Below are 57,671 nucleotides of genomic sequence, written 5' to 3' on the forward strand. Positions count from 1 at the left end.
TTGTCCGGACGGGCCCCGCTCGGCAGTCGATCGCGCGCGGTCATCGCGCAGGCGATGAGGCGCCGCGCTCCGGACTCACTTGCCCTGGTTGGCGACGGCGGCGATTTTCGCCTCGGCCTCGGGATCGAGGTAGGTGCCGCCCTTCTTCACGGGCTTGAGGGTCTCCTCATCGAGCTCGTAGACGAGCGGGATGCCGGTCGGGATGTTGACGCCGGCGATCTCGTCATCGGAGATCTCGTCGAGGTGCTTGACGATGGCGCGCAGGGAGTTGCCGTGCGCGGCGATCATCACGGTCTTACCCGTCTTGATCGTGGGGACGATGGTGCCCTCCCAGTAGGGCAGGAGGCGCTCGAGGACGTCCTTGAGGCACTCGGTCATCGGGATCGGCTCACCGGCGTAGCGCGGATCGGCGTCCTGGGAGTACTCCGAGCCGGCCTCGATGGCGGGCGGCGGAACGTCGTAGGAGCGACGCCACTGCATGAACTGATCCTCGCCGTACTCGTCGCGGATCTCCTTCTTGTTCTTCCCCTGGAGGGCGCCGTAGTGGCGCTCGTTGAGGCGCCAGTTGCGCTCGACGGGGATCCAGTGGCGATCGGCCGCGTCGAGGGCGAGGTTCGCCGTCATGATCGCGCGGCGCAGCATCGAGGTGAAGAGGACGTCCGGAAGGACTCCGGACTCCTTGAGGAGCTCACCGCCGTGGGCGGCTTCCGCACGGCCCTTCTCGGAGAGGGGGACGTCCACCCAACCGGTGAAGAGGTTCTTCGCATTCCATTCGCTCTCGCCGTGGCGGAGCAGCACCAATGTGTAGGTCATGCCGTTATTCTTCCATTCTCTTCAGAGCGTGTCACTCGGCGAGCGAGCGCTTTTCAGGCCTTCGCGGCCTCATAGGCGGCCACGACATCGGCGGAGATGCGACCGCGCTCGTTGACGGCCACCCCTTCGGCCTTGGCCCATTCGCGAATGAGGGCGGCGCGTGAATCCGCCTTGGGCTTCGCGGAGCGGGAGCGGGTCTGACGGCCGCCCACGCGCCGCGCCTTCTGCGTCCACTTCGCGAAATCAGCGGTCATTTCTTCGATGTGCGCTTCAGAAAGATCGATTTCGTAGGAGACGCCCTTGAAAGCGAAAACGATGGTGTCGTCGGCGGCACCGCCATCGATGTCATCAACGAGGACGACCTGGGTCTTCTTCATTCGAGATTCTCTTTCATTTCGGACGGGCCGACGTTCGGCTCGTTATTCCACAAGAAGAATAGCAAGAGGAATGCCTCCGAAGAAGGTGATAATTCTTATGAAGCGAATAGGCGAATTCCCTCGCCCGCGATCAGGTTCACCCCCCCGACGCTTCTTGCGTGCGTGAACAGGATCACCCCGCCCCTCCCCCAGTTAGTTGAAACTTGTACTATTCTGGTGTCAACGCCGACGAAGGAGCCCCTATGCAGTTCGGAATCATGAGCGTCTCCGACCTCACCACCGACCCGACGACCGGACGCACCCCCACCGAATCCGAGCGCATCGCCGACATCCTCATCATGGCGAAGCACGCCGAAGAGGCCGGCCTCGACGTCTTCGCCCTCGGAGAGCACCACAACCCGCCCTTCTTCTCCTCCTCGCCCACGACGACCCTCGCCCGCATCGCCGGCGCGACAGAATCCCTCATCCTGTCGACTTCGACGACGCTCATCACGACGAACGACCCGGTGAAGATCGCCGAGGACTACGCCATGCTCCAATACATGGCGGACGGTCGCATCGACCTCATGATGGGACGCGGGAACACCGGCCCCGTCTACCCCTGGTTCGGTCAGGACATCCGCCAGGGCATCCCGCTCGCGATCGAGAACTACGCCCTGCTGCGCAGGCTCTGGTCGGAGGAGGACATCGACTGGTCCGGCAGATTCCGCACGCCTTTGCGCGGATTCACCTCGACGCCCCGCCCCCTCGACGGAATCCCCCCATTCGTATGGCACGGTTCAATCCGCTCCCCCGAAATCGCGGAGCAAGCCGCCTACTACGGCGACGGATTCTTCCACAACAACATCTTCTGGCCGCCCTCGCACACCGCCCGAATGGTCGCGCTTTATCGCGAACGTTTCGAGCATTACGGGCACGGCGTCCAGAAGAAGGCGATCGTCGGCCTCGGCGGCCAGGTCTTCATGCGGAAGAACTCCCAGGACGCCATTGCCGAATTCCGCCCTTACTTCGACAACGCGCCCGTCTACGGAAACGGTCCCAGCCTCGAAGATTTCATGCGCCAGACCCCCCTCACCGTCGGCTCCCCGCAGGAGGTCATCGACCGCACCCTCGAATTCCGCGACGTCGTCGGCGACTACCAGCGCCAGCTCTTCCTCATCGACCACGCCGGCCTGCCCCTGCGCACCGTCCTCGAGCAGATCGACCACCTCGGCGAGATCGTCCCGATCCTGCGCCGCGAATTCGACGCCATGCGCGACCCGCAAGCCCCCGCGAACCCGCCGACTCACGCCTCCCTCCTCGCCGAACGCGACGGGGCGGACGCCGTCAACGAGATCCACCGAGAACTCGCCCGCGCCGAAGGAGTCGCCGAATCCGTCCGCCTGGGCGGGGCGGCCGCCCCCTCGGCGACCACCGCCCCCGCCCGCGTGAAAGCCGCGGCCGCAGAGGCCTTCGGCAACTCCGACGCCTTCGGAGTGCGCATCGCCTCCGAGGAGGACTCGGTGACCGGCGCCTCTTTCTACGAGCAGCGCGAATCCGAGGAAGCGGCCGTCTCGCACGCCGACGCCCTCCTGCGCGAGCTCGCCTGACGCCCCGCACCAGCGGCGCCACCGGAAAAGAATCGAGGAGCAGTGCCCACGATCGTCATCATCCACGCCGGGATGAGCGAGGAATCCTCGACCGCGAACCTCGCATCCCGCTTCCGTTCGGCCCTCGAGGACGCGAGTGCGGCCCCCGCCTCGCGGATCGAGGTCCGGACCATCGCGCTGCGGCCGCTCGCACATGCGATCACGGACCACGCCCTCACCGGATTCCCGAACGAGCGCCTCGCCGAGGCCCAGAAGACCGTCATGAGCGCCGACGGGATCGTCGCGCTCACCCCCACGTATCAGGCCTCCTACTCCGGACTGTTCAAGTCCTTCTTCGACGTGCTCGACCCGGACGCCCTCAGGGGGAAGCCGGTCGCCCTCGGCGCCACGGGAGGCACTCCCCGGCACAGCCTGGTCACGGAAGTCGCGATGCGCCCCCTGTTCACCTATCAGCACGCCGACCCCGTCCCGACCGCCGTCTACGCGGCGACCGAGGACTGGGGCGCGCACGCGCACGACTCGGATCCCAGCGGCGGCGACGGACTCTCCCGACGCATCCGCAGGGCGTCGCAAGAGCTCCTCTCACGGCTCCCCGGACACGGGTCGTCCCGCCCCGAGGGCGCGCAGACGATTCGAACAGCTACACTTGATGCTCACACGAAAGCGCCGACCGAAGCCGACACGTGGCCCGGATTCGTCGAATTTGAAGAGCTCATGGGAGGCATCGAATGACCCGACGCGACGCGCGTGGACGGGCGTGGGAGGCCTACTTCACGACCACGACACGCCTGACCAACCGGATCGAGACCGAGCTCAAGAGCAAGCGGAGGATCAGCCTCCCCGAATACAACGTCCTGCTCCAAGTCTCGCGGGCCGGGGACGAGGGCATCCGCCCCTCGCTTCTCGCCCACCAGGTTGTTTTCAGCCCCTCCCGTTTGACTCACACGGTGAACAGGCTCATCGCACGCGGGTTCCTCTCCCGTACGACCTGCGCCGAGGACGGTCGCGGCGGACTCATCCACCTCACCTCCGAAGGCGCGGACCACTTCCGCGAGACTGCGCTCGTTCACCGCGACATCATCCGCTCGCTCGCGCTCAACGACCTGTCCGATGAGGAGATCGAGGTCCTCGATCGGGTCTTCACCCGGATCGAGAGGCGCATCGACGACTCCTGCGGAACCGGGGCCGCGAAGCACCAGAAGGACTGATCGAGAGCGGCGCGCGGCGAGTGCGGGAATACTCTCGGCGCGGCAAAGTGATGCTTTCGGCGCGGCAAAGTGATGCTTTCGGCGCGACAAAGTGATGCTTTCGATGCAGCAACGTGATGCTTTCGGCGCGACAAAGTGATGCTTTCGGCGGAACAGGGGCGCACGACCTAAAGGGACGCGGAGAGCTCGGCGGTGCGCAGCGGATCGAGGACGCGCGAGAGGAAGCGCCGCGTGCGCTCGTTCTTCGGGCGCGAGAGGACCTCGCGCGCACTCCCCTCCTCGACGATCCTCCCGCCGTCGAGGAAGAGGACCCGGTCGGCGACGTCGCGGGCGAAGGCAATCTCGTGGGTGACGATCACCATCGTCCATCCCTGATCGGAAAGATCGCGGATCACTTCGAGGACGTCCCCCACGGTCTCCGGATCGAGGGCGGAGGTCGGCTCGTCGAAGAGGAGGAGCTCGGGCTCGAGGGCGAGGGCGCGGGCGATGCCGACGCGCTGGGCCTGACCGCCCGACAGGCTCGCAGGATAGGCGTCGAGCTTGTCCGCGAGCCCGACCCTGCCGAGCAGCTCGACGGCCTGCTCCTTCGCCTCGGCGAGCGGGCGCTTCTGGGCGTGGACCGGGCCCTCGATGACGTTCTCGAGGGCGGTGCGGTGCGGGAAGAGGTGGTGGGTCTGGAAGACCATTCCCGACTTCGCCCGCAGGGCCTGGAGCTCCCCCCTGCTGGGCTTCGCCGAGTAGTCGACTTCCGCGTCGCCGATGCGGACCCTCCCGACCTCGGGGATCTCGAGGGCGTCGAGGGAGCGCAGAAGGGTCGTCTTGCCCGATCCGGAGGGGCCGATGAGGGCGGTGACGGTGCCGGCCTCGGCATGAAGGTCGACGCCCCGCAGGACCTCGCGGTCCCCGTAGGACTTCCTCAGGCCGGACACGGCGAGGAGCGGTGCGGTCATGAGTGAGCCTCCAGCTTCTTCTCGATTCGGGACTGGGCGGTCGCCAGGACCGTGCAGATGAGCCAGTAGTACAGTGCGGCGAGCGAGTAGAGGAGGAGGAAGCGGTAGCTCGGCGCGGCGATGATCTGCGCCTCGCGCAGCAGCTCGCTCACCATGATCGAGGAGGCGAGCGAGGTGTCTTTGACGAGGCCGATGAAGGTGTTGAAGAGCGGCGGGACGGCGACGCGCAGGGCCTGCGGGGCGATGACCCGGCGCAGCGTCGTCGCACGGTCGAGGCCGATCGTCTCCGCCGCCTCCCACTGCCCCGTGGGGACGGAGAGGATCGCCGCTCGGATCGTCTCGGCCGTGTAGCCGCCGACATTGAGGGAGAAGGCGAGGATCGCCGAGGGGAAGGGGTCGATGACGACCCCGAGCTGCGGGAGCGCGTAGAAGATGACGAAGAGCTGGACGAGGAGCGGCGTCCCCCGGATGAGGGAGACGTAGACGCCCGCGAGTCCCCTGAGGATCCGCGACTCGCTGAGGCGGGCGAGGGCGATGAGGATCGCGATGACGAGCCCGATTGCGAAGGAGGCGAGGGTGAGGGGGATCGTCGCGGCGAGCGCGCCGCGGGCCAGCGGCCAGATCGACCGGCTGAGGAGATCGAGGGCGGTGGTGTCCACGCGGGGCCTTTCTCATGAGCGGCTCGCAGGCCGCGGCCCCGCCCTCGGCCGCCGTGAGGGGACGAGGGCGGGAGGGGGTTCACTTCGCGGATTGCGCGGAGTCGTCGAGCGGCGCGGAGACGTCCACGCCGAAGTACTTCTCGGAGATCGCCTGGAGCGTGCCCTCGGCCCTGAGCTCGTCGAGGGCCCCATTGATCGCGTCGAGGAGTCCGGAGTCCTTGCGCAGGGCGAAGGCCTGGGCGACAGCCCGATCCGGGAGCTCGAAGGCGATCTTCACGCCCGGGTCCCGCGTCGACTTCAGGTAGTCGAGGACGGCGAGGCCGTCGTTGATCGTGTAGTCGACGCGGCCGTCGCGGATCGCGGCGACCGCCTCGGTGAAGCCGTCGACGGGTTCGAGCCTCGCCCCCGCGTCCTTGGAGATCCGCGTCCAGTTCGAGGTCGCCGAGTGGGCGGCCCTGCGCCCTGCGACGTCCTCGATCGAGGTGATCGAGGTGTCGTCCTCGGCGACGAGGGCGACCGGGCTCGAGCTCGCGTAGGTGTTGGAGAGGTCGTAGCGGGCGAGGCGCTCGTCATTGACGCTCACCTGGTTCGCGATGAGGTCGTAGCGCCCCGCCTCGAGGCCGGCGAAGATCGCGTCCCACTTCACCTCGGCGAACTCCGGGGTGACGCCGAGCTTGTCGGCGAGCGCGCTGATGACCTCGACGTCGTAGCCGGTGAGCTCATTCGTCGCCGGATCGTGGTAGGTGAAGGGCGCGTAGGTGCCCTCCGTCCCGATCTTCAGCACGCCGGACTTCCGGAGTGCGGCGAGGGCGTCGTCCGCCGCGGCGCTCGACGCGGTGCCCGCGGACCCGGAGTCGGTCGTCGGCGCCGAGGAGCAGGCGCCGAGGGCGAGCACGGGGATGAGGGCGAGTGCCGAGGCCGAAAGCGCGCGGGCGAGGAGGGAAGAGGGCATGGTGGCTCCTGGGAGGCAGAGGAAAGGGACGCACGCCGGGCCAGGCCCGGATGCCGAAGGGGGACGAGGGGAAGGGGCTTGGGCCCCGAAGGGCGCGCCCTCAGGCGCGCAAGCCGTCGCAGGACGCTCCGGTCCGGCTGAATCGGCGGGTCAGCGACAACAGCTCCGACACGGGCAGTCGCGAAGAGCGCGCATCGGCACGCGCTCCACCGAGACGGCGGAGGAGGCGGAGGCGAAGATCGTGCGGCTCATGACCGATGAGCCTAGGACGCGGAAGCGCCCCTCGCATCGCGGGGTCCGCCACCCGGTCCTTCGTAACACGGGGTCGTTAAGCGAGCCCCTTGAATCCCGATCCTCCGGCATCCGGCAAGCGTCACGACCTCCGCTTCGCGGGGGCGATCCTCGCGACGGGGATCCTCGCCGGTCTCGTCGAGGCGATCGCGCGGAACCGCCATTCGGTCCCCCTCCTCGATGCCGTCATTCAGACCTCGCCCCTCGCCGAAAGCATCACCTTCAGCCGCCGAAAGCATCACCTTCGTCCGCCGAGAGCGACCGCGACACGGCGAGGAGAAGGGTCCTCCGACAGGGCCTTCGACGAGGGCGACGAGGGCGGGGCGCATTTCACAAAGGGCATTTTCAGCGGAGCTCTCCGCCGAGGAGGACGCGCCCCTCTTCGATGCGCGCCCCGCTCCTCAAGGGGACGGCCGCCCCTCGACGACCGGTTCTGCGCGGAAATCCGCCGGTCCGATGCGATGCGCCCTCCCGGCGGGGAGGGATGAACGCAGTCCGGAGCGGGGGCGGCTCGCCTTCGCGGGGGCGCTACGGGCAGGCGGGAGCGGAGTCGACGAAGTCGAGGAGAAGGACTATCTTTCTAATGATAGCCATTCCCATTACTTATAAAGGTCTTCATGCGTCTCCTCGACAGGCTTCCCGCGCGCCACCGCCTCCAGGCCGCGCTCCTCGTCCTCGCGCTCACCCTCCTTCTCACGGGCCTGCTCCCCCACAAGGCCATCGCCGCCGAGACGACGCCCCCGACCGCAGCAGGATCGACCGCGACGACGCTCCTCACACGCGGTCACACCGATGTCTTCGCCCTCGTGCCCAACGGCGATTCGATCTCCCTCGTCGCCAAGGAAGACCTCTCCACGCCCGGAACGCCGCACTTCCACAACCCGGCGACGATCATCTTCGGAGTCGGCGACGAGGCCAAGACCGACGCCACGGCCTCGATCGAAGGGATCGGCGCAGCCGGCTACGCCCTTCCACAGTCGGAGAACCCGTCCCTGCTCTGGCCCGGATGGGACTCCACGCGCATCGCCGGCCTCTCCCCCACTCAGATCCGCCTGGTCATCGACACCGTTGAAGGACCCGGCACGGTCTACCTGTGGCGCTCCGGGGCCTTCAACGCCGTGAACCCGGTGTTCGAACAGGGAGGGTACGATGCGGCGTCGGGCCGCTCGATCCTCCAGCACTCCCCGACCCACGAGCACGCGAATTGGCTCTTCAGCGCGCCGGGCGACTACACCCTCACCCTTCACGCCGAAGCGCAGACCCCGAAGGGACGGCTCGTGAGCGAAGCCGCGGTCTACACCTTCGCGGTGGGCGGCGAAGCCCTCGCCCGGGCGGAGGCCCGAGCCGCGACACTGCTCCCCTCCCGCGCAGCCGGCGAGAAGCAGAGCGCCTCAGAGCCCGCGAAGGACGCCCCCGCCTCCGAGAAAACCCGGACGAACGGGGCCTCGGACCTCAAGGCCGCGACCGCAGCGGAGCAGTGCATCCCGACTCCCCTGACCGCCTCCGGCGGCGGCACGGCCGTCGGCGGCTCCCATACGATCCGCGCGAACACGCACGTCCACCCGAACTGGGTCTTCACCCAAGCCGGCACCTACAAGGTGTCGATCACCCAGAGCGCGCGCATGAAGTCCGGGCAGATCGCCCGCACCTCCGCGATCCTCACCTTCGAGGTCGGGGGCTCCGGCAACGCCGACTCCGGCCACTTCGACATCGGCACCTCCGCCAGCGCATCGGGGATCTCCATGCTCGTCAAGGACGACCGGACCCAGCCCGCCCGGTGGATGAACCCCTCCGCCCTCGTCTTCGGACTCGGTTCGGCCGCCGAGGTGAGCGCACCCGCAGGAATCGAATTCATCGCGAAGCAGGGCCAGAAGGTCTGGATGATCTCCTCCAGCCAGGTCGCCTCGGTCCCGTGGGTCGGCGCCAACACCATGCACCCCGAGCTGCTCCGCAACACGAGCGGCGACGTGACGTGGACGCTCAACGGCGTCTCCGGTCCGGGAGCCCTCGCGGTCTTCGAGTCCGGGAACTTCGGATCCCTCGTCGGCACCCGCTGGTTCGGCAGCATCGGCGGCCCGGGCGGCCAGACCACCTACGTGGGGCGCACGGCCGACGGGCGGCCCTGCACCCTTGACGAGGCGACGATCGCCCGCCTGCGCGCCGAGGGCCATAACGTCGACGCCTCCGCACTGCCCTCGGGACTCGCATCGACGGGCTCCTCCGCCCTCACCCTGCTCGTCGTCGCCCCCGTTCTCGCGGTCGTCGGCTTCGCCCTCGCACGTCGGCTGCGCGCGCTGTGAGCACCGCATCGACCGCGTCCCGGCGCCGAAGGGGCGCGCGCAGGGCGGGGCTGAGCGCCGCCGCCCTCGTCCTCGCCACGACCGGGCTCGCCGGATGCGCGCAGGGCGGGGCGGCGCCCTCCGAATCCTCCGGGCCGGGGATCTCGATCGTCGCCTCGACGCCGATCATCGCCGACCTCGTCCGCAATGTCGCCCCCGATGCCGAAGTCCACTCCCTCATCCCCGAGGGCGCCGACCCCCACTCCTTCGAGCCCTCCATGGCCCAGTTGCGCGACATCGCCCACGCCGACATCGCCTTCTCGAACGGGCTGCTCCTGGAGAGCACCGCCCTGTCCAAGCAGATCGACGCGAACCTCCCCGAGGGCGCGCCCCGCATCGACCTCGGCTCCGAATCGGTGCCCTTCGGCGCACGGCCGATCCCGCTCGTCGAAGACATCTCGCTGGCGACGATCTGGCTGGGCCTGCGCGTCGACGGCCAGGCCTCGGCGGATTCAACCGTGCGCTTCGAAGCGACGAGGGCGACCGGCCCCGGCGACATGGCGGCATTCACCACCGGCACTTTCGGCGAACCGCGCCCCTGGATCGCCTCGAAGGACGGGATCGACTCGGACGACCGGGTCGAGCTGCCGACCAACGCCCACACGCACATGTCCTGGGGCTTCACCCGGCCCGGCGACTACACGCTCGACCTGAAGGCGACCCTCGTCTCCCCCGCCGGGGAGACGCCCCTGGGCACCGCCGGCCTCACCTTCTCCGTCGGCACCGACCCGCACGCGCTGGGCCGCACGATCCTCGATTCCGGGCACGCCGACCTCACCGCGCACCTCGAAGGCGGACTCGCACTGCGATCGGACGCGAAGGGCGAGCTCGATCCCGCGCGGATCGTGATCGCCGTGCCCGACACGACGACCACCCTGATCCCGGACAACAAGTGGCGCTTCCTCGCCGACCCCGGCGACGAGGTCCGCATCCTCGCCCAGGCCGTCATCGGAACGCACGTTCACGGCGAGATCGACCCGCACATGTGGCACGACGTCACGAACGCCATCGCCTACACCGAGCTCATCGCCGATCAGCTGGCCCGGACCGACCCGGAACGCGCCCCCGAATACAGGAAGAACGCCGCCCGGACGAAGGCCGAGTTCGAGACCCTCGACCGGTGGATCCGGAGCGTCATCGCCTCGATCCCCGAAGCGAAGCGCTCCCTCGTGACGGCCCACGATTCCTTCGGCTACTACGGCCGGGCCTACGGGCTCAAGATCGGGGGCTTCGTCGCCCCGAACCCCTCGCTCGAACCCTCCGCCTTCCAGCTCGCCAACCTCGCGCGAGTCCTCAAGACCTCTCCGGCATCCGGCGTCTTCGTAGAAGCCAACTCCCTGTCCCACCTGGGCGAACTCACGGCCCTCGCCCGAGCGACGGGCAAGTCCGTCTGCGAACTCCACTCCGACACGCTCACCACCGAGGTCCCCACCTACCGGGCGCTCATGGAGTTCAACACCCGTTCGATCAAATCCTGCCTCGACCCCGAGTCCCTGCCCGCATGGCCGCTCTCGGACGAGGATTCCGTCCCTTCCCTCTCAGGAGAACAGTGAAACTCTCACGCATGCTCATCCGCGCCACGGCGTTGACCGCCCTCGTCCCAGCGCTGCTCGTCGGCGCGAACCCGGCACTCGCCGAGGACTCGACCACGCTCGACCCCTCCTTGACGCAGGTCGTCGAATCCGATGAGGAGATCGCCCCCGCGGGCACCCCCGTCGAGATCTCCGCGGGGCACGTCGACCTGGGGCCGAAGTTCATCGACGGGAAGTGGACCTTCCTCGCGCGCGACGACACGGCCGAGCACCCGGTCTGGCGGCACATCGACGATGTCGTCTTCCGGGTCTCGGACGCGGCTCAGCTCTCCCTGCCCGAGGACGACGCCTACTCCTTCATCCAGGCTCAGGGCCCGGTCTGGGCCGTTCCGCAGTCCGAGATCGCCGAGGTCGTCTGGCTCGGATGGAACACCCAGGATCCCGAGGTCGTGTCGCGCCTCGCGCAGGGCGCCACCCTGGTGTTCGAAGGGCACCAGGGCGAGGGCGACTTCCACGCCTTCGTCGAGGCGGGGAACTTCTCCGGTCCGCAGGAACTGTGGAACTCGACGAAGGGGACCGCCCAGCCGATCCACATCGACGCCAACACCCACACCCACGCGAACTGGGTCTTCACCCAGCCGGGCATCCACCTCGTCCGCCTGTCCCTTCAAACCCAGCTCACCGACGGATCGACCGTCGAGGATACGCGCGTCCTCCGCTTCGCCGTAGGGAACGAGGCCGACGCCCAGAAGGCGCTGGAAGCGGCGTGGACCCAGTCCAACGCACCCGAGGCGCCCGCCCAGGTCGACGAGCCCTCCGCCCTCGACTCCCACGCCTCCCTGCCCCTCTACCTCGCAGGCGGTCTCGGAATCGCCGCCCTCGCGCTCCTGGCGTTCGTCTTGATCGCCCAGAAGCACTCCCGCTCCCGCGAGCGCGCCGCGGAGAAGATCGTCGAGGGCGAGAAGCGCGAGCAGGAGGAGGAGCGATGAACCGGGCGCTCGAGGTCGATGCGCTGTCCGTCACCCTGGGGGGGCGCCGGATCCTCGACCGCGTGAGCCTCACGGTTGAAAGCGGCGAGCTCGTCGGGCTCATCGGCCCCAACGGGGCGGGGAAGACGACCCTCATGCGCGCCATCATGGGACTCCTCAGCATCGAGGGGCGGATCCGCACGATGGACGGCCCCATCGGATACGTGCCGCAGCGCCAGGACCTCGACTGGTCCTACCCGATGAGCGCCGCTCAACTCGTCGCCGGCGCCTACGTCGGGATGCGCCGCGCCCCCCGGCGCCTCGAACGCCTGGAGGCCGTCTACCGGGCGCTCGACGCGGTCGGCATGTACGACTATCGGAATCGCACGATCCAGGAGACCTCCGGCGGCCAGAAGCAGCGCCTCCTCGTCGCACGGGCCCTGGTCACCGGGCCAAAGCTGCTCCTGCTCGACGAGCCCTTCACCGGTCTCGACCATCCGAACCAGGACGCCCTGTCGCGCCTCTTCGTCGACCTCGCGCGCACGGGGGTGGGCGTCCTCATGTCGACCCACGACCTCACTCAGGCCGTCGACATCTGCCACAGGATCGTCATGCTCAACCGCAGCGTCAAGGCGGACGGCGAGCCCGATGCGCTCCTCGAGCCGGGCCTGTGGATGGACACCTTCGACGTGGCGGAGGATTCGGCCCTGCTGCGCTCGCTGGGGATGGTGAAGCGATGACCTTCCTCGACTTCCTCACCGACCTGACGAATCCGACCTTCGCCTTCCTGCCCCGCGCGCTGCTCATCGCCATCGCCTCCTCCGTGATCTGCGGCGTCGTCGGGACCCACGTGGTGCTCAGGGGCCTGTCCTTCGTCGGCGACGCCCTTTCGCACGCGGTCTTCCCCGGCATCGCCATCGCCTTCGCCCTGCACGGGTCGATCCTCGTGGGCGGCGGCATCGCGGGCCTCCTCGTCGCTGCCCTCATCTCCACCTTCTCGCAGAACCGCAGGATTCGCGAGGATTCCATCATCGGGATCTTCTTCGCCGCGGCCTTCGCGCTCGGCCTCGTCATCGTCGCGAAGACGCCCGGATACACGGGCTCCCTCGAATCGCTCCTCTTCGGCTCCCTCACCGGTGTGACGAACACGGACCTGCTCGCCTCCCTCATCGGGTGCGTCATCATCGGGCTGCTCCTCGCCGTCTTCCACGATCGCATCGTCCTGGTGAGCGTCGATCGGGACTACGCGAGGTCCCGGGGGCTGGGCGTTGCGGGAATCGACCTGGTGCTCCACCTCGCCATCGCCGCGGCCGTCGTCATCTCCGTCCAGACGATCGGGAACATCCTCGTCCTCGCCCTGCTCATCACGCCCGCGGCGAGCGCCCGCCTCCTCACCGACCGGGTCGTCCCGATGATGATCCTCGCCCCGATCCTCGGCTCCCTCGCGGCCTTCCTCGGGATCTGGGCCTCGTGGTCCTTCGACATCCCCTCCGGCGCGGCGATCGTCCTCATCTCCGCGCTGCTCTTCATCCTCGTCTGGCTCTTCGCTCCTGGGCGCGGTCTCATCGCCGCTCAGTTCGCGGGCATCCGCATGGCCCGCACGGAAAGGACCCCCGCATGAGAATCCACTCCCCCGCAGCCCTCCTCGTAGGCGCCGCCCTCCTCCTCGCGCCTCTGGCATCGGCGCCCGCGGCACGGGCCGACTCCCCCGAGTCGGATGCGCCCGCCCTCGCCGCCGAGCACAAGCCGGGACAGCCGGGGGCAGGCGATCTGCTCCCCGCCGACCTCGCCGTGCCCGCGGGCTCACCGGCCGCCGATCCCGCGGCCGTGCCGGGAGCGGATGGGCGCGTCGCCCACGCCTGCGCCGGCCGCAAGATCCTCCATCACAGCCACGTCGACGCCGCCTATGCGACTCGGATCAAGGGCGAGCTCGCCATGACCGTCATCGACGGCCAGCACGTCCTCGACGACCCCGCATCGGTGTGCATCCGTCTCGCCCCCGACGCGCGCGGCTCCGACGGACGGGAAGTCTCGCGGATGGTGATCCCCTCGCAGCCCAAGGGGCTCTTCGACTTCCTCGGCAAGCCCGGCGACATCGTGTGGAACGCCCCGCAGGAGCTCGTCGACAACTGGCGGCCCGTCTGGGCGGGCATCGGCGCCTTCGACGTGAATCACGAGAACTCGCTGCCCGAGGGCGTTCTCCTCGATGAGATCTCCATCCAGATCACCGGGGCCTCCGGTCCCGGTCGGGTCGAGGTGTGGCGGACCGTCGGTTCGGATTCGCTGAGCCGGGGACTGTCCTCCGATCCGGCCCTCGCCCCTTTGAAGCTCCGCATCGGCTCCCACGGCCACTGGAACTGGAGCTTCACGCAGGCGGGCGTCTACCGGCTCACCATGGTCGCCTCCTACCAGCCCAAGGACGGCGGGGAACGGGTGGTCTCGCGACCGACGACCGTGACCTGGCTCGTCGGTTCCGATGCCGAAGTCGGGCTCCCCGAGGGGACGACGACCTCCCTCACCCCCATCTCCCTGAGCGCCGAGCAAGTCCGCGATCAGCCCTCCGCTTCGGGCGCTCCGTCGGCGGGCGGGACGACTGGCGCCTCCGATCCCGCCCCCGCGGCGCCCGCCGCCGACACGACCGCCGTTGACGAGGCCCGCGCGCAGATCAACACCCTGTTCCGCCGTCCTCAGTACATTCCCGCCCCGCCCTCGGCACCGCAGAACTACGTCTACGCGGCCTCGATGGCGGACGCGCAGCGCGACGGCAAGACGATCAAGGCCGTCGAGCTCACCGTCACCCGGGACGGAACCCCCACCTCCGACGCCCCGATCCTCGAGGTGCCCGATTCGCTCCGCCAGAAGACCGAGATCGGCGAGGCCTGGGTCCTGCCCGCGTCCGGCCCGAACGGCTCCCTCGGCTACGACTTCACCAAGATGCCCGCCGAGCTGCGCTCCCAGCCGATCGTCTTCGACGTCGCGGTCTTCAGCGGCCCCAAGGAGGGGCGCTACATCGCGGGCACCATCGCGGACGGGAAGATGACGACCCTCCACGACACCGTCACGAGGGCAGAGCGGAAGAATCACACGAACGATCCCAAGGCCCTGCCGCTCGCGCACGTCTTCACGAAACCCGGCGTCTACAAGGTGGAATACTCCATCAGCGCAGACGACGTCGCGAAGAACCACTCCTACGCCTCCCGGGTCGCCTACTTCGTCGTCGGAGACGCCGCCATCCGCGCCCTCAAGGAGATCGACGCTGAGAAGAAGCAGCCGACGCCCGCCCCGGACGCTCCCTCGCAATCGGGTGAGACGAGCGGCTCGAAGGAACCCCTCAGCCCCTCCGCGCCCGCAGAGGGCGAGACGACCGGGGGCGCAGCGGACCCGGCCTCGCCCCTCCACCTCATCAGCGAGGGGCACATGGATCAGGCGCTCTCGCTGAAGGACGGGAAGGCTCAGGCATTCGTCCTCGACACCGTCGATCCGCGCAAACCGGTCATCCGCGAATCCGGCACCTTCGCCTACGCCGTCCCCGACAGCACGCACGCCATGATCCCCTCGAACGCGAAGGGCTACGAGGAACTGCGGGCCGCCGCGCCGAAGGGCGTGTGGAGCCTGCCGGAGACGCAGATCGAAGGCATCCCCTGGGTCGGCTTCTCGACCGAACGCGTCGACTACTCGGCACTCGGCCCGTCGGGGGTCACCGTCCGCCTGGCGAATTTCACGGGCCCCGGGCGACTCATCACGGGGAACACCTCCCTCTTCGACGGCTTCGTCACGCGCCTCGATTCCCTCAAGCCCGATACGGCCATCTCCTACCTCTTCGGATCGCACGACCATCAGGCCTTCTACTTCACCGCGCCCGGCCGCTACGCGACGGACTTCGTCTACACCGCGCATCTCAAGGACGGGACCTCCGTGGAGAAGACCCTCCGCGCGGTCTTCCTCGTCGGAGATGCCGCGATCGCGAAGAACGCCGCAGGGGGAACGGCCCCCGCGCCCGGATCCGCTGCGGGTTCCTCCTCCTCGAGCCGGGGCAAGCTCCTGCCGATCGATGAACTCGTCGCCTCCTTGAACGCCGCCGCGCGCGCCGAGTCATCCGGGGGCGCTTCCACGCCCGCGTCTCCGGCGGCTTCGACCGGTGCGCAGGCCGCCTCCTCGTCGATCCCCCTGCCGACGAGCGCTCATCCGCTCCTCGGCACGGCGAGCCCCCAGGGCGGAACGGCCGTTCAAGCGGGCGGCGCGAGCCCCGCGCCCGCGTCTTCCGGCGCACCCGCCTCCTCCGCGGCTTCCGCTCCCTCCGGCGCATCGGGTTCCTCCACGGTATCCGGAACGCTCGTCTCGGCGAGCGGATCCGGAGAGGACGGCGCCGCCTCCGCAGGCGAGACCGCCGAGGAGGGCGCTGCCGAGGGCCTTTCCTTCGAGGAGGGGACGGACGAGGGCTCGAGCAGGGTCCGCGCCCTCAGCAAGCCGGAGTCCCCGGTGAGCGCCCTGCTCAACCCGGAGCGCGGATCGGCCGCCTCCTCCTCGTCCGCATGGTGGAGCTGGATGCTGGTCGGCATCGGCATCAGCGCGCTCATCGGCGTCGGCGGGTGGGCCTTCATCGCGCGCAGGCGCGCCTGAGACTCCCGGCGGCGGCTCGTCGATGCACCGATCCCCCCGGGGGAATCGCCCGTTCCCAATGGCGGCTTCACCAGGCGGAGAGGAGAAGACGAGCCTGCTCGCCGAGGGCGCGAATCGCCCGAGGCGACTCGTTGCCCCAGCGGATGTAGTGGAACTCGCCGCCACCCGCATTGACGAAGGTCTCACGATTGAGCTGATCGATCTCTTCGAGCGTCTCCAGGCAATCCGCCACGAACCCCGGGCAGATGACGTCCAGGCGACGCGTCCTCGCGGCTCCAAGGGCTTCGACCGTGTCGATCGTCGCAGGTCCGAGCCACTTCGAGGGGCCGAAGACCGATTGGAAGGTCGTCACGCACTCCTCCTCGTCGAGCCCGAGCCGCTCCCTCAAGGCCGCAGCGGTCTGAAGGCATTCTGATCGGTACGGATCGCCCGCCTCATGCATCGCGACGGGGATCGAGTGGAATGAGCAGAGCAAACGCTCGCCCGCAGCGAAGTCCGGGCGACCGGCACGCCCCCAGTGAGCCCTCACCGCCTCCTCAAGCGCATCAACATACGCCGGAGCCGTCGGGAAGGAGCCCGCCAGACGGATCCGGGGGTGCGCACGGCGCGATTTCAGCCAGTCGGCCACGGCGTCGTTCACGGAGGCCACGGTCGTCGCCGAATACTGCGGGTACGCGGGGAGAATGGCGATTCTGCCCGCCCCTCGAGCGCTCAGCTCATCGAGGACGTCGCCAAGAGCGGGTTCCCCGTACCTCATCGCGGGCACCACGTGGACGCCGAGTTCAGCCTGAAGGAGCTCCGCCTGGCGTTTCGTGTAATGCCCCAGGGGAGAGCCCTGAGGCATCCACACCGTTGCGTACTTGGCGGCCGATGCCCTCGGCCGGACCCTCAGGATGATCCCCTCGAGGATCGGCCGCCACAGGAGACGGGGGAGCTCGATGACCCTCGGATCCGTGAGGAATTCGCGCAGGTACCTGCGCACATCCTTCGTCTTCGGGGACTTCGGCGTCCCCAGGTTCACCAGGATCAGTGCGGGCTCATCGGCTTTCACCCGCTCAAGGCTAGCCCAGGAGGGCGGGCGCGCGTATGCCGCCGGATGGGCCGGAGGCTCTGCGCACCCCCGCCTCACCCTCTTCCGGGCACGACGATCCGGCCGAGGATGCCGAGCATCAGGAGGAGCAGGGCCACGCCCATCACAGCGGAGGCATCGCCTCCCGTATCGGCGAGCCCGGGCGCCGGGCCTTCGGCCGGCGGAGGCGGAGCATCCACTCGGACGGTCTGCCCCTCGTCGTCGATATCGGCGTGAACCGCGACGAGCCCCTCATCCGAGGAGAGCTCCTCGAAGACCACGAGCTCCCTGCCCGCGAGCGCCGTCGTGTTGAGCGTGAATTCCACGTCGACGCAGCCCTTGGGCTCATCCGGCGTGAACTCGAGCTCCCCCGTGACCCGGGTTTCGCCCTCGAGCAGGGGCGAGTTCAGAAGGCGGTCCATGAGCACTCCGCTCAGCCAGTAGCGCATCCCCGGGTTCAAGCCCTCGTAGCAGACCTCGTCGAGGATCCGGGCCCCAGGGCCGGCCGGAATGGACGCGTCGCCCTCGTCCCCGTCGCGCGCGGTGGTGGAGATCTTCGGGGCGGGCCCGGTCCTCACGCTCTGCCCCTCATCATCGAGGTCGGCGTGCGCGGCGATGAGCGCGCCGTCACGGCTCAGGCGCTCGAAGACGACGCTCGTCCGACCGGCGAGCCGCGCGCCCTCGGCTTCGAACTCCACGTCCACGCACCCTTGCGCCGCCTCGGCGGTGAACTCTGAAGCCCCCGTGATCCGCGCGCCCGCGCCGTCGAGCACGGGTTCCCCGGAGTCGCGATCCATCAGCACCCCTTCGAGCAGGTAGGACGCCCCGCCCTCGAGTCCTTCGTAGCAGACGCGATCGCGGATCCGGACGGTGCCCGCGGGCGCCAGCTCCTTGTCGCCGTCAGCGGCATCGGTGGCGGTCGTCGAGAGTTTCGGCTGCTCATCGGGCTTGTCGACGCGGAACTGCTCGCTCGGGTCCTCGACGCTCGATTCGAAGGGCCTCACTCGCGCGTCCCCGGTGAAGGACGACACGAACACGTAGGTCCCCGGCCCGCCGTCGACCTTGAAGTCCGTGGACCCCACGCTCGGGTGGAATCCGTTGCGCGCCGGGACCTCGACGCTCGCGACGAGCTGCGCGCGATCCCGATTCTCGTCGAGCACTTCGAGTCCTTCGGGGAAGAAGAGCAGGCGCTGCGTGAGGGTCGGAGCGTCCGCATCGAAGCCCATGCCTCCTGTGAAGGCGGGGTGGTCCGAGGGGAAGCCCTTGATGAAGAGGTCGTCCACCAGGTAGTCCCCGGATTTCGTCGTCCGAGTCGTCAGCGAGGAGTCGATCTCGAGAACGGCGGGGACCGAGCTCGTCTCCTCGGGGAGCCCGAAGGCGTCCGACCAGTTCGCATGGACGAGGTCGCGCACGCTCACGGTCTCGCCCCGATCGTCGACGCTGTGGCTTTGCGCCTCCTTGTCGACGCGCCAGACCCACGTGAGAAAACCCGGTTCCGCCTGCTCGTCCAGGGCCGCCGCGTACTGGCCCGGGCCTCGTGCGATGATCCGCACCGTCCCCACGGGTTCGGCTCCTTCGGGTACGTCCGTGCTCGTCTCCGGGAGCCGTTCTCCGAGGGCGTAGGCCGTTCCCTCGAAGACCACCGGGACCGGAGCGCCGCCGATGCTCATCCAGGTCCCCGACCCGTAGTCGGGATCGGCCCCGACTGTGAGCACATCCGAAGGCGGCGCGTCAACGGCGTGCTTCGCGTCGCCCACCGAAGAGCGGGCGATCGGCTGGAAGTCGAACTCGACGCGCCAGCTCGGTCCGGCGACCCGGCGTTCCACGGGTTCTCCCGCGGGCCGGTCCCCGATCGATACGGTGTCTTGAATGCCCGGACTCGTCGTATAACGGGTGAGGCTCGTCCGCGCCGGATCCGTGTACACGATCGATGCGTTAACGGGGCCGTTGCCCGTCGATCTCCACGCGAGCGACACGGGTTCGCTCGCCGTCGACCCGGACCATGTGCTCGATCCGGTGGCGGTGAACACGGCCGGCCCCTCCAGGATCGCCGTCACCGCTCGACCCGCGACCCACCCGCTCGCCGACACGATTCCTATGCCGCGAAGCTCCCCCTTGCGCTCCCCGTCACCGATCACCTCCGCCGAGGAATAGCGCACCGCCGCGGAGCGGCGGGCCTCTTCGACGTACTTCCGCGCGAGCGCATCGACCTGGGGGATCTGCGTCCTCACCGCGCTCACCAGTCGGCCCACCGAATCGGCGGGATCCCGACCCGGATCGGCGGATTCGAGATTCGCATGAACGAGGTAGGCGAGCGCGGCGCGGTTCGTCGCCTCCTGGTTCCCCTGATACTCCATCAGGATCCACGCCAGTTGCGCGGTGGTCGCATCGAGTTCCGCCGGCCCCCATTGGGAGGAGTCGGTGAGGGTCGAGAGGGAGGCGGAGTGCTGAGGCTGCGGATCCGTGCGCCACATGTGCGTGCACCAGGTCGGGTGGCGCTTGTCCCCGTTCGTCGGCGCTTCGAAGGCGCCGAGCCACAGGTCCTGCCCTCCTCCCCCGATGTTCCGGACGATGATGCCCGCTCCGTTCTGACGCGCGTGCGCCGGGGAGGGGGTTCCGACGAACAGCAAGGAGAAGAGTATGAGGCACATGACGAGGCCGAGCGCTCGACGGGATCCGGTGCGGTGAACGAACTGGCGGGCAGAGGGCATGGTGGCGCCTTTCGACAAGGGTCTTCACGATTCCGGACGTATCGGAACCGGCTTCCCGCGGCACCGCGGGATTCATCGACGAGGGCGCCCTCTCGTCATCACCATCGTGCGCCGTCCGAGACGGATCTGCCTAGAGCCCCTCTAGCGCTTGTGGATAACCCGTCGCGGCGCCGAGGTGTTCGCGCCGGGCGTTCGGAGCGCAGGCCTTCTGAGTGCAGGCGTTCTGAGTGCAGGCGTTCAGCCCGCAGCGGGTCTTCGGAGCGCAGTCGGATGCGGAGAGGGGCGGGGCGGCGGAGGGTTCAATCGTTCAGCAGCGTCAGCGCTTCGTCGAGGTCCGCGGCGGCCAGGGCCGGGTTGGTGCGCGCCAGGGCCAGAGCCGAGATGTTGAGCGCGACGAGCATGCGGGCCGTGCTGCGCGCCTGCGGGGCGCTGAGTCCGGGCTTGGAGGCGAGGACCCCGGCCGTGAAGGCCCTGAGCAGTTCGGCGTGATAGTCGGCGATCACGCCCGCCACGAGCGGGTCAGCGCCCACCGGGGCGTTGGCCGCGGCGACGAGCAGACACCCCGGGTGCCCGTCTTCGCTCACGACGCCGTCGCGCAGCTTAGTGAAGTAGCGGGCGAGGGCCTCAGGGAAGACATCGGGCCCCTTCAAGCGGGCGATGAGGGGGCGCACCTCCTCATTGAGATAACTGTCGATCGCCTCGTCGAAGAGGCCTTTCTTCGAACCGAAAGCGTGGTAGAGGGAGGAGCGTTTGAGGCCGGTGGCCTCCTCCAGATCGGGGACCGCGGTCGCTTCGTAACCCTTGGCCCAGAAGATGTCCCGGGCGCGAGCGATCACGACCCGGCGGTCGAAGGTGGCGATTCTTCCCATGTGCGCAACCCCATAACCCTCACACTTTTTGTACTGTGCATTTCACTATATATTGAAACAGTCGTTACATAATATCAAGGGAAGACCTCTCATGATCCTCGCCGGCCTCAGCATCGCCCTCCTCGCCGCCGCCCTGCACATCTTCATCTTCTACATCGAATCCCTCGCCTGGACCACGAAGGGCGTGAAGATCTTCGGCCTCACCCCGCTCCAGGCGGAGCAGACCAAGGAGATGGCCTACAACCAGGGCTTCTACAACCTCTTCCTCGCCCTGATCGTCATCATCGGCACGATTTTCCACTTCGCGGGTTCACCCCGGGTCGGCCTCGCCCTCACCTTCGCCGGAACGGGCTCCATGCTCGCAGCCGCCCTCGTCCTCTTCCTATCCTCGCCCGAGAAGCGCGCGGCGGCGATCAAGCAGGGCGCTCTGCCCCTGCTCGCCGTGGCCCTACTCGCCATCGGCGCGCTCTCCTGAAACGCCCCCTCGAAGGCGGGGCGCCACCGCGCGCAGGACCGGTGCCGCACTGAAGGAGAGGGGCGGCATGAAGCGGGGCGGCCCCGAGCGCGTGTCGTCGCACTCGGGGCCGCCCCTGCGAAGGCCGGGTTCAGCGGCCGTGAGGATCAGTCATCCTCAGGCCTTCTTGCGCCTGCCCGCTCCCCAGGCCAGCGCGCCCGCACCGCCCAGGAGGAGGGTCATCGCACCGACGCCCACGGCATCGGCACCGGTCTTGGCGAGCCCGCCCTTGGGGTTCTGGGTGTTCGTCACGACGAAGCCCGCGGCCCCGTCCTTGTCGACCCGGGAGGTGTACCCCTCGATGCGGTCCTCGACGATCGTGTAGGCGATCTCCTTGCCGCCCTTGTACTTCGCCAGGCCCTCGAAGGCGCCCTTCCAGCCCTTGTCGGCCGTCAAGACGAGGGACTTGCCCGTATCGACTCCGTCGGCGTGAAGACGGACGACGGCCTTGGCGCGGACCTCGCCCACCCACTTCTTCTGCACGTTGACGCCGATCACCTCGGGCGCATGGGTGTTCGTCACCGTGAAGCCGACCTTCGGATCACCGGTCACGACGGCCTTATAGCCCTCGGGGACCTCGACCTCTTCGACCGTGTACACGATCTCCTTGCCCTTGTCCTTGAGGAAGAGGTCCGTCCAGGTGTGCGTCCACCCCGTCGATCCGCCGAGCTCGACGGGAGAGCCCAGGGCCTTCCCATCGGCGAAGAGCTGAACCTTCACCGATTCGGGGCGCTTCCCGTCCTGGTCCTCGGCATCGTCCCAGGCCTTGGTCACACTCACAGAGGTCTTGCCGGGAGTGTAGGAGTTGATGATCTGCTTCCCCTCGATCTGGGTCGCGTACTCCGGCACGGCGTCCTCGGTCACCGTGTACTCGATGAGGCGCCCCTCGGCCGTGTACTTGGGCAGCCCGGTGAAGGCGTAAGACCAGCGGCCCCCGGCGTCGGGCGTGACGGTCTTGGAATCCTTCTCCACCCCGTCGGCCTTGAGGCGGACGACGATGCTCTCCGGCCGCTTGCCGTCGCGGTCCTCGTCGTCGGACCACGTCTTGACGCCGTCGACATCAACGGTCTCGATATTCGCATTCGTGATCGTGAAGCCGCAGATCGTCGACATGTTCCCGGTGATCTTCACCGTGTACTTCGACGGGTCGACACCCGCGACCTGCGCTTCGGAGATCGTGTATTCGATGAGCTTGCCGCTCTTGTACTTCGGCAGTCCGGTGAAGGACCCCTTCCAGCCGTTGCCCTCGTTGAGGACGAGTTCCTGATCGGCGAGCTCGACCCCGTCGGCGAGGAGCTTCACCTTCACCTCAGAGCCCTTGGGCCCGACCCAGACCTTCTTCACGGGCACATCGACCGTTTCCGGCGTGTGGGTGTTCGTGATGAGGCCGCCCTCAACGCTCGGGGTGTATCCCTCGACGGGATCCTCGCTGAGGGTGTAGACGATCTGCTTGCCCGCGGCGTTGACCTTGTCAAGGCCGGTGAAGGACCCCTTCCACCCCATATCGGCGTTGAGCACCAGGGTCTTGCCCGTATCGACGCCGTCGGCCAGGAGGTGAACCGTGATCGAGGCAGGCCGCTTGCCGTCCTGGTCGTCACCGTCCTTCCACTTCTTCTCCACCGAGACCTCGACGCTCATCTTCTTATCGGTCACGGTCTGGATCGCACCGCCATCGGGCGTGACATTGAGGGTGAACTCCTGGTCGTTGAGCTCATAGCCCGCGGGGGCCTTCTTCTCCTTGACCTTGTACGTGCCCTGTTCGAGGACGCCCGAAACAACCGTTCCGTCCTCGCCCGTGGTGAGTTCGAAAGTCGACCCGTCCGGCTTCGTCACCGTGAAAACCGCGTCCTTCAAAACGATCTTCTCATCAGCGGCGTCCACCTTGATGAGCTTAATCTTCGAGGCGAGGTCCCCCTCAGCGGTACCGCCCGAAGCAGCGGACTTGTAAGAGCCTTCCCGCTCGACGGTTTTCTCAGTCGAGCTCAAGGTCACACCGTTCTTCAGAACAGTCCCCCGGTTGTAGGTCGATCGATAGGTCAGACGGTACTGCTCGCCGTTCAGGTCGCCGAGCCTGAGGGTGAAAGAACGCTTATTCTCGGAAAGGGTGAGCTTCCCCGTCAGATCGACATTGTCATTGAAGACCTCGACAGTGTTGCCGTACTCGTCCATCCTGATGTGGCGAAGCACGAAGCTGTCTTCGATGTAGGTCTCGTTGCCTGCGCCCCCTTTCAGTTCATCCGAGATCGTCACACCGGTCAAGGTCGCCTTCGTGTGATTGATCCGCACCCACCACGCGGCTTGTTCGGGCTGGCCGGAAACGGATTCGCCCCATTTCGTGATGTATTCGTCGACGACCGGCTTCGGACCATCCACGATGACGCCGTCGTCGATCGTCTGAGAGCTTCCGGCGACCTCCGAATTCACGGTCACGGTGAAGGTGTTCGGTTGATCCTTGAGGACCTTCTCGCGATTGAAGAGGGCGGCGAGGTACATCGTGCCCTTGACGTTGTACTTGTTCTCGACCTCGCGCGTGAAGATGACGTGAATGGTCCCGCCATTGTCGCCCGCACCGGGCGTCACATGCGCCTTTGCGGCGACATTCCCCTCAGTGTCTATGAGATCGAAGTCCGCCGCAGTGATATCGGCGGGGAAGCGCATGTTGTCCGGGAGCGTGACATCGAAATAGTCCCCCTCATGAAGGGTCGCTCCCAGAGCGCTGGCGTCCCAGCTCATCGCGAGGTAGAAGCGGTCAGTCCAGAAGAGGTGATCCACTTCCTGCTTCTCAATGTTCTGAATCGTGAAGTTCGTGATCTTCACGTCCACCGCTTTCGCCTCGGCATGGGCGCGCGACCCCAGGCCGGGGATGATGAGAACTAATGCAAGTACGAGTGTGAAGACGGCCCAGATGCGTCTTCTGGCGGGCAGAGTATGGGTTCGTGTGAACACGACTGACTCCTCGATGAATCGGCAGCCCCGCAGGGCTCGAAAATATGGAGTGTCCTGGTTCACGAGAAGAAGGGGCAAAATACGCCCCCCCCCCCCCGCATCTACGCAGTAACGCGGCCAGGCTACTGCGCAAAGATTTGAAACAACAGACCGATGTGACACCTATCACACCAGGCGCGGATATGCATTCACCGCCCCATCAACCCCCGACAATCGCCTTCACCTGCGAGAAGAAGACGCCCGAGCACCCCACCCGCACAATCCACCGCCTTCGACGCTGTCAAGATCTCGCCATGCCGGATCGGGCCAGAGCCGCACACAGGGAACGAAGCGGCCACGTGTCCAGTTTCAACGGGAAAGCCCGAGACCCCAACGCGGTTTTCGTTGGAATCTCGGGCTTTTCGGAGCCACCTGTGGGAATCGAACCCACGACCTATTCATTACGAGTGAATCGCTCTGCCGACTGAGCTAAGGTGGCGCGCCTGCCGTTCCCCGCGAGGGGCGTTCAGACAACGGTGAGAGTCTAATGGCCGAAGCGCCGCTGAGCAAATGACGCGGGCGCCCTCGTCGATGGTTCGGCTCACACCGCCGCACCGAATACTCGATGCTCAGCGGCAGACCAGACCGTCCTCGGGGAGCACTCCTCCGATGAAGAAATCCTCCACCGCACCCGTGATGCAGGAGTTCGCCTCACGGTCGTAAGCCGTATGCCCCCATCCCTCGTTGGTCACGAGGATCCCCGAATCCAGCTGCTGGGCGAGCCTCTTCGCCATCGCATAGGGCGTCGCGGGGTCGTGGGTCGTACCGATGACGACGATCGGAGCGCTCCCCCGAGCTGCGATCGGCCCCCGTTGCGCATGACTCGTCGGCCACTTGTCGAGCCCCGCGGACGCGTAGCCCGCGAGGTCGCCGAAGACCGGGAGCTCGGAGCGGATGAGGTCCGCGTTCTTCGCCCACTCCTCGATCGTTCCTGCCGGGCCGTAGTCGAGGTTGTTGACGGCCATCAGCGCTTCGGTCCCGTTGGAGGAGTAGCTTCCGTCATCGCCGCGATCGCTGAGGACGTCCGAGACGAACAGCAACTGGGAGCCGTCCCGGCTCTCGATCGCCGGGATGAGGGCCTGGGTGATCATCGCATAGGTGCTCTCCGAGTAGAGCATGCCGATGATCGCCGTGGTCGCGAGGTTCCTCGTCAGGGGGCGCTCGGGGTCGGAGGTCTCCAGGGGGGAGTCGTCGAGACTGTCGAGGAAGTCGACGAGCTGGCTCCTCGCCTGCTCATGGCTCCCCGACAGCGGGCACGCGCTCGACTCGAGGCAGATGTCGATCCAGTGGTTGATCGAGTCCTCGAATCCGCGCATCTGCATGTCGTACACCTCATCGACCGTCGCCGCGGGATCGATCGCGCCGTCGAGGACCATCCTGCCGACGCGCTCGGGGAAGAGCTCGGCGTAGGTCGCGCCGAGGAAGGTCCCGTAGGAGTAGCCGAGGTAGTCGATGGTGTCGAGCCCGAGGACGGCGCGCACCATGTCGAAGTCCTTGGCCGCGGAGATCGTGTCGATGTGGCGGAAGAGCTCTCCGCTCATCTTCTGACAGCCGGCTGCGACTGCGGCGTTCTCGGCCTGCGCCCGGGCGACGATCTCCTCGAGGGTCTGCCCCGAGGCCGCCTTCTTGCCGAGAATCGACCCTTCCGCGTTGTAGAGGTCGAGTTGCTCATCGCTCAGGCACTTGACCGGGGTGGATGCTCCGACGCCTCTGGGGTCCAGGGCGAGCAGATCGTAGTGATCGACGAGGGCGGTGCCCAGGTTGTCCTCGACCTGGTGGCTCAGGGCGCTGACCGCGGCGCCCCCCGGTCCCCCGAGGTTGAAGAAGAGGATCGGGGCGTCGGCCTTTCCGGAACGGTGGACGCCGAGGGCGAGCGTGATCTGCTCGCCGGAGGGATCGTCCCAGTCGAGGGGCGCATAGAGCGTCGCGCACTCGTAGGAGCGCAGGTCCGCCGGGCGAGCGGAGCCGGTGGTGACCTGACTGCTCGCACAGCTCCCCCAGTGGATCTTCTGCCGGTAGAAGTCCTCGGCGCTCTTCGCCGCGACCTCGTCCGCTCGGGCTTGCTCGACCTGAGAACCCCCCATCACGGACATGACCATTCCGGCGCCCCGGTAGACGAGGGTTCCGACGAGGGCGAGGCAGATGAGGACGGAGATCACCGCAACGGCGATGACGAGTTTCGAGGCTCTCATGCCCCCAGGGTATGGGATCCGTCTGACGGTCGGGGTATTCAAGAATCGCCTTCGCCGAAATGACGCGGACTCGGGCCTCGATCCCGCCCCTCGTTTCACGATGATCGTAGGGCGGGCCTCGCGCTCAGGTAGGGGTGGCCGCCCCGCCTCCGCACCCGAGCGAGGCCTACGAGCCCTCTACCTGGGGACGCAGTGACACCGCCATCGCCTCGAGCACGAGGAGGGGCTGACCGTTCATGACGAGCCTGTGGCGGGCCGTTTCGATCGCCTCGATCCTCGTCATCGTCTGCTGGGGAGTGGATTCCTGCGCGATCTCGGCCGAGAGGTCCTCGAGGTCCGTATTGATGAGCTCCTGGCCAGTCCCCAATTGCAGCATCAGCACGTCGCGGTAGATCGACATGAGGTCGAGCAGCGCCCGATCCAGTTCGTCCGTAAGGGCGCGCTTCGCCCTCTTCTTCTGCTGCTCCTCCAATTGGCGGATCATCGTCGCGTACTGACGCGGAGGGGCCTTCTTGTCCTCGATGCCGAGCTGGCGGAGCAGTGCCGCGCGTTCAGCCGCGTCGCGCGCGCTCACCCGTTCCTCGCTGCGCTTCTTCGCGATGTCGTGAAGATCCGCGGCGGCGATGACGGCATCTCCGACGGAGCGCACGCGCACGGGAGCCGTGAGCGTCGCGCGCCTCTTCCTGCGCAGTTCCGGGTCCGCGGCGAGGGCGCGCGCCAGGCCGATGTGGGACTGCGCGGCGCGGGCCGCCTCCATCGCGGTCTCCTCGTCCGCGACTCCTTCACCGACCAGCAGGTCGGCCACGGCCCTCACCGAGGGAATCCGGAGGCCGAGATGCCGGCAGCGCGAGCGGATCGTCGTCAGCATGTCTTCGACGCTGGGGGCGCACAGCAGCCACACCGTCCGCTCCGGAGGTTCTTCAATGGCCTTGAGCAGCGCATTCGCGGCCCGCTCGTGGAGCCTGTCGGCGTCCTCGACGATGATGACGCGCCACCGCCCCTGAGACGGCGCGACCTGGGCGTCCAGCACCAGGCCCCGCGCGGTCTCGGTGTTGATCACCGAGGATTCGGTCACGACCATGCGCACATCCGCATTGGAGTCCGACAGCGTCGTCCGGCAGCCCGGGCAGACGCCGCACCCGGGCTCCTCACCCGTGCACTGCAAGGCGGCCGCGAAGGCCTTCGCAGCATTGGAGCGCCCGGATCCGGGAGGCCCGGTCATGAGCCAGGCGTGGCTCATTGCGCGGGAGCGATCCTCCCGGGCGCCCTCCTCGAGCCCGGCATCGACGATGGCGCGCGCAGCGCGCGCAGCCTCCTTCAGAGTCTCGACCGCACTGTCCTGCCCGACGAGTCGGCCCCATACGCCCCGGTCGCCCGCAGAACCTCGACGGCTCACAGCTCCGCGTCCTCATCCCCGAAGGGCCACAGGGTCGCCTGCCGTTCCAGAAGACTCGCCAGGATCGGCTGATGCGCACCGGGAGCGTCCTTCTTCACGGCGTCCTCATCGGCATGGGACTCGTCGTCGCCGGTCGGGTCCTCTGCGCCGCAGGAATGGCCCGTATCCCCGAAGCGCTCTTCAAGGACGCCTCTGATCTCGGCGAACACCTCATCGGGGGTGCCCACCGCGTCGATCACGACGATCCGTTCCGGTTCCGCGTCGGCGAGCCGCAAGTACTCGTGGCGCACCCGCTCATGGAAGTCCATCGACTCGCGCTCCAGGCGGTCGGGCCGGTCCGTGCGCCTGCGCGCACCCACCTCCGGAGGCAGGTCCAGGAGGAAGGTGAGGCAGGGGTGGAGGCCGCCCGTCGCCCACTGCGACAGGGAGCGGATCTCCTCGACGCCCAGGGAACGGGCCGCGCCCTGGTAGGCCAGGGAGGAATCGATGTAGCGGTCGCCGAGGACGACCTCATCACGGGCGAGCGCCGGGGCCACCACCGTGGCCACGTGATACGCGCGGTCGGCGGCGTACAGCAGCGCCTCGGTCCTCGGATCGACGTCCTCCGGGCCGTTCTGCACCAGGCGGCGGATGTCGACGCCCAGCTCCGTTCCACCCGGCTCGCGAGTGACCAGCACACTGCGCCCGCGCGCCGCGAACCACTCGCGCACACGCTCGATCTGCGTCGACTTGCCCGAACCATCGCCGCCCTCGAAGGTGATGAAGACACCCTCACCCGCTTCACTCACGCCAGCACTCGCCACCATGCGCTCATCCTCCCACGCGCCGTCGGCATCTCGAAGCGCCCGGCGTCCGGCACCGCTCACTTCGCCGCGGACTTCTTCGCCGAAGCCCGAGCCGTTGTCTTCCTCGTCGCAGTGCGCTTCGCAGTCGAACGGCCCTTCTTCGGCGCGGGCCCCTTCGCGCGCTTGTCGGCGAGGAGCTCGAAGGCGCGCTCCTGCGTGAGATCCTCAACCGTTTCGGCGCGAGGAACCGTCACATTCGTCTCGCCATCGGTGATGTACGGGCCGAAACGGCCGTCCTTCACCGTGACCTTCTTGCCCGAGACCGGGTCCTCGCCGAACTCGCGCAACGGCGGTTTCGCCGTCCCGCGGCCGCGCGTCTTCGGCTGCGCGTAGACCTCCAGCGCCTCCTGGAGGGAGATGGAGAAGATGAGATCCTCGCTCGCGAGCGTGCGCGAGTCCGAGCCCTTCTTCAGATAGGGCCCGTAGCGCCCGTTCTGCGCGGTGATCACCTCGCCCGTCGCGGGGTCCGTGCCGACTTCCCGGGGAAGCGCGAGCAGTTGAAGGGCCTGATCGAGATCGACCGTCGCCAAGTCCATCGACTTGAACAACGAAGCCGTGCGCGGCTTGAGCGCCGTCTTCTTCCGGCCCTTCGTCTCCGCCCCGACCTCCGCCTCGGGCAGCACCTCGGTGACGTAGGGGCCGAAACGGCCGTTCTTCGCCACGATCACATGCTTCGTCGCAGGGTCCACGCCCAGCTCACGACCGTCATCGGCGGCCAGGGCGAACAGCTCCGCGATCTTGGCGTCATCGATCTCATCGGGCGCGATCTCCACCGGCAGATTCGCCCGCGATCCGTCCGTCTTCTCCAGATACGGCCCGTAGCGCCCGACGCGGACGACGACGCCCTCGGCGACCTCCTGGGAATTCACCGCTCGCGCATCGATGTCGTCGCCGAGCGAGGCGACCTGGAACTTCAGGCCATCCGCATCGCCTTCGCCGTCCGCACCCAGGTAGAAGAGGGAGAGGAAGTCCACGCCCGATTCCTCGCCGGCCGCGATCTTGTCGAGGTCGGCCTCCATCGATGCGGTGAAGTCGTAATCGACGAGGTTGCCGAGGTTCTCCTCCAGGAGGCGCGTCACCGAGAAGGCCAACCAGGTCGGCACCAAATACTGCCCGCGGTGCGTGATGTACCCGCGGTCCCCGATCGTCTGGATCGTCGCGGCGTAGGTCGAAGGACGGCCGATGCCCCGTTCCTCCATCGTCTTGACCAGAGTGGCCTCGGTGTAACGCCCCGGGGGCTGAGTCTCATGCCCTTCGGGAGTCGCCCCGACGAGGTCCGCGTCATCGCCCTCGGCGACGTTGGGCAGGACCAACTCCCCCTCGGCGTCCTTCTCCGAGTCGTACCGCCCCTTGTCCCGGCCTTCCTCGTAGGCCCGCCGGAAACCCGGATCGGTGATCACCGTGCCCGACGCCGTCGAGATGACGTCGTGGCGGCCGTCATCCAAGGAGATGCCCGTCAGGACGCGGATGGACGCCGTGAAGCCGACGGCGTCGACCATCTGCGAGGCGACAGTGCGCTTCCAGATGAGGTCGTACAGGGCCAGCTGCTGACGATTGAGCTCCCCCGCGACCTGCGCGGGAGTCCGGAAATGATCCCCGGCGGGCCGGATGGCCTCGTGCGCCTCCTGAGCGCCCTTCGCGACCTTCCCGTACACGCGGGGCTTTTCGGGGATCGAGGAGGCGCCGTACAGTTCGGCGGCCTGCGCCCGCGCGGCGGCGATCGCCTGACCCGACAGGGCGGTCGAATCCGTGCGCATGTACGTGATGTAGCCCGACTCGTAGAGCGACTGGGCCGTCCGCATCGTCGAGGCCGCGTTCCAGTGCAGCTTGCGCGAAGCCTCCTGCTGGAGGGTCGAGGTCGTGAAGGGGGCCGCCGGACGCCTGCGGTAGGGCTTCTGAGTCACGCCCTCGATCACCGAGGAGACCGAAGCCTCCAGGGCCTGGGCGAAAGCGTGCGCACGGGCCTCGTCGAGATGGACGGCCCCGGAGGTCGCGGCCTTCTCGCCGAGGACGCCCTTCTCGGTGAAGTCCGATCCCGTCGCCACGCCCCGCCCATCGATGTGGGTGACCTTCGCGTCGAAAGCCTCCGCACCCGCCTCGACCCGTGTCCGGATCGACCAGTACTCGGCCGACACGTGCGCCATGCGATCGCGTTCGCGATCCACCACGAGTCGCGTCGCCACCGATTGGACGCGGCCGGCGGACAGGGAGGGGCGGATCTTGCGCCACAGCAGCGGGGAGACCTCGTAGCCGTAGAGGCGGTCGAGGATGCGCCGGGTCTCCTGCGCATCCACCAGGGAGGTGTCCAATTCACGCGTGTTGTCGAGGGCGCGGGAGATCGCCTCCTTCGTGATCTCGTGGAAGACCATGCGCTTGACGGGCACCTTCGGCTTGAGGACCTCGAGAAGGTGCCAGGCGATCGCCTCGCCCTCGCGGTCCTCATCAGTGGCCAGGTAGAGTTCGTCGGCCTCTTTCAGGGCCTTCTTCAGTTCGGCGACCTTCTTCTTCTTGTCCGGATTCACCGCGTAGTAGGGGGCGAAGCCGTGGTCGACGTCGACCGCGAAGCGCCCGTAGGGGCCCTTCTTCATGTCGGCGGGGAGGTCCTTGGGCTGAGGCAGGTCGCGGATATGACCGATCGAAGCCGTCACGCGGTAGTCCGGGCCGAGGTATCCCTCAATGGTCGCAGCCTTCGCTGGAGACTCCACGATGACCAGCTTCGAGGCTCCCATGATCCACCCTTCCGGCGTTCGTCACTTAGAGACGGCGATTGCCGCTCCAGCCCGACCTTACAACGGCGAGCCCCCATTTCCCGCGCCGGGTCCACAGCCCCGCCTTTCGCCCGGAGCGTAGCCGTCCGGCGCGGGACCGCGAGGCCGCCGCTTGACAGCACGGCTTCCAGCGCCCACACTTGTATCCAACACAGATACATGTAAGGACTCCCGTGGACACGAAGTTCTCCCAAGCCCTCCACATGCTCGTCTACATCTCCGAGACAGAGAGCACGGCGACATCTCACGCCCTCGCCGAGAGCGTGGGCACGAACCCCAGTCACATCCGCAAACTCTCGACCCTGCTCAAAGAGGCGGGCCTGGTCGAGAGCCGACAAGGCAAGTCCGGCTTCACGCTCGGACGCCCGAAGACCCGAATCACCCTGGCGGACATCTACACGGCCGTCAACCGGGACAAGCACCTGCTCCACATTCACGAGGACCCGAATCCCGACTGCCCGATCGGACAGCACATCGGCGACGTCCTCCGCCCGACCTTCGAGGACCTGGAGCACCAGCTGCTCAGCGCTCTGGCCACTCGGACCCTCGACGATCTCATCACCGGCCTGCGCCGCAGCGCCGACCAGAACACGCAAGGACCTCAATGAAATCCGCACAGCTCCTGAAATACGACAAGCAGAACACCGAGCTCGCGCTCCGAGATGCACCCCGACCCGAACCCCGACCGGGACAAGCACTGCTCCGAGTCCTCGCCGCAGGCGTGAACCCGCTCGACAACATGATCAGCCGAGGCGAAGTCAAGCTCATCACCCCCTACGACCTGCCCCTCATCGCCGGCAACGAAGTCGTCGGCCTCATCGAATCGATCAACGGCCCCGCGCGCGAACTCACCCCCGGCCAGCGGGTCTTCGCGCGCCTCCCCCTGAGAAGCATCGGCGCCTTCGCCGAATACGTCGCAGTCGACCTCGATGCGCTCGCACCGGTGCCCGACTACCTGAGCGACGTTGAAGCGGCAGCCGTCCCCCTCACGGCCCTCACCATCATCCAGGCGCTCGACATCATGAAGCCGACCGCGGGCGAAACGATCTTCATTTCCGGCGGCACCGGAGGCGTGGGCACGATGGCGATCCCGATCGCCGCTTCACGCGGCCTCCGCATCATCACCAACGGCTCGGCCGAAAACAAGGAACGCGTCCTCGCCCTCGGCGCCGAACGATTCCTCGACTACAAGACGCAGGACTACACGACACTCCTGTCCGGCATCGACCACGTCCTCGACACCCTCGGGGGCGCGGAAACCGAGAAGCAAATGAGCATCCTCAAAGCCGGAGGACACCTCGTCTCCCTCCGGGGGATGCCCAACGGCGCATTCGCCGCACGCATGGGACTGTCCCGACCGAAGCGCCTCCTCTTCACACTCGCGGGCCGAAAATTCGACCGCATGGCCAAACGCCACCGGGCGACCTACGACTTCATCTTCGTCGAGTCCAATGGCGCGCAGCTGCGCGGAGTCGCCGCCCTGCTCACTCAATTGCAGCTTCATCCCTCCATCGACACCGTCTACCCCTTCGAGCGGATCAACGAGGCGCTCCACAAGATCGCCACCGGCCGCTCCCGGGGAAAGACCGTCCTCACCTTCGCGAAAGAGGACTGAGACCGCATGTCCTACATCTCCACTCCCAACTCCTACCTCACGGTTGACGGCGAGAAGATCGCCTACCGGGAAGCCGGAGGGGACATGCCCGGCATTCCGCTCGTCATGCTCACCCACCTCGCCGCGACCATGGACGAGTGGGACCCGCGGCTCATCGATCTCCTCGCCGCCGACCGCCACGTCATCGTCATGGACCTTCCCGGCGTCGGGGCCAGCGGCGGAAGCGTCGGCGCGACGATCCCGCTCATGGCCCGTCAGGCGATCACGATCATTCACGCGCTCGGATTCTCCGAGATCAACCTCCTCGGATTGTCCATGGGCGGCATGATCGCCCAGGAGATCGTGCGCGCCGAACCCGAACTCGTCACGCGCCTCATCCTCGCCGGCACCGGGCCGCGGGGCGGGAAAGAAATGGACAAAGTCACCGGCAAGACCTTCCGGTTCATGGCGCAGGGCCTGATCACGCGCCAGGATCCGAAGCGCTATATCTTCTACCCCCACGACCGGGCGGGCGGCGAGAAGGCGGCAGAGGTCCTGGGACGGATGGCGCGCCGACGACCCGAGCACGCGGATGCGAAGATGAGCGTTCCCCACTTCATCGCCCAGCTCCGGGCCATCAAACGATGGGGGCGGGCTCTTCCCGACTCGCTCGCGCATATCACCCAAGCGACGCTCATCGTCAACGGCGATGAGGATCTCCAGGTTCCGACCGCGAACTCCTCCGTCATGCACGAGAGGATCCCGGGGAGCGCACTCGTCATCTACCCGCACGCCGGGCACGGATCGATATTCCAGTACGCCGACGATTTCGCTGCGGAGGTGGACCGCTTCCTCCGCTAGGCAATCCTGAGCGCCCCGGACGCCGCCCGATCGCTCAGTCCCCGACGATCCTGAGCATTCCCGCACGGAGGAGTCCACGGACGGGTTCATCGATCTCGGCGCGCACCTCATCGGCGTCGCGCTCGGTGAGCATCGCGACGGCGGCGATGATCTGGCCGACCTCCAACTCGCCGTCCGAAGCGCCCACGAGCGCCGACACCGCCGTACCCACCATGATCGAACGCCCCAGACCCGAGCCCTGGTGGAGGATCATCACCTGCGGATCGGCGCTGCCCGGCACGTAGTGGCGCTCCTCGGTGACGTCCTCGGCGCGTTCGAGCCGCAGGGGCGCCAGATCGGCCGGGAGGCGCAGCGCCCGCAGAGTCCGCGCGACATCGGCCCCTCTCGGCCTCGCCCCCGCCAGGCCAAGCTCGAATCTCAGCACCGGCGCGCCCTCGTCGCCGATGTGGCGCCGGATCGCCATGAAACCCATGCCGATGCCGCCCACGCCCGCCGCGTCGAAGTCCGCGAGCCACGCGCGGTAGGCCCCCTCGTTCGCAACGCCCGTCGGATCGGCGTCCTGGAGCCACATCTCGATGTAGCGCGCAGGATCGAGGACGTCGCGCTCGACGATCCACGCATCGACCGCCAGGCCCTCGAACCACTCCTCGAGCCGCAGACCCCATTCGGCGTCGGGATCATGCTCGGCGGGGATCTCCCAGTTCCCGATGAGCTGGAGGATCCCGCCGGGCACGAGGTGTTCGGGGCCCGAGCGCACGACCGTGCGGACGAGCCCGTCGCGACTCATCCCCCCATCGCGGTATTCGAGGAGGCCCCTCGCGCCGCGGAGCGAGTCCGGAGTGATGACGAAGGGCGGGTTCGTCACGATGAGATCGAAGGCCTCGCCCGCGACCGGTTCGAAGAGGGAGCCCTCGCGAACCTCGATGTCGAGGCCGTTGAGCGCCGCGTTGAAACGGGTGAAGGCGCAGGCGCGCGCCGACAGGTCCGTCGCGACGACCCTGCGCGCGTGAGTCGTCAGGTGCATCGCCTGGATGCCGCAGCCGCACCCCATGTCGAGGGCGGAGTCGACGCGATCGCGGATCGTCATCTCGAGGAGGCTCGTCGAGGCGCCGCCGACGCCGAGGACGTGATCGGGCCTCAACGGCCCGCCCGCCCGCGATCCCGGGATGTCGGAGGCGATCCACCAGGCGACCTCCCCAGCCGCATCGTCTGAAACACCGGTGACGCCGAGCATCGCCGCGTAGGGCCGCAGGTCGAAGAGGGCGCTGAGGCCCGCAGCGGCCCCGCCCTCCTCAGCGGGGGCGACGAGGCCGAGGGCGCGCGCTCCGCGGACGCCGAGGCGGGGAAGGGCCGCGACCAGGACCGCTTCGGATTCGATGCTGCCGAGCACGAAGAGGCGGGTGAGGACCGAAGCAGGATCGTCCCGGCCTTCGAGCTCGATGAGAGCCGGGAGCCGCTGCTCGCGCGCGAGGGCAGCGCGGGCCCGATCCGAAAGGATCTCCTCGAGGACGTCGACCGTCCATCCGGCCTCCGCCAGATCCGCGCGGAGCGCGGCGATAAGGGCACCGTCGAGAATCGGGGCGTCGTTCGCAGTCATGGGCCAAGCGTATCGAGAGAGCCCGTAGGAGCCCCTCCCGCCCCACGCATGCCCTCTTGCGAAGCCGGGAGCGGGAGCGCTCACGGTCGCTCATTCCGCGCGAATCCGCCCCTCCGATCCACTCGTTGTCATACTCTGAGCTCATCTCGTCAAGTGAGAGTGAAGGAGATCCGAGTCATGAGCCCCCCCATCCGGTCCGCCGCAAGATCCTCGGTGTGCTCGCCGTGGCCCTCGTCTTCGGAGGAATCGGTGGGCTCGTCAACGATGATCGGACTCCCCCTCAGAAGGCGCCGACTCTCGTCGACGCTCCCGCGTCGGCAGGCAAAGCGAAGACACCGGTGAAGACCTCCTCGAAGACCGAGGATCAGCAGTCCGCAAGACAAGCGGCACGACGAGCCGAACAGCGAGCAGCAGAAGAAGCCGCCCGGCGAGCAGCGGAGGCAGAAGCCGCACGACAAGCCGAACAACAGGCAGCAGAAGAAGCCGCACGACAAGCCGCACAGCAGACCCCCGCGCCCCTGGTGAGCACTCCGAGCGCCTACTACCCGAATTGTTCCGCCGCCCGAGCAGCGGGTGTGACCCCTCTCTACGCAGGAGATCCCGGGTACTCCCGCAAACTCGACCGCGATGGCGACGGCATCGCCTGTGAGTGAGCGCAAGGGAGGCGCCCTCGCTCCAACGCCCTCGGGATCCCGCTGCTTGCTTCACGGCCTTTTCTGATGGCTCTCGGGCTGAAAAGTGCCGCGAAGCACGCAGCAGGACACCTCCTCTGCGGGGCGCACGGGGGATCCGGCCTGGCATGATGGGCGCAGGCGCACCCGCGCCCTCGCTCCTCGACCTCAAGGATTCACATGGCCGGCGGACTCATCGCCCTCCTCGACGACATCGCCACGCTCGCGAAGGCGACCGCCTCCTCGCTCGACGACATCGCGGCGGGCGCGGCGAAGGCCTCCTCCAAAGCGGTCGGAGTCGTCATCGACGACACAGCGGTCACTCCGCAGTACGTATCGGGCCTCGATCCGAGTCGCGAACTCCCGATCATCAAACGGATCGCGCGCGGATCGCTCATCAACAAGCTCGCGATCATCCTGCCGGCCGCCCTCCTCCTCACATGGATCGCGCCCTGGGCCCTGCCGCTCCTGCTCATCATCGGCGGCTCATTCCTCTCCTTCGAGGGCGCCGCGAAGGTCCTGGCCAAGCTGCGCCTGTACCCCGAGCACGCCGAACACGGCGACAGGGTCGAAGCGAAGACCCCGGACGAGGTCGAGAAGGGCATCGTGTCATCCGCGACCCGCACCGACCTCATCCTCTCGGCCGAGATCATGCTCATCTCCCTGGCGAATGTCACCGCCGAATCCAACGCGGTCCGCGTCGGGATCATGGTGTTCGTCGCCTTCTTCATGACCTTCTTTGTGTACGGCCTGGTCGCGATCCTCGTGAAGATGGACGACCTCGGGCTTCGTCTTGCAGAGCGCGACGGAGCGGTCGCGAACTTCGGGCGCTCCCTGGTCGCAGTCATGCCGAAGGTCTTCACCGTGATCGGCGTCGTCGGCACGGTCGCGATGCTCTGGGTCGGCGGACACATCGTCATCGCATCCCTTTCCGACCTCGGATTCGATCCGCTGCACCATTTCGTCGAACAGGCGGTCCACCTGGTTGAGGCATGGGGCGGGGCCGCGAGGTGGACGATGGAGACGCTTCTTTCAGGACTCTTCGGACTCCTCTGGGGCTCACTCATCGCCTACGCGTGGTTGGGGATCTCGAAGCTGGTGCCGAAGAAGGCGCACGCCTGAAGGCCCTCCCGCCCCAGCGGGGCTGAGCCGGGCGCGACCACGTCTTCGACGGCGCTCCGAGCGGGAGGGGTGCGCTCTGAGCGAAAGGAACACGGCTCACACGCCAACCCCCTCCCGAATAGGACTAAAGACCTGTAGCCTAATTCGTGTGCAGGGCTCACCAGAGCCGCAGCGACCTCACTTAAGGAGTCGACATGTCCGTCTACACCCTCCCCGATCTCCCTTACGACTACGCCGCCCTCGAACCCCACATCTCCGGGCGGATCATGGAGCTCCACCACGACAAGCACCATGCGAACTACGTCGCCGGCGCCAACGCCGCTCTCGCAAAGCTCGAGGCCGCACGCGAGTCGGGCGACTTCGCCGCCGTCAACCTCTTCGAGAAGAACCTCGCCTTCAATCTCGGCGGTCACACGAACCACTCGATCTTCTGGCTCAACATGACCCCCGAGGGCCAGGGCCGCCCCGAGGGCGAACTCGCGAGCGCGATCGATGACTTCTTCGGCTCCTTCGAGAAGTTCCAGGCGCAGTTCGCAGCCGCCGCCCTCGGCCTTCAGGGCTCGGGCTGGGGCGTCCTCGCCTGGGACGCGCTCGGCCGCCGCCTCGTCACCTATCAGCTCACCGATCAGCAGGGCAACATCCCTGTCGCGACCGTTCCTCTCCTCATGCTCGACATGTGGGAGCACGCCTTCTACCTCGACTACCTAAACGTCAAGGCCGACTACGTCAAGGCGTGGTGGAACGTCGTGAACTGGGCGGATGTCGCCGCCCGCTTCGCGAACGCCCGTTCTTACACGGGCATGGTCACCGCCTGATCCGAGTCACGGCACCGCTTCCGCCCTTCTTCGGATCGTCGAGGGCGGGCGCAGCCCTCGGCATTCCTCGACGGACTCGGGCGTCGCACCGCATGGTGCGACCCCCTTCGTCATCCCCCACCGGTCCGGATGCCGGGCCGTCTCCACTCTCAGATGAGCGAGAGCATCGTCGGGGAGACGAGCTTCAGCACGTTGGCGCGCCCCTCCTCGGCGGTCGGCGCGTCGACGGCGAAGGCCGCCATCTGCTGACACGTCGCGAGGTCGTGGAGGCGGAGCGCGGCCCGCACGGCGTTGACCTTCGAGGGGGCCATGGACAGGGACGCCACGCCGAGGCCCGTGAGGACGAGCGCGAGGAGCGGATCGCCCCCGGCCTCGCCGCACACGCCGATCGGTTTCCCGGTCGCGCGACCGCCTTCGCAGGCGAACTTGATCATCTGGAGGACCGCGGGCTGCCAGGAGCTCAACAGCGGGGCGAGCTCGCCGTCCATCCGATCGGCGGCCATCGTGTACTGGGTGAGGTCGTTCGTGCCGATCGACGCGAAATCGACGACGTCGAGGAGGTGGTTCGCACGGACCGCGGCCGCGGGGACTTCGATCATGATGCCCACCTTCGGAAGACCCGCGCCCCGGGCCTTCTCGGCGAACCATTCGGCCTCTTCAAGAGTCGACACCATCGGAGCCATGACCCACAGATCGGCCTTGGTCTTGGTGTGGGCGGCGGCGAGGGCCGCGAGTTGCGTGTCGATGAGGTCTTCACGGGCCTGGCACAGGCGCAGGCCCCTGCGTCCGAGCGCGGGGTTCGCCTCGGGGCCGAGGTCGGCGAAGCTCAGCGGCTTGTCGGCACCCGCATCGAGGGTCCTGACGACCACGCGGCGCTCGCCGAAGGAGTCGAGCACCTGCGTGTAGGTCGCGATCTGCTCGTCGAGCGAAGGGGCTTCGGCGCGATCCAGGAAGAGGAACTCCGTGCGGAAGAGGCCCGCGCCCTCCAGATCGAAGGCCGCGGCGCGCTGGGCGTCGTCGACCGTGCCGATATTGGCGAGGAGCTTCACCCGGTACCCGTCGTAGGTGGCCCCCTCGCCGGAGGAGCCGGCGAGGGCCGTCGCCCGACGCCGGGAGCGCTCTTCAAGCTGCTCGATCTCCTCCGCGGTCGGCGAGACGACGACCTCTCCGACCCCGCCGTCGAGCGCGAGCAGTTCCCCCTCTTCGACCTCGAGGATCCCCTTCACCTTGACGATCGCGGGGATGCCGAGTTGAGCGGCGAGGATCGCCGTGTGCGAGGTCGGCCCTCCGACTTCGGTGAGGATGCCCTTGACGGTCGCGGGGTCCAGGGTCGCCGTTTCCGCGGGCGCGAGATCGTGGGCGACGAGGACGACCGGCTCATCGAAGACGGGCACGCCCGGAGCGGGCAGTCCGCGCAGCTCGCAGATCGCCCGGTCCCTCACGTCATACAGGTCGGTGGCGCGTTCGGCCATGTAGCCGCCGAGGCTCTTGAGCATCTCCGCGTACTCCTCGACGGCCGCGTGCACGGCCTGGGTGACGCCCAGCCCCTTCTTCAGCTTCTTGTCGACGGCCTTGGCCAGGCCGCGATCGGCTGCGAGCTGTGCGGTCGCATTGAGGATCGGCGCTGATTCCTCAGGGGCCTTCTCCGCCCGTTCTTTGAGGGAAGCGGAGACGACGGCGAGGGCGGCGCGGACGCGCGCGCCGTCGGCCGCCGGATCGGCGCTCGGCAGTTCGTCGGGATCCACGCCCGGCGCGGGGCGGACGATGGCCGCCTTGCCCGAAGCTGTTCCGGCCGAAACACCGATTCCGTGGAGGACGGCGTGCTCGGTCATCGTCACTCCTTGTCGAGGTCGCGGGAGAGGAGGGCGACGAGGGAATCGAGGACGTCGCCCGCGGAATCGTCGTCGGTGGAGAGGGTGACCTCATCGCCGTGCTTGACGCCGAGGGTCATGATCTCGAGCAGGGAGGCGGCATCGGCTTCGTCCCCGTTGAAGGAAATGGTGATGTCGACGCCGGAGTCGTCGACCGCTTCTGCGAGGAGGGCCGCGGGGCGGGCGTGAAGACCGACCGAGGAAGCGACGGCAACGGTACGGGAGATCATGGGCTTTCCTTCCGCTCATGGTTCTGTCCATCGTTGGACAGAGCCGATTCTTGCCTTCATCGTATGGGGTTTGGAGCGATACGGATACCCGATCGCGCATCTCGAAGGTCAAGGGCTCGCGGATTCCCGAAGTTCCGGCGGAAAACGGGCGCGCTCTCCAGCGCTTCGGAACCCGCGCGGGGAGGGCGAGACTAGACTGTCCCCCGACAGATCAGCGCTCACACGCGGAATCCGAAGCGGGATTCACGGCGAAGCAATGGAGGACCAGGGGTGGCACAACCGTCGGAACCGACTCTCGCAGATGTCGCCAAAGAGGCGGGGGTCTCACTGACGACGGTGTCCCGCGTCCTCAACAACCGGGGCTACCTCTCCCAGGCGACGAAGGACAAGGTCGCCGCGGCGATCCAGCACCTGGGCTACCGCCCCAACCAGGTCGCGCGCTCCCTCCACGGCAAGTCGACCCAGACGATCGGGCTCATCGTCCCCACCGTCGCCCTCCCCTTCTTCGGGGAGCTCGCGGTCGAGATCGAGAACGCCCTCGCGGAGCACGGCTACCGCATCCTCATCTGCAACTCGATGGGGCGCTCGGATCGGGAGCGCGACTATCTGGACCTTCTCGTCGGCAATCGCGTCGACGGGATCATCTCCGGCGCCCACAATGAGGATCTTGACGAATACCACTCGATCCGCATGCCCCTGGTGACGATCGATCGGACCCTGTCGCCGCGGATCCCGAACGTCAGGTGCGAGAACGAGGCGGGCGGCCGAATGGCCACCCGGCGCCTCCTCGACGCAGGCGCGCGCAGGCCAGCGCTGCTCACCTCCCGCTCGCATCCGCTCAATCTCCGCGAGCACGGTTACCGCTCCGTCTTGGAAGAAGCGGGAATCGAGCCGATCGTCCTCGAAGTGCCCTTCCACACCCCCGCGCAGGAGCGGCCGATCCTGGTCGCCGAATGCTTGGACGGCGCGGCTGAGATGATCGATGCGGTCTTCGCAACCGATGACCTCGCGGCAGCGGAGGTGATCGAGTGGGCGCGTCAGCGCGATCTGGAGGTCCCCCGGGATCTGCGCGTGATCGGCTTCGACGGGACGGGCACCGTGAGGCGGGCCCTGCCCGGCCTCACGACGATCCGCCAGCCCCTGGACCTCCTCGCGCGCAAGGCGGTCGAGATCCTGGTGGAGCAGATCGCCTCGCCGCGATCGACCGAGCGGGACGGGGGAGCCGCTTCCCCCGCCGACGAGGACGATGCGATCGCCCGGACCGTCGAGTTCCCGGTGACGCTCATCGAGGGCTGGACCGCCTGATCCTGTTCCGAACGACGTGAGGGGGAGCGCCCGGCGGGGCGCTCCCCCTCACGGAGGGCTGATCGACTCAGGCCGTGGGGGCCTTCGGGGAGATCGCGAGGATCTCCTCGCCGAGATCCACCGCGCCCTGGGCGAGGGGCGCAACGGCGTCGAACTTCTTCTTGTTCGTCACGACGACCGGGGTGATCGTGTCGTAGCCGGCTTCACGGATGAGATCCCAGTCGACCTCGGCCAGGACGTCACCGCGACGGACCGTGTCGCCCTTGGCGACGCGGGGCGTGAAGCCCCTGCCCTCGAGCTTGACGGTGTCCATGCCGATGTGGATGAGGACCTGCACTCCGGAGGCCGCTTTGAGGCCGTAGGCGTGGCCCGTGCCGAAGGCGACGGTGACGACGCCGTCGACCGGGGAGACCACGACCCCGCCCGCGGGCGCGATCGCGACGCCGGGGCCCAGGAGCCCGCGGGCGAAGGACTCGTCCTTGACGGATTCGAGGGGGACGATCCTTCCTGCGAGGGGCGCGGTCACGGTGTAGTCGTTCGCGGCCTCGGCGGGCAGCTCGACGAGGGCGGCAGCTCTGGCCGCAACGGACGGGAGCGCGCCGCTCGCAGGCGCCGGAGAGGATGCGGCGGCGGTGCCGCTCGCGGGCGCGGCGGCCGGGGCGTCGAGGATCGAAGCTACGGCCGGGGCATCGGCGGCATCGGCCGGGACGACGCTCTTCGCCTGCATGTCGGCGCGCCCCTTCGAGGAGGCGTAGACGAAGACGCCGGCGAAGGACAGGGCGAAGACGACGACCTCGAGGAGCAGGTACATGGGGATGTCCTGCGGGATGATCGAGACGAAGCCGACGAAGCCGGCGGCTCCGAGGGCCTGGCCGCGCACGTCGAAGAGCGCGACGCCCGCCGAGCCGATCGCGGCTGCGATCATGCCGATGAAGAAGGGCCAGCGCAGGCGGAGGTTGACGCCGAAGATCGCCGGCTCGGTGATGCCGAAGACGGCGGAGGCGCCGCCGGCGCCGGCGAGGCCCTTGAGCTTGGCGTCGCGGGTCTTGGCGAAGACCGCGAGGGCGGCCGCGCCCTGGGCGATGTTCGCCATGGAGGCGATCGGGAAGATGAAGTCGCCGATGCCGCCGTTGACGGGCAGCAGCGGGATCTCGACCGCGGGGAAGGACTGGTGCAGGCCGGTGACGACGATCGGCGAGTAGACGAGGCCGAAGAGGAGGCCGCCGATCGGGCCGAGGGTCGTGTAGCCCCAGTTGATGCCGTCGGTGAGCCACTGGGCGAGGATGCGGGTGACGGGGCCGATCGCGATGAAGGCGAGGAAGCCGGTGACGAGGAGTGTGACGAGCGGGGTGAGAAGGAAGTCGACCGTGCCCGACAGTCGCTTGTGGAGCTGCTTCTCGATGAGGCACATGACGTAGGTGACGGCGAGCGTGGGGATGACCTGCGCCTGGTAGCCGATCTTCGCGACGTCCATGCCGAACATGTGCCAGTACTGGACTTCGGCCTGTCCGGCGAGGGCCGCGCCCGTATTCCAGGCGTTGAGGAGGTCGCCGGAGATCATCGCCGCGCCGAGGGCGGCGCCGAGGTAGACGTTGCCGCCGAAGCGCTTCGCGGCGGAGAATCCGACGAGGACGGGGAGCGCGGCGAAGGCCGCGGCCGAGACCATGTTGATGAGGTTCGCGTAGTCGGCGACCCAGGGGAACATCTCGACGACCGACTTCGGGCCGAAGAGGCCTTGGGCGGTGAGGACGTTGTTGATCGCCATCATGAGGCCGCCGGCGACGAGGGCGGGGAGGATCGGGACGAAGATGTCCGCGATCATCTTGATGAAGCGGGAGAAGACGTTGCCGGTCTTCGCGGCCTCTTCCTTGGCCTCGTCCTTGGAGACTTCGCGGACGCCGTGGTCGGCGACCATGTGCGTGTAGACGATGTCGACGTCGCCGGGGCCGACGATGATCTGGTACATGCCGCCCGCGGCGAAGGTCCCCTTCAGATCTTCGTTGGCGTCGAGGGCCGCTTGGTCGATCTTCTTCTCGTCCGCGAGGACGAGTCGGAGGCGTGTCGCGCAATGGGCGGCGGCGGTGATGTTGGCGGCCCCGCCGACGGCTTCGACGACTTCGGATGCCACCTTGGCGTGATCCATTGCCATTCCACGTTCCTTTCTCGGTGGACCCGGGAAGGACGACGGTGTCACCATGACTCCCGGGCGGTATAGCAATCGATTGACATACTAGGATCGCCCGCACCCTTCGCGCAAGGATTTCCCCTCGGAATTCCCCCGAATTTCCCAGGTTTTCCCGACCCCGACGAGGACTACTCCCCCGCTTGAGCCCTGACCTGGGATTTCACCAAGCGGGAAGGGCGCGCCGCAAAGACGGGGCACCTCAATCCAGGCGGGCGGACTCAGCGGCGACCACTCCCGCACCGCCCTCGACGAGCACGCGCAGGCCCGCGCCTTCACCCGTGAGGAAGGAGCGGAAGGTGAAGACCCGACTCCCGTCCCCGAGCACGATTTCGGTGAGCGAGCGGTCGTGGATGACCTCGATGCGCGAGGCCTCGCCCGCCTCGAGGGCCACTCGCCGCACGTCCCCGTGCGGATAGCGGGAGGCGGAGCGATCCACCTCGAGCGATTCCGGAGTCACCCGGATGCGCACGCCCCCACCACTTTCCGCTTCAAGGACGAGGGCGGAAGCGGCGGGCAGATTCAGGCAGGCCGAATAGCGCCAGGACCTCGACCCCTCGAGCTCGACAACGCCTCCGGCCCCGCCCTCGCCGATCGAGGGGGCCGAAGCCGGCACGAGCGGCAGGCCGGGGAGGAAGGGGCGCTGCACGAGGCGGCCCGAGACGAGGGCGAGGGCGCGCGGACTGGTGAGGCAGTGGACCCAGCCGCCGGACTCGATGGAGGGCTGATCGTCCTCGCCCGCATTGCCGGCCCAGCCGATGAGGAGGGCCGGATCGTCGGAGTCGAAATCCCCCCAGTCGGCGCCGCGGCGCGCGTACACCTGGGGCGCGTAGAACTCGAAGCCCCTGTCGACCTCCTCGAAGGCGCCGTCCGCGCCGCGCAGCTCAGTGCCGACGAGGTTTCCGACGACGTAGACGCAGGGGAAGACGTTCTCGAAGCCCTCGCGCTCGGGGCTGATGCCCTGCGGGCAGAAGATGAGGACGTCACGGACATCGCCGCTCGCCTCGTCGCGCAGGCGGACGAGATTCGGGCACTCCCACATATAGCCGAAGTCGTCGAAGGCGCCGCCCGCATCGGGGAAGGTCATCTCGCCCTCGCAGACCCAGTTCCTCCGGTCGCTCGAACGGTACAGGAGGATCGCTCCGGTGAGGTTCGCGCGCTGGACGCCGAGCATCATCCGGTAGGACCCGGCGGGATCATCGGGATCCTTCCAGACCTGCGGGTCGCGGAAGTGGGCGGTGTAGCCCTCGGGCTGGCGGGCGATGATCGCTTCGCGCGTCTTCACGAAGGTCCGCAGGTCCGAGGTTTCGACGAGGCACTGGGTCGCTTCGCGCTCCCCCGTCCCAGGGTCCTTGTAATTCCCCGTGTACCAGAGTTCAACGCCGCCCTCGACGCCGATCGCCGTGCCCGAGTAGGCGCCATTGGCATCCTGATGGGAGTCGGGGAGGATCGCGGGGGCCCGGTAGTCCCAGTGGACGAGGTCCTTCGAGACCGCATGCCCCCAGTAGACGAATTTGAGCGGATGCTCGGGCGTGTACTGGAAGAAGGCGTGGTAGTCCTCGCCGTCGACGATGAGGCCGTTGGGGTCGTTGAGGCGCCCGACGGGGGGCGCGACATGGAAGGCCGGGCGGTCCGCGTCATCGCGGGCCCTCGAATTCCGCTCCGCCGCTTCGGCGCGAGCGAGGAAGTCTGTGCTCATGCGCCGAGCGTAGCAAGTCTGACATTCGATTGACAGACTCGAGAGGGGATCGTCCCGCTCCCGGAGGCCCGACCCCCCGGCCGGGACATAAGGTGAGCATAACCTCTCTCGCTTGCTACTGAGAATCGATCTCATTAGTCTGGATGTGCTCAACAGTCGCATCGATCACCGCGAAAACGCGGTTTCACGCGACTCGTCGCACCCACCAACAGGAAGCAGAGATGATATTCACGAAGTCGCGAATCGCGGCGGGGCTATTGGCATGCGCCGTCGCCGTTTCCATGCTGGCACCACCCGCTCAAGCGAGCGAACGCCTTGACATCGATGCGGGCCACACCGACGCCTTCTACATCGAGACCGCCTCAGGGGCGCCAAAGGTCCTCGTCAACAACGGGATCCACAACCAGAAGCACAATCCCGACGACGTCGCCTTCGTCATCAGCGCCGACACCTACGGCCGCTACGAGCCCTTCGCCCCCTACCTCGATCGCGGGAACGTCGGCTACTACACCGCCTCCGAGAACGCCAACTACTTCGAACCCGGATGGTCGGCTCCCTCCTTCCGCGAGAACGGATTCAGCTCCGTGCGCATCGACTTCACCTCGGTTCAGGGCCCCGGAGAGGTCGCGATCATGGGGAACAGGCTGTCGTCGGAGGAGCCCTTCGCAAAGTTCCTCATCCCGACCGAGCGGATCGGCGAGATCACCGCCCTCGGCAATCAACTGCAGGACTCGAAGGCGCTCGAAGGATTCGGCACCAGCGGGATCCCCAACGGGACCTACTACGTCGAGTCGGGCGTCTCCCTGCCCGTCTTCGGGCACACCCACGCCCACTGGTTCTTCACCGCCGCCGGGGAATACCGCCTGCAGGCGAAGGCCGTCGGCGTGAAGAGCACCGGGGAGACCGTGGAATCCGCACCGTTCACGACCGTCTTCAAGGTCAAGCAGACCTCTTTGGCGGAGCCCCCGGTGATCACGGGCAACGAGGACGACGCGGACGACAACACCGGCTCCGATGAATCCGAAGACGAGTCGGACAGCGATTCGGACGATTCCAGCACCGATTCAGACGACGCGGACTCCGACGATACCGACTCCGACTCCGACTCCGACGAGGACGATCCGAGCGGCAAGCCGGAAGGCGGATCCCCCAGCGGAAGCGGCAGCTACTCGCCGATCTCCACTCCGGTCACCTTCAAGTCCGGCCACATGGACGCCTTCTACATCGGCACCCGCGGAGGCACCCCCCAGCTCTTCCTCAAGGAGGATGTCAGCGCCTCAGAGCCGACTGCCCGCGTCCCCTCCTCGGTAACGATGGTGTTCGTCAAGGAGCGCTACGCGAAGACCGGCAACTTCAAGGGCTCCATCCAGGAGACGGCCGGATACCACTCGAACGCCCAGAGCCGCACGATGAACATCTACTCCCCGGGCTGGTCGATCGACGACTACGCGGGCAACGGCTTCTCGAAGGCCGAAGTCCGTTTCACCTCGGTGGAGGGCCCCGGAAGGATCGTCCTGACGGGAACGCAGACCCTGCAGGGGACGCTGCCGCCGGTTCTCACGAACAACAGCCCCTACCTCACCGCGGGCGCGGTTCTGCCCGTCAGCGGGCACACCCACGGATACTGGCTCTTCAGCCGCCCCGGCACCTACACGGTCAAGGCCCAGGCGGTCGTTACGAAGGCCGACGGCTCGGGCGAACTCAAGTCCCCGGAGGAGACCTACACCTTCATCGTCGAGCCCAACCCGGCCGACCCCTCGGTCGGCTCCGGAGATTCCCCCTCGCCGGATCAGCCCGATTCCGACGATGATGAACCGAGCCTCGAGATCCGAACGCCGGGCGCGTCGATCACCCCGGGAGCGACGGTCGAGGTCCTCGCCAAGGGCTTCACCCCTGACAGCCGGATCGAAGCCGCGCTCACCGCGCTCAGCACCCCCTTCACGCGCACGCCCCTCGTCTCCGACGTCCCCGTCGGCAAGGACGGCAAGGCCACCCTCTCCCTCGCCCTGCCCGCCTCGCTCAAGCCGGGCATGTACAACCTCTCCGCAGGCCCGGTCGGCGAAGATCCCACCGCCTTCTCCGTCATGAACGTCGCTTCCTCCTCGAAGCCGATCACGCCGGTCCCCTCGACCCCGGAAGACCTCGGGCCTTCGCCCAAGGCGATCGGAGCGGTGGACGAGAAGGTCGAGATCTCCCACGGGCACCTCGACCTGTTCACGGCGATCGCGAAGAACGGATTGCTGTACCTCGTGACGAAGGACGATTCGAAGGGCACTCCGGTCCTGCGCGATCCTGCCGATGTCACCTTGCGGATCGGCCAGAACTCCTTCATCTCCTTCGACAAGCAGATCGCACCGAACCTGCCGAAGTCGGGGTACTTCCTCGACGCGGGAGGCCTCAAGCAGCAGGAGATGCTCTTCCCCGGATGGGACACGAACGGCGTTCGACCCGACTTCGAAGCAGTCGATTTCGAGATCGTCTCGATGAGCGCTCCCGAGGGCGCCAAGGCGTACATGTTCAACACGAAGACCTTCGGGGGCGTGACGCCCGCCTTCACGAACGGCAAACTCGAAATCGGCGCAGGATCGGTGATCCGCCAGGCGCACCCGGCCCACGTCCACACGAACTGGCTCTTCTCCGCTCCCGGCACCTACACGATGAAGGTGCGGGCGAAGGCGAAGGCCCTCAACGGCTCGGGCGAAGCGCTGTCACGGGTCGCGACCTACACCTGGAAGGTCGGCGACGACAAGACCCCCGAACCCGAGAAGAAGCCCGAGTCCGAGAAGAAGCCCTCGCCCGACTCCGCAGCCCCGGCCGTCGAAACCCCGTCGCCGTCCGTCTCCCCGGCGGGCTCCACCTCGGCTTCCCCGACTCCTTCGACCTCCGGCGGGACCGCTCACAGCTCCTCGGCTCCGAGCGTCGCCAAGGCGAAGTGCTTCCCGAAGCAGAGCGGCGGTTCGGGCGCCGATACCCTCCTCCCCCGCATCAAGGACGACCGCACCTCGCCCGGCGAATGGGTGGATCCGCAGCGCCTGGCCTTCTCGATCTCCGATGCCGGGAAGGCGACCGTCCCCATGGACATCGGCGCGATCTCCAAGGGATCATCCGTCTGGATGATTTCGATGTCGCAAGTCGCCGGGGTCCCCTGGATCGGGGTCAACACCCAGCATCCCAGCCTCGGCGAGAAGGCCCAGGGGCCGACGACCTTCGCACTCACCTCCTTCTCCGGACCCGGAAGGCTCGAGGTGTTCGAATTCGGGCGGGGGCTGTCGGCGAGCGTCGGGAGCATCTGGTTCTCCGGAGGGGACGGGAGCGCGAGCGGCTCCACGACGGTCGCCCCCAACACCCACGTCCACCCGAACTGGGTCTTCACCAAGCCCGGGCGCTACGAGCTCGGAATCACGATGACGACCCGCGCGAAGGACGGTTCGGAGCTCAGCGGCTCGACGGTCCTCACCATTGACGTCGGTTCCGCAGACGGCATCAGTGACGGGCACTTCGACCTCGGCCCCTCCATCGGCCCCGCGGGCTCGACGACGGTGTGGGTCGATGCGGACGGCAAGCCCTGTACCCCTGACGCCAACGATCTGGCCGCTGCCGGACTCGCCCATACCGGCGTGTCCGACCTCGCCCAGATCCAGACGGCGATCCTCGCGCTCGCCTTCGTCGGAGGCGCTCTGGTCATGCTTCGCTCGCGTCGCCTGAGAAGGCGCTGAGCACGCGCATCAGAGGGGCGGGCGGAATCCACCGGGATTCCGCCCGCCCCTGAGTTTTAGGCGCGAGCGAGAGTTTTGCGTTTATTCGACTGAATCGAGGGGCCTCTCGATTCGGGAGGCGCGGACGAAAAGGCGGGCCGCAGCGGGCCCTGCGGCATCCGACCCCATGACGATCCCGCGAGAAGGGCCTGACCGGGCGGCCTCGCTCCTTCACCTGCGATCGTGAAGACTCCGCGCAACGCCCTCGGCGACGTCCCGAAGCGCCCGTGCCAGGCCCTGAACGACGGGACTGCCCGCATGCGGACGTTCAAGGGTCACGGGATCGGGCATCTGCGAACACCGTAAGACTCAAAGGGATTGCGTAAGCAAGCATCGTGCCACTACCGTGAGCGCATAACTCCCCGTCATCCTCCGGGATTGGCGGGGTTTACTTCATCCGGAGGGCCCGCGATGATCGCGCGCATAGCCATTGTCATCGACTACCAGAACGTTCACCTCACTGCGTCGAAGCTCTTCCTTCCAGGGCGCCCTATCGAAGAAGGCTTGATCGCCCCATTCCGCTTAGCCAAGCAACTCGCCAAGGCGCGCAACACGGACGGCGAACACGAGTCCGAGGTGTGTCGCGTGGAAGTGTTTCGAGGCCTTCCGATCCCCGAGGACGATCCGGATGCCTATCGGCGCAACCTTGAACAGCAATCACGGTGGGAGCATGGACACAAGGGCATTGTTTCTACGACCCTTCGCCCTTTGAAGTACGAGTGGGAACGGATCGACGGGAAGAAGACCCCGATCCGCTCAACCCGGCGGGAGAAGGGCATCGATGTCATGTGCGCCCTCGCACTCGTCCGACTCGCGCGCTCGGGTCAATTCGACCTCGTCGTCCTTGCCTCACGAGACACCGACCTAGCCCCCGCCCTCGACGAAGCACATCGCTTGAACGCCTCGAAGATCGAAGCAGTCAAACGGTAGACCCTTCGGACAAACGCACCTTCGGCAACATCAAGACCGATGCGCGGATCTGGACGACATCAATGAGCCGCGAGCATTTCACCGGGTCGCTCGACCTATTCGACTACGCCTGACCGCCACTGTCCTCCACTTAGGGGAAACGGCCCCGAACAAAAGACCGAACGCTGGAAAAGGCCCCGAGCGCACTCACGACGTAACGCAGATCGAGAACGTCGATAACGGGGCCGTACAGGGTCACTACGACCGACCGCTTTTCTGAGGGCAGTCACTCGGACTCCCGGAGCGCCGCACACCCGGCGGGCGCTTCGCGCAATACGGAAAACCCCGCGACTCCGACTTCTCGTCGGAATCACGGGGAGAACCGTGGCGGTAGCGCTGGGATTTGAACCCAGGGTGGCTGTGACACCACACAGCATTTCGAGTGCTGCACCTTCGGCCGCTCGGACACGCTACCAGTGGGAACCAGTATAGCGCCCCCGCCACCGACCCCGCCAATTCGATCAGCTCATTGCGATCCGTTCCACATCGGCATTCCTCGACAAGCGGCACCGCGACACGGACACGCGCCCCGCGCGAGTCAGCGGAAAGCAACCCCTCGTCGCCCGGGCAGGCTCGGCATTCCAAGATCGACGGGCCGATGAGGCCTTTCCTCCCCCGAAGCGCCGCCGCAGGCCGAGGCCGACCGGGCGCCCCCGCAGCCGCAGACCGGGGGCTCCGGCCCCTCGCCCTCACCCACCGCTGTCCCGCCCTCACCCGGCGGCGTCCCGCCCTCGTCCCCCGTGCGGGCGAAAGCGCGGAGCTGCAAGACTCCGCCCGCATCCCCCGTGTCGTTGCGGCGCTCGATCGCCGTGGAGAGCATGAGCTTGATGCGGTTGAGCTGATTGACCTCGGACGCACCCGGGTCGTAATCGACGGCGACGATGTTCGCCTCCGGGTAGCGGGTGCGCAGGGCTCGGAACATGCCCTTGCCGACGATGTGGTTGGGCAGGCAGGCGAAGGGCTGGGCGCAGATGATATTCGGACAGCCGTGCTCGATCATGTCGACCATCTCGGCCGTGAGGTACCAGCCCTCGCCGGCCTGGTTGCCGAGGCGGGCGATCTCCTGGGAGCGCGCGGCCATGTCGCGCACGTCGCGGTGCGGCTCGAACTTGCCGCCCGTCGCGGCGAAGGCCCTCTTCACGGGCTTCTCGTACTGGAGCATCGCCCACAGCGCGAGCGGCAAGAGCCTCTGGCCCCGCCCGTCGATCCCGAGGTTCTCCCTGTCCCACTGCGAAGTCGCGACCGAGTTGTGGAAGAACTGCATGAGGCCGGGCAGCTCCGCCTCACAGCCCTCGGATTCGATGACGTCGACGGCGTGGTTGTTCGCGTCCGGGTGGAACTTCACGAGGATCTCGCCGACGAGACCGACCCTGGGCTTGCGGGGGATGTCGAGGAGCTCGAGGGCGTCGAACTCCCTGACGCACTCCGCGATGAGGCGCGAGTAGCCGAGCCGCTTCCCGAAAGTCGGCGACGCCCCGGTCCGGAGCCACTCCTGGCAGATCGCATCCCAGCGCCGGTAGAGGGCCATCGCCGATCCCGGCACCGCCTCGTAGGGGCGGACGCGCAGGAGCATCGACTGGAGGGCGTCGCCGATGACGATCGCCTGGATCGCCTTGTGAAGCATCGGCAGGCTCGTCCGGAATCCCGGATTGTCCTCGAGCCCTTGGACCGACAGCGCGATGACGGGCACCTGCGGGTACCCGGCGTCGCGCAGCCCCTTGCGCAGCAGGGCCGCGTAGTTCGTCGCACGGCACATGCCGCCGGTCTGCGTGATGCCGACGGCGGTGCGATCCGGATCGGCGCGCCCGGAGACGAACTCGTCGATGAGCTGGCCGATGACGACGATCGCCGGGTAGCAGGCGTCGTTGTTGACGAACTTCAGGCCGGTCTCCATGGTGTCGCGACTCGTGCGCTCGAGGAGTCGGACCCTGAACCCGGCCCGCTTGAGGACGGGCATGACGAGGCGGAACTGGATCGGCGCCATCTGGGGGGCGAGGATCTCGTAGCCGGCGTCGAACATCTCCTTCGTGAAGACGGCGCGCGGGCGGATGTGCCCGGCGGCGACGCCTTCGCCTTCGGCCGCGGCGGCCGCTTCGGCGGGATCGACGAGGGCGGTGTCGATGCGCTCGGAGACGGAGGCCCTTTCAGCGACGGCCGCATCGAGCGAACGCAGCCGGATCTTCGCGGCGCCGAGGTTGGAGACCTCGTCGATCTTCAGCACCGTGTGGACGTCGCCGCGGCCTTCGAGGATCTCCTGGACCTGGTCGGCGGTGATCGCGTCGACGCCGCAGCCGAAGGAGTTGAGCTGGACGAGCTCGAGGTCGGGCTCGTCGCCGACACGGGCGGCGGCCTCGTAGAGGCGCGAGTGGTAGCTCCACTGGTCGCGCACGCGCAGGGGCCGCTCGAGGCGGCCGTCGACGACCGCGTCCTCGGTGAGGACGCCCATGCCGAGGCCGACGATGACCTCGGGGATGCCGTGGTTGATCTCGGGGTCGAGGTGGTAGGGGCGCCCGGCGAGGACGATGCCGCGGACCCCGTGGGCGCGCATCCAGGCGATGGACTCCTCGCCCTTCTCCCTGATCTCGCGTTTCACCGCCGCGTCCTCGTCCCAGGCGGCGTCGAGTGCGGCCCTCATCTCCTCGAGGGGGATCTCGTAGCCGTACTCGGCGAAGGTTCTCACGAGGTGGGCGTGCAGGTAGTCGCGGTTGCCGAGGTTGACGAAGGGGCTGATGAACTTCACGCCCGGCTCGTTCAGGCGCTCCATGTTGTTGCGGATGACCTCGGGGTAGGTCGCGACGACGGGGCAGTTGAAGTGGTTGTCCGCGCCGGTCGATTCCTGCTCGTAGTTCACGCAGGGGTAGAAGATCGTCCGGATCCCCTTGTCGAGGAGGGACTCGATGTGCCCGTGGACGAGTTTGGCCGGGTAGCAGACGTTCTCCGAGGGGATGGACTCCATGCCGGTCTCGAAGAGCTCGTGGTTGGAGCGGCCCGAGACCATGACGCGGAAGCCGAGCTTCGTGAGCATGGTGAACCAGAAGGGGTAGTTCTCGTACATGCCGAGGACGCGGGGCACGCCGATGTCGCCGCGGAAGGCCTTCGCCTCCGTGAGGCGCCGGTAGCCGAAGATCCGCTTGTACTTCCAGTCGAACATGTTCGGCAGTTCGGACTTCTTGGGGATGCGCTCGAGGGAGGCGCCGCGCTCGCAGCGGTTGCCGGACACGGAGCGCTCGCCGTTGGAGAAGGTCGAGATCGTCATCCGGCAGTGGTTCTGGCACAGGCGGCAGGTCTTGCGGGTCGTCTCGACGCAGAAGGACTCGAGGTCCTCGATGCGCGCCAGGGTCGACTCGCCCTGCCCCGAGTCGTGCATGCGCGCGGTGAGGGCGGCCCCGTAGGCGCCCATGAGGCCGGCGATGTCGGGGCGGACGACCTCGCGCCCGGTGAGGAGCTCGAAGGCGCGCAGGACGGAGTCGTTGAGGAAGGTGCCGCCCTGGACGACGACGCGCTCGCCGAGGTCGGAGGGGTCCTTGAGCTTGATGACCTTATAGAGGGCGTTGCGCACGACCGAGTAGGACAGGCCCGCGGAGATGTCGCGGACGTCGGCGCCCTCCTTCTGGGCCTGCTTGACGGAGGAGTTCATGAAGACCGTGCAGCGGGTGCCGAGGTCGACGGGCGAGGTCGAGTCCATCGCGGCCTTCGCGAAGGTGCGGACGTCGACCCCCATCGTCTCGGCGAAGGTTTGGAGGAAGGAGCCGCAGCCCGAGGAGCAGGCTTCGTTCACGCTGATCGAATCGACCGCGCGATCGCGGATGCGCAGGTACTTCATGTCCTGGCCGCCGATGTCGATCACCGAGGTGACGCCGGGCGCGATGTGCTCGGCGGCGCGGAAGTGGGCCATCGTCTCGATCTCGCCCTCGTCCATGGTCAGGGCCGCGGTGACGAGGTTCTCGCCGTAGCCGGTCGCGCAGGCGCGGCCGATGACGGCGCCTGCGGGCAGTTCGGAGCGGACGCGCTTGACGATCTCGACGGCCGCGGCGACGGGGTCGCCCTCGTTCGAGGCGTAGTGGGTGAAGACGATGCGGTCGAATTCGTCGATGAGGACGGCTTTGATGGTCGTCGATCCGGCGTCGACGCCGAGCCAGCAGCGCCCCTGGGCCTGGGAGATGTCGGCCTTCTCGATGACCTCGGCGCCGTGGCGCTCGGTGAATTCGGCGCGTTCGGCCTCGCTGGCGAAGAGGGGGCGCATGCGGGGGGATTCGGCGATGATCGTCGCGGTCTTGAGGGAATCGATGAGGGAGAGCAGAGGGCGGGCGGAATCGGTCTTCGTCGCGCCTCCCGCAGTCTCGCCGGCCCCGCCCTCGTGAACGGAGGGCTCGGGGGAAGCGGCGGCGAGGGCGCGGCGGTGGTCGCGCTCGGCGAGGAGCGCTGCGCCGATCGCGACGTAGAGCTGGGCGTTCTCGGGCGTGATGAAGGCGTCGGCCTTGGGCAGGAGGGCCCGGTAGGCGGCGCGGAGCTGCGGGAGGAAGTGGAGCGGGCCCCCGAGGAACATCACGGTGCCGCGGATCGGCCGTCCGTTCGCCAGGCCCGCGATGGTCTGGGTGGCGACGGAGGTGAAGATCGAGGCGGCGAGGTCCTCGTGGGCGGCGCCCTGGTTGATGAGGGGCTGGAGGTCGGATTTGGCGAAGACGCCGCAGCGCGAGGCGATGGGGTGGAGCTGCGTGTGGCGCGCTGCGAGCTCGTCGAGGCCGGAGGCGTCGGTCTTGAGCAGGGTCGCCATCTGGTCGATGAAGGCGCCGGTCCCGCCCGCGCAGGTGCCGTTCATCCGCTGTTCGGGGGTGGGGTGGAGGTAGGTGAGTTTCGCGTCCTCGCCGCCGAGCTCGATGATGACGTCGGCTTCGGGGTGGAGGCGTTTGGCGGATTCGGTGCCGGCGATGACCTCCTGGACGAAGGGGATGCCCATGGCGCGGGCCGCGGCGAGGCCGCCGGAGCCGGTGATCGCGGCGCGGACTTCGAGGCCGGGGTACTCGGCTCCGATATCGGCGAGGAGTCTGGCGAGTTCGGCGCGGACGTCGGCGTTGTGGCGGCGGTAGTCGGCGAAGAGGATGGTGTCGGCGTCGAGGAGGACGGCCTTGACCGTCGTCGAGCCCACGTCGATGCCGAGGGAGCAGGGGTGGTCGGGGGTCTGTTTCGCGGTGGTCGCCTGCGGGCTGCGGTCGGGGTCTTCTCGCATCATTTCCACACTCGTGAAATTAGGAGGGGCGAGCAGAAATTTCCAGGGTGATGAAAATACAGTGAGACCCCGGATCGTCACGTCGCCCAAGGCACGGAATCAAGCAGGATTCTCAGATTCCGACGACAATGGGGACGAGGGCGGAACAGCCCGCGCGTGGAAACCCGGTGCACTCATTAGGAGAAGATCCAGATGACGCAAATCGCCGCCGACTCTCTGAAGCGGGCGGCTTCTCGAAGTGCGGGCGCCTCGAGGACCCGCTCCTCCGGCTCAAGCCACAGAGGCCCCGCCGCCGCCCGGGGCGAAGTCCGTTCCCGGATCCTCACCGCCGCCCGGGAGGAGTTCATCGAACGCGGATACGACGGGGCGACGGTTCGCGCCATAGCCCGGCGCGCCGAATGCGACCCCGCCCTCGTCTCCTACTACTTCGGCTCCAAGCAGAAACTCTTCCGCGCATGCATGGACCTGCCCCTCGACCCCGCGGCCGAAGTCATCCGCCTGCTCGCCCCGGGTCCCGAGGGCGCGGCCCGGCGCCTCCTCGAATACGGGATCTCGATCTACGAGGAGAAGCTCACAGCCGACACCCTCTTCGCCCTGATGCGCGCGCTGCTGACGGATGCCGCGACCTCGCGCCGCTTCCGCACGTACATCCGCACCGAGATCATCGACCTCGTCGGCGACTACCTCGGAGCGGACGAGCGCTTCGGCGAGCAGATCGCCCTCACCCTGGGCACCATGTACGGGATCGCATCGATGCGCTACATCGTGAAACTCGAACCGATCGCCTCCATGCCGCGCGAGCGCTTCATCGATCTCTTGACCCCCTACCTGCAAGAGCGCATCGAGCGATTCTGGGCGGCGCCCTGAAAGCGCACCGGGGAAGCCGACGGACTCGCGCGCAGACCGCCGATGACGGGGAGCGAGTCCCCGCCGTACCCGCCGAGAGCCTCCCGACCGGAAGGGAACAGGGAGGATCGGCGCCGCGCGGACGAGCCCGGGCGGAGCCCACGAGGGGCCTCTACGATCAACACGACGAGCAGCACCGATCCGAGGGGGACGCCGTGGGCAATCGACTTCAGACCCAGGACCGGCTCATCGAAGCCGCGCGCGGGATCATCATCAACGAGGGCATGGAGGCGACCTCGCTCGAGCACATCTGCAAGGCCGCCGGTTTCACCCGCGGGGCCTTCTACTCGAACTTCTCCTCGAAGGACTCCCTCCTCGCCGCCCTCGCAGAGGAGGAGTACGCGGGCCTCATCGAGCGCCTCCGCGCGACCGTCGAGCGCTGGAGCGCCTCGGGCGACGAATCCGCGCCCGCCCGAGCAGACGGGGATCGCGACTCCGAGGCGCTCCTCATGGAGAACCTCCTCTTCGAGGCGCTCGACGCGATCGGCGTCGAGCGGGACCTCTTCCTCCTTCACTCCGAGCTCATCCTCCGCTCGATCCGCGACCCCGAATGGGCCGAGCGATTCAGCGGCATCAATGAGGAGTTCGTCGACGAACTCGGCCTGGTCCTCGTGACGATCCTGTCTGCGGCGGGCCGCGAGCTCGTCTCCTCGCGGCGGGCCCTCACGCATTCGGTGATCGGCGTCGTCCTGCGCGCTTCTGCGATCGCGGGCTGGAGGCTCTCCGCCTCCAGGCGGGTCGGGGCCGATGACCGGCCCCGGGGCTCCGAGGAGCCCGCATCCCCGGCCCCGCGAGCCGGGGCGAAGTCCTCTGCGGCGCGCGAGATCCTCGAGGTCGTCCTCACGATCCTCTACGCCTCCTCGCGCCCGCGCAGTTGAGCGGGGCGGGAGGGGCGCCCAGGGAAGCGGATCCCCTTCCACGCCTCTCACCCCTTGAGATTCCGCGGTAGTTCAAATACTGAACTTTTTCGCAGGATCCCGCCGAATATACGGAACCGTATTCGCGCACCCCCGCGACGCGCCCCAGGGTGGGACCCGATGAACACCGCCCCCGACTCCCCCGCCCGCTGCGCGCTCCGCCGCTTTGGCGAGGTCGATTCCGCCCTCGCCGTCCTCGCGCGCGCCGAAGCCGAGGAAGGACTCGCCCCCTTCACGACGATCCTCGTCGACCACCAGACAGCGGGCCGCGGACGCTCGGGCCGCAGATGGGAGGACGCCTCC

At 67.7% G+C, this 57,671-nt stretch carries 41 protein-coding genes and 2 tRNA genes (1 of these 43 running past the window's edge); 22 read left to right on the forward strand and 21 right to left on the reverse strand.

Annotated features, from left to right (window positions below; genetic code table 11):
- Window positions 1–75: 75 nt before the first annotated feature.
- Window positions 76–813 carry a phosphoglyceromutase gene (locus ACQY7V_RS09125; protein WP_184451540.1) on the reverse strand — a complete coding sequence of 246 codons (738 nt, stop codon included), beginning with the start codon at window positions 811–813 and terminating at the stop codon, window positions 76–78.
- Between the two features lie 53 nt (window positions 814–866).
- Window positions 867–1,190, reverse strand: a complete 324-nt coding sequence (locus tag ACQY7V_RS09130; protein ID WP_154475296.1) for a histone-like nucleoid-structuring protein Lsr2 — start codon at window positions 1,188–1,190, stop codon at window positions 867–869.
- A gap of 242 nt (window positions 1,191–1,432) precedes the next feature.
- Between ACQY7V_RS09130 and ACQY7V_RS09135 the strand changes: the two genes are divergently transcribed.
- The 3 genes from ACQY7V_RS09135 to ACQY7V_RS09145 are packed head-to-tail and all read left to right on the forward strand — an operon-like array spanning window position 1,433 to window position 3,987.
- On the forward strand, window positions 1,433–2,779 hold the full coding sequence (locus ACQY7V_RS09135; protein WP_303773138.1) for an LLM class flavin-dependent oxidoreductase: 1,347 nt from the start codon (window positions 1,433–1,435) through the stop codon (window positions 2,777–2,779).
- Window positions 2,780–2,821: 42 nt separating this feature from the next.
- On the forward strand, window positions 2,822–3,511 hold the full coding sequence (locus ACQY7V_RS09140; RefSeq protein WP_303773136.1) for a CE1759 family FMN reductase: 690 nt from the start codon (window positions 2,822–2,824) through the stop codon (window positions 3,509–3,511).
- On the forward strand, window positions 3,508–3,987 hold the full coding sequence (locus tag ACQY7V_RS09145) for a MarR family winged helix-turn-helix transcriptional regulator (RefSeq protein WP_154475300.1): 480 nt from the start codon (window positions 3,508–3,510) through the stop codon (window positions 3,985–3,987). Before ACQY7V_RS09140 ends, ACQY7V_RS09145 begins: the two co-directional genes overlap by 4 nt.
- A gap of 167 nt (window positions 3,988–4,154) precedes the next feature.
- On the opposite strand, the gene ACQY7V_RS09150 is transcribed toward ACQY7V_RS09145, so the two are convergent.
- The 3 genes from ACQY7V_RS09150 to ACQY7V_RS09160 all read right to left on the reverse strand — a co-directional run bounded on the left by ACQY7V_RS09150 (window position 4,155) and on the right by ACQY7V_RS09160 (window position 6,548).
- Complete coding sequence (locus ACQY7V_RS09150) at window positions 4,155–4,937, reverse strand: amino acid ABC transporter ATP-binding protein (protein ID WP_428639919.1); 783 nt, start codon at window positions 4,935–4,937, stop codon at window positions 4,155–4,157.
- Window positions 4,934–5,596 (reverse strand): amino acid ABC transporter permease, encoded by a 663-nt coding sequence (locus ACQY7V_RS09155; protein ID WP_428639921.1) that lies wholly within the window; start codon window positions 5,594–5,596, stop codon window positions 4,934–4,936. Before ACQY7V_RS09155 ends, ACQY7V_RS09150 begins: the two co-directional genes overlap by 4 nt.
- 79 nt (window positions 5,597–5,675) lie before the next feature.
- Window positions 5,676–6,548, reverse strand: coding sequence for a transporter substrate-binding domain-containing protein (locus ACQY7V_RS09160; RefSeq protein WP_428639924.1), 873 nt, complete (start codon window positions 6,546–6,548; stop codon window positions 5,676–5,678).
- A 908-nt stretch (window positions 6,549–7,456) separates the two neighbouring features.
- Here ACQY7V_RS09160 and ACQY7V_RS09165 point away from each other — a divergent pair.
- Genes ACQY7V_RS09165 through ACQY7V_RS09190 form a run of 6 tightly spaced genes read left to right on the forward strand, consistent with a single transcriptional unit; the run spans window position 7,457 to window position 16,298 of the window.
- A complete protein-coding gene (locus ACQY7V_RS09165) occupies window positions 7,457–9,139 on the forward strand; it encodes a choice-of-anchor M domain-containing protein (RefSeq protein ID WP_320835948.1) in 1,683 nt (560 codons plus the stop codon).
- The gene (locus tag ACQY7V_RS09170; RefSeq protein ID WP_320835947.1) at window positions 9,136–10,731 is read left to right on the forward strand and encodes an anchored repeat ABC transporter, substrate-binding protein; all 1,596 of its coding nucleotides are present in this window, start codon (window positions 9,136–9,138) and stop codon (window positions 10,729–10,731) included. The genes ACQY7V_RS09165 and ACQY7V_RS09170 overlap by 4 nt, the downstream gene beginning before the upstream one ends.
- The gene (locus ACQY7V_RS09175) at window positions 10,728–11,699 is read left to right on the forward strand and encodes a choice-of-anchor M domain-containing protein (RefSeq protein WP_320835946.1); all 972 of its coding nucleotides are present in this window, start codon (window positions 10,728–10,730) and stop codon (window positions 11,697–11,699) included. The genes ACQY7V_RS09170 and ACQY7V_RS09175 overlap by 4 nt, the downstream gene beginning before the upstream one ends.
- Window positions 11,696–12,418 carry a metal ABC transporter ATP-binding protein gene (locus ACQY7V_RS09180; protein ID WP_320835945.1) on the forward strand — a complete coding sequence of 241 codons (723 nt, stop codon included), beginning with the start codon at window positions 11,696–11,698 and terminating at the stop codon, window positions 12,416–12,418. Before ACQY7V_RS09175 ends, ACQY7V_RS09180 begins: the two co-directional genes overlap by 4 nt.
- A complete protein-coding gene (locus ACQY7V_RS09185) occupies window positions 12,415–13,299 on the forward strand; it encodes an anchored repeat-type ABC transporter permease subunit (RefSeq protein WP_320835944.1) in 885 nt (294 codons plus the stop codon). The genes ACQY7V_RS09180 and ACQY7V_RS09185 overlap by 4 nt, the downstream gene beginning before the upstream one ends.
- Window positions 13,296–16,298, forward strand: a complete 3,003-nt coding sequence (locus ACQY7V_RS09190; RefSeq protein WP_320835943.1) for a choice-of-anchor M domain-containing protein — start codon at window positions 13,296–13,298, stop codon at window positions 16,296–16,298. Before ACQY7V_RS09185 ends, ACQY7V_RS09190 begins: the two co-directional genes overlap by 4 nt.
- Window positions 16,299–16,365: 67 nt before the next feature.
- On the opposite strand, the gene hemH is transcribed toward ACQY7V_RS09190, so the two are convergent.
- From hemH to ACQY7V_RS09205, 3 genes are all read right to left on the reverse strand, one after another.
- Window positions 16,366–17,349, reverse strand: coding sequence for a ferrochelatase (gene hemH / locus ACQY7V_RS09195; RefSeq protein WP_303778130.1), 984 nt, complete (start codon window positions 17,347–17,349; stop codon window positions 16,366–16,368).
- A gap of 74 nt (window positions 17,350–17,423) precedes the next feature.
- Window positions 17,424–20,078, reverse strand: coding sequence for a VaFE repeat-containing surface-anchored protein (locus tag ACQY7V_RS09200; RefSeq protein ID WP_428639928.1), 2,655 nt, complete (start codon window positions 20,076–20,078; stop codon window positions 17,424–17,426).
- Between the two features lie 299 nt (window positions 20,079–20,377).
- Window positions 20,378–20,947, reverse strand: coding sequence for a TetR/AcrR family transcriptional regulator (locus ACQY7V_RS09205; protein WP_320835941.1), 570 nt, complete (start codon window positions 20,945–20,947; stop codon window positions 20,378–20,380).
- A gap of 91 nt (window positions 20,948–21,038) precedes the next feature.
- Here ACQY7V_RS09205 and ACQY7V_RS09210 point away from each other — a divergent pair, with 91 nt between their 5' ends.
- Window positions 21,039–21,422: a DUF1304 domain-containing protein gene (locus tag ACQY7V_RS09210; RefSeq protein ID WP_320835940.1), complete on the forward strand. Its 384-nt coding sequence runs from the start codon at window positions 21,039–21,041 to the stop codon at window positions 21,420–21,422.
- A 156-nt stretch (window positions 21,423–21,578) separates the two neighbouring features.
- Here ACQY7V_RS09210 and ACQY7V_RS09215 read toward each other — a convergent pair whose 3' ends face one another.
- The 6 genes from ACQY7V_RS09215 to topA all read right to left on the reverse strand — a co-directional run bounded on the left by ACQY7V_RS09215 (window position 21,579) and on the right by topA (window position 31,608).
- Window positions 21,579–24,407, reverse strand: coding sequence for a Cna B-type domain-containing protein (locus ACQY7V_RS09215; RefSeq protein WP_320835939.1), 2,829 nt, complete (start codon window positions 24,405–24,407; stop codon window positions 21,579–21,581).
- A 405-nt stretch (window positions 24,408–24,812) separates the two neighbouring features.
- Window positions 24,813–24,885 (reverse strand) — tRNA-Thr (locus ACQY7V_RS09220).
- Window positions 24,886–25,015: 130 nt separating this feature from the next.
- Window positions 25,016–26,638, reverse strand: a complete 1,623-nt coding sequence (locus ACQY7V_RS09225; RefSeq protein WP_320835938.1) for an alpha/beta hydrolase — start codon at window positions 26,636–26,638, stop codon at window positions 25,016–25,018.
- A 166-nt stretch (window positions 26,639–26,804) separates the two neighbouring features.
- On the reverse strand, window positions 26,805–28,034 hold the full coding sequence (locus ACQY7V_RS09230; protein ID WP_235361512.1) for a DNA polymerase III subunit delta': 1,230 nt from the start codon (window positions 28,032–28,034) through the stop codon (window positions 26,805–26,807).
- Window positions 28,031–28,840, reverse strand: coding sequence for a dTMP kinase (gene tmk, locus ACQY7V_RS09235; RefSeq protein WP_320835937.1), 810 nt, complete (start codon window positions 28,838–28,840; stop codon window positions 28,031–28,033). The genes ACQY7V_RS09230 and tmk overlap by 4 nt, the downstream gene beginning before the upstream one ends.
- Window positions 28,841–28,896: 56 nt before the next feature.
- Window positions 28,897–31,608 (reverse strand): type I DNA topoisomerase, encoded by a 2,712-nt coding sequence (gene topA, locus ACQY7V_RS09240; protein ID WP_320835936.1) that lies wholly within the window; start codon window positions 31,606–31,608, stop codon window positions 28,897–28,899.
- 212 nt (window positions 31,609–31,820) lie between these two features.
- Between topA and ACQY7V_RS09245 the strand changes: the two genes are divergently transcribed.
- The 3 genes from ACQY7V_RS09245 to ACQY7V_RS09255 are packed head-to-tail and all read left to right on the forward strand — an operon-like array spanning window position 31,821 to window position 34,102.
- Window positions 31,821–32,255 (forward strand): Rrf2 family transcriptional regulator, encoded by a 435-nt coding sequence (locus tag ACQY7V_RS09245; RefSeq protein ID WP_428639935.1) that lies wholly within the window; start codon window positions 31,821–31,823, stop codon window positions 32,253–32,255.
- A complete protein-coding gene (locus ACQY7V_RS09250) occupies window positions 32,252–33,262 on the forward strand; it encodes an NADP-dependent oxidoreductase (RefSeq protein WP_428639937.1) in 1,011 nt (336 codons plus the stop codon). The genes ACQY7V_RS09245 and ACQY7V_RS09250 overlap by 4 nt, the downstream gene beginning before the upstream one ends.
- Before the next feature lie 6 nt (window positions 33,263–33,268).
- The gene (locus ACQY7V_RS09255) at window positions 33,269–34,102 is read left to right on the forward strand and encodes an alpha/beta fold hydrolase (protein ID WP_235361508.1); all 834 of its coding nucleotides are present in this window, start codon (window positions 33,269–33,271) and stop codon (window positions 34,100–34,102) included.
- Window positions 34,103–34,136: 34 nt separating this feature from the next.
- On the opposite strand, the gene ACQY7V_RS09260 is transcribed toward ACQY7V_RS09255, so the two are convergent.
- Entirely contained in the window at window positions 34,137–35,699 is a 1,563-nt protein-coding gene (locus ACQY7V_RS09260; RefSeq protein WP_428639943.1) for a DUF7059 domain-containing protein, read from the reverse strand.
- 215 nt (window positions 35,700–35,914) lie between these two features.
- On the opposite strand from ACQY7V_RS09260, the gene ACQY7V_RS09265 reads away from it, so the two are divergent.
- The 3 genes from ACQY7V_RS09265 (at window position 35,915) to ACQY7V_RS09275 (ending at window position 38,307) form a co-directional block, all read left to right on the forward strand.
- Window positions 35,915–36,352 carry an excalibur calcium-binding domain-containing protein gene (locus ACQY7V_RS09265; RefSeq protein ID WP_428639946.1) on the forward strand — a complete coding sequence of 146 codons (438 nt, stop codon included), beginning with the start codon at window positions 35,915–35,917 and terminating at the stop codon, window positions 36,350–36,352.
- A gap of 198 nt (window positions 36,353–36,550) precedes the next feature.
- Window positions 36,551–37,492, forward strand: a complete 942-nt coding sequence (locus ACQY7V_RS09270) for a DUF808 domain-containing protein (protein WP_428639948.1) — start codon at window positions 36,551–36,553, stop codon at window positions 37,490–37,492.
- A gap of 194 nt (window positions 37,493–37,686) precedes the next feature.
- Window positions 37,687–38,307: a superoxide dismutase gene (locus ACQY7V_RS09275; RefSeq protein WP_320835929.1), complete on the forward strand. Its 621-nt coding sequence runs from the start codon at window positions 37,687–37,689 to the stop codon at window positions 38,305–38,307.
- A gap of 149 nt (window positions 38,308–38,456) precedes the next feature.
- Here the strand turns inward: ACQY7V_RS09275 and ptsP are convergent, their stop codons facing one another.
- Together ptsP and ACQY7V_RS09285 are read right to left on the reverse strand one after the other, a co-directional pair.
- Window positions 38,457–40,139: a phosphoenolpyruvate--protein phosphotransferase gene (ptsP, locus tag ACQY7V_RS09280; RefSeq protein WP_154475340.1), complete on the reverse strand. Its 1,683-nt coding sequence runs from the start codon at window positions 40,137–40,139 to the stop codon at window positions 38,457–38,459.
- Between the two features lie 2 nt (window positions 40,140–40,141).
- Entirely contained in the window at window positions 40,142–40,408 is a 267-nt protein-coding gene (locus ACQY7V_RS09285; RefSeq protein ID WP_235361503.1) for an HPr family phosphocarrier protein, read from the reverse strand.
- A gap of 270 nt (window positions 40,409–40,678) precedes the next feature.
- Here ACQY7V_RS09285 and ACQY7V_RS09290 point away from each other — a divergent pair, with 270 nt between their 5' ends.
- Window positions 40,679–41,713, forward strand: a complete 1,035-nt coding sequence (locus ACQY7V_RS09290; protein WP_428639952.1) for a LacI family DNA-binding transcriptional regulator — start codon at window positions 40,679–40,681, stop codon at window positions 41,711–41,713.
- 67 nt (window positions 41,714–41,780) lie between these two features.
- Here ACQY7V_RS09290 and ACQY7V_RS09295 read toward each other — a convergent pair whose 3' ends face one another.
- Entirely contained in the window at window positions 41,781–43,862 is a 2,082-nt protein-coding gene (locus ACQY7V_RS09295; protein WP_428639954.1) for a sucrose-specific PTS transporter subunit IIBC, read from the reverse strand.
- A 235-nt stretch (window positions 43,863–44,097) separates the two neighbouring features.
- On the reverse strand, window positions 44,098–45,594 hold the full coding sequence (locus tag ACQY7V_RS09300; RefSeq protein WP_428639956.1) for a glycoside hydrolase family 32 protein: 1,497 nt from the start codon (window positions 45,592–45,594) through the stop codon (window positions 44,098–44,100).
- A gap of 221 nt (window positions 45,595–45,815) precedes the next feature.
- On the opposite strand from ACQY7V_RS09300, the gene ACQY7V_RS09305 reads away from it, so the two are divergent.
- Both ACQY7V_RS09305 and ACQY7V_RS09310 read left to right on the forward strand, forming a co-directional pair.
- The gene (locus ACQY7V_RS09305; protein WP_428639958.1) at window positions 45,816–49,310 is read left to right on the forward strand and encodes a TIGR03773 family transporter-associated surface protein; all 3,495 of its coding nucleotides are present in this window, start codon (window positions 45,816–45,818) and stop codon (window positions 49,308–49,310) included.
- Between the two features lie 450 nt (window positions 49,311–49,760).
- A complete protein-coding gene (locus ACQY7V_RS09310) occupies window positions 49,761–50,279 on the forward strand; it encodes an NYN domain-containing protein (RefSeq protein WP_428639961.1) in 519 nt (172 codons plus the stop codon).
- Window positions 50,280–50,643: 364 nt separating this feature from the next.
- Here the strand turns inward: ACQY7V_RS09310 and ACQY7V_RS09315 are convergent.
- Together ACQY7V_RS09315 and ACQY7V_RS09320 are read right to left on the reverse strand one after the other, a co-directional pair.
- Window positions 50,644–50,733: transfer RNA gene (locus ACQY7V_RS09315), tRNA-Ser, on the reverse strand.
- Window positions 50,734–50,856: 123 nt separating this feature from the next.
- Window positions 50,857–55,545, reverse strand: coding sequence for an acyl-CoA dehydratase activase-related protein (locus ACQY7V_RS09320; protein ID WP_428639974.1), 4,689 nt, complete (start codon window positions 55,543–55,545; stop codon window positions 50,857–50,859).
- A 192-nt stretch (window positions 55,546–55,737) separates the two neighbouring features.
- On the opposite strand from ACQY7V_RS09320, the gene ACQY7V_RS09325 reads away from it, so the two are divergent.
- The 3 genes from ACQY7V_RS09325 to ACQY7V_RS09335 all read left to right on the forward strand — a co-directional run.
- Entirely contained in the window at window positions 55,738–56,412 is a 675-nt protein-coding gene (locus ACQY7V_RS09325; protein ID WP_235361495.1) for a TetR/AcrR family transcriptional regulator, read from the forward strand.
- 194 nt (window positions 56,413–56,606) lie between these two features.
- On the forward strand, window positions 56,607–57,329 hold the full coding sequence (locus ACQY7V_RS09330) for a helix-turn-helix domain-containing protein (RefSeq protein WP_320835923.1): 723 nt from the start codon (window positions 56,607–56,609) through the stop codon (window positions 57,327–57,329).
- Between the two features lie 159 nt (window positions 57,330–57,488).
- Window positions 57,489–57,671 carry the 5' portion of a biotin--[acetyl-CoA-carboxylase] ligase gene (locus ACQY7V_RS09335; protein ID WP_428639965.1) on the forward strand. The gene runs 585 nt beyond the window's last position, so the window shows 183 of its 768 coding nt (coding positions 1–183); it begins with the start codon at window positions 57,489–57,491; its stop codon lies beyond the right edge, outside the window.

The sequence above is a fragment of the Schaalia sp. genome, assembly GCF_050312375.1.
GTDB classification, from domain to species: domain Bacteria; phylum Actinomycetota; class Actinomycetes; order Actinomycetales; family Actinomycetaceae; genus Pauljensenia; species Pauljensenia hyovaginalis.

Bases quoted from the DNA above. Each gene is read 5' to 3' on its own strand.
- ACQY7V_RS09125 (WP_184451540.1), bottom strand. From the start codon at position 813: ATGACCTACACATTGGTGCTGCTCCGCCACGGCGAGAGCGAATGGAAT.
- ACQY7V_RS09130 (WP_154475296.1), bottom strand. From the start codon at position 1,190: ATGAAGAAGACCCAGGTCGTCCTCGTTGATGACATCGATGGCGGTGCC.
- ACQY7V_RS09135 (WP_303773138.1), top strand. From the start codon at position 1,433: ATGCAGTTCGGAATCATGAGCGTCTCCGACCTCACCACCGACCCGACG.
- ACQY7V_RS09145 (WP_154475300.1), top strand. From the start codon at position 3,508: ATGACCCGACGCGACGCGCGTGGACGGGCGTGGGAGGCCTACTTCACG.
- ACQY7V_RS09150 (WP_428639919.1), bottom strand. From the start codon at position 4,937: ATGACCGCACCGCTCCTCGCCGTGTCCGGCCTGAGGAAGTCCTACGGG.
- ACQY7V_RS09160 (WP_428639924.1), bottom strand. From the start codon at position 6,548: ATGCCCTCTTCCCTCCTCGCCCGCGCGCTTTCGGCCTCGGCACTCGCC.
- ACQY7V_RS09165 (WP_320835948.1), top strand. From the start codon at position 7,457: ATGCGTCTCCTCGACAGGCTTCCCGCGCGCCACCGCCTCCAGGCCGCG.
- ACQY7V_RS09180 (WP_320835945.1), top strand. From the start codon at position 11,696: ATGAACCGGGCGCTCGAGGTCGATGCGCTGTCCGTCACCCTGGGGGGG.
- ACQY7V_RS09185 (WP_320835944.1), top strand. From the start codon at position 12,415: ATGACCTTCCTCGACTTCCTCACCGACCTGACGAATCCGACCTTCGCC.
- ACQY7V_RS09190 (WP_320835943.1), top strand. From the start codon at position 13,296: ATGAGAATCCACTCCCCCGCAGCCCTCCTCGTAGGCGCCGCCCTCCTC.
- ACQY7V_RS09200 (WP_428639928.1), bottom strand. From the start codon at position 20,078: ATGCCCTCTGCCCGCCAGTTCGTTCACCGCACCGGATCCCGTCGAGCG.
- ACQY7V_RS09205 (WP_320835941.1), bottom strand. From the start codon at position 20,947: ATGGGAAGAATCGCCACCTTCGACCGCCGGGTCGTGATCGCTCGCGCC.
- ACQY7V_RS09210 (WP_320835940.1), top strand. From the start codon at position 21,039: ATGATCCTCGCCGGCCTCAGCATCGCCCTCCTCGCCGCCGCCCTGCAC.
- ACQY7V_RS09225 (WP_320835938.1), bottom strand. From the start codon at position 26,638: ATGAGAGCCTCGAAACTCGTCATCGCCGTTGCGGTGATCTCCGTCCTC.
- tmk (WP_320835937.1), bottom strand. From the start codon at position 28,840: ATGGTGGCGAGTGCTGGCGTGAGTGAAGCGGGTGAGGGTGTCTTCATC.
- topA (WP_320835936.1), bottom strand. From the start codon at position 31,608: ATGGGAGCCTCGAAGCTGGTCATCGTGGAGTCTCCAGCGAAGGCTGCG.
- ACQY7V_RS09250 (WP_428639937.1), top strand. From the start codon at position 32,252: ATGAAATCCGCACAGCTCCTGAAATACGACAAGCAGAACACCGAGCTC.
- ACQY7V_RS09255 (WP_235361508.1), top strand. From the start codon at position 33,269: ATGTCCTACATCTCCACTCCCAACTCCTACCTCACGGTTGACGGCGAG.
- ACQY7V_RS09260 (WP_428639943.1), bottom strand. From the start codon at position 35,699: ATGACTGCGAACGACGCCCCGATTCTCGACGGTGCCCTTATCGCCGCG.
- ACQY7V_RS09270 (WP_428639948.1), top strand. From the start codon at position 36,551: ATGGCCGGCGGACTCATCGCCCTCCTCGACGACATCGCCACGCTCGCG.
- ACQY7V_RS09275 (WP_320835929.1), top strand. From the start codon at position 37,687: ATGTCCGTCTACACCCTCCCCGATCTCCCTTACGACTACGCCGCCCTC.
- ptsP (WP_154475340.1), bottom strand. From the start codon at position 40,139: ATGACCGAGCACGCCGTCCTCCACGGAATCGGTGTTTCGGCCGGAACA.
- ACQY7V_RS09285 (WP_235361503.1), bottom strand. From the start codon at position 40,408: ATGATCTCCCGTACCGTTGCCGTCGCTTCCTCGGTCGGTCTTCACGCC.
- ACQY7V_RS09295 (WP_428639954.1), bottom strand. From the start codon at position 43,862: ATGGCAATGGATCACGCCAAGGTGGCATCCGAAGTCGTCGAAGCCGTC.
- ACQY7V_RS09300 (WP_428639956.1), bottom strand. From the start codon at position 45,594: ATGAGCACAGACTTCCTCGCTCGCGCCGAAGCGGCGGAGCGGAATTCG.
- ACQY7V_RS09305 (WP_428639958.1), top strand. From the start codon at position 45,816: ATGATATTCACGAAGTCGCGAATCGCGGCGGGGCTATTGGCATGCGCC.
- ACQY7V_RS09310 (WP_428639961.1), top strand. From the start codon at position 49,761: ATGATCGCGCGCATAGCCATTGTCATCGACTACCAGAACGTTCACCTC.
- ACQY7V_RS09320 (WP_428639974.1), bottom strand. From the start codon at position 55,545: ATGCGAGAAGACCCCGACCGCAGCCCGCAGGCGACCACCGCGAAACAG.
- ACQY7V_RS09325 (WP_235361495.1), top strand. From the start codon at position 55,738: ATGACGCAAATCGCCGCCGACTCTCTGAAGCGGGCGGCTTCTCGAAGT.